Source organism: Pseudomonas sp. NFACC42-2, from assembly GCF_900116055.1.
In the GTDB taxonomy this organism is placed as follows: Bacteria; Pseudomonadota; Gammaproteobacteria; order Pseudomonadales; family Pseudomonadaceae; genus Aquipseudomonas; species Aquipseudomonas marginalis.
The window spans coordinates 1-57,671 of record NZ_FOZO01000022.1 but is presented as its reverse complement, the minus strand read 5'-3'; the positions used below and the strand labels follow the sequence as shown (position 1 = coordinate 57,671).

The window sequence follows — 57,671 nt, the reverse complement described above, 5'->3', positions numbered from 1 at the left end:
CACACACCCAGGGTGAAGCTGTCGTTGCGTTCGAAGAAGCCCTGGAACGCATCGCGGGCACGGCTGTTGAACAGGGCCGACTTGGCCCAGCCTTCGCCGGCACCCAGTACGTCGCCGTAGGAGAAACCACCGCAGGCCACCAGGCCCTTGAACTCGTTGAGGTCAACGCGACCGGCGAGGATGTCGCTCATGTGCACGTCGATCGCATTGAAGCCGGCGCGGTCGAACGCGGCCGCCATTTCCACCTGGCCGTTGACGCCCTGCTCACGCAGCACGGCAACCTGTGGGCGGATGCCTTTCTTGATGTACGGCGCGGCGATGTCCTGGTTGACGTCGAAGCTGAGCTTGGTGCTCAGGCCCGGGTTGTCTTCTTCCAGGATCACGTCGAATTCCTGCTCGGCGCAGTCGGCGTTGTCACGCAGGCGTTGGATCTGGTAGCTGGTCTCGGCCCACTGGCGTTGCAGCAAGCGGCGCTGGCCGGCAAACACGGTGTCGCCGTTGAAGGAGATATTGATCTCGCCGTTGTTGATCGGCTGGCCGATCACCGCGACGCAGTCGTCCAAGCCAGCGGCGCTGAACTGTGCGAGTACGTCAGGGGTAGCGTCCTGGCGAACCTGGATCACGGCGCCCAACTCTTCGTTGAAGAGGATGCCGTTGATTTCGGACGCATCCTCGGCAACGCTGTCGAGCACGATGTTCAGGCCGCAGTGACCGGCAAAGGCCATCTCGACCACGCTGGTCAGCAGGCCACCGTCGGAACGGTCGTGGTAGGCCAGCAGGTGGCCGTCGGCGTTGAGGCCCTGGATCACGGCGAAGAAGGCTTTCAGGTCTTCGGCGTCATCCACGTCCGGCGCCTGTTTGCCGAGCTTGCCGTGGGTTTGCGCGAGGATCGAGGCGCCCATGCGGTTCTGGCCACGGCCCAGGTCGATCAGGATCAGGTCGGTGGTGCCCTTGTCCATGCGCAGTTGCGGGGTCAGGGTCTGGCGGATGTCGGTGACCGGCGCAAAGCCGGTGACGATCAGCGACAGCGGCGAGGTGACGCTCTTGTCCACGCCTTCATCGTTCCAACGGGTGGCCATGGACATGGAGTCCTTGCCCACCGGAATGGTGATGCCCAGCTCCGGGCACAGCTCCATGCCGACCGCTTTCACGGTGTCGTATAGACGCGCGTCTTCACCGGGGTGACCGGCAGCGGACATCCAGTTGGCCGACAGCTTGATGTCGGACAGCTTGCCGATGCGCGACGCGGCGATGTTGGTGAGGGTTTCACCAATGGCCATGCGGCCCGACGCCGGGGCGTCCAGCAGGGCCAGCGGCGTACGCTCGCCCATGGCCATGGCTTCACCGGTGTAGACGTCGAAGCTGGTGGCGGTGACGGCAACGTCGGCCACCGGCACCTGCCATGGGCCGACCATCTGGTCACGGGCCACCAGGCCGGTGATGGTGCGGTCGCCGATGGTGATCAGGAAGCTTTTGCTCGCCACGGCCGGGTGGTGCAGCACGCGTTCAATGCTGTCAGTCAGGTCCAGCGTGCTTGGGTCGAAATCATCGCCCAGCTCGGTTTCACGAACCGCAGAGCGGTGCATGCGCGGGGCCTTGCCCAGCAGCACTTCGAGGGGCATGTCCACCGGGCTGTTGCCGAAGTGGCTGTCGGTGACCGTCAGTTGCGGCTCGGCAGTGGCTTCGCCGACCACGGCAAACGGGCAACGCTCGCGTTCGCAGATGGCCTGGAAGCGCGCGAAGTCTTCAGGGCCGACCGCCAGTACGTAACGCTCCTGGGATTCGTTGCTCCAGATTTCGTGCGGGGCCATGCCCGGCTCGTCGTTTGGAATGTTGCGCAGTTCGAAGCGGCCACCGCGGTCGCCATCGTTGACCAGCTCCGGGAAGGCGTTGGACAAACCGCCGGCGCCGACGTCGTGGATAAAGCTGATGGGGTTCTTGTCACCCAACTGCCAGCAACGGTCGATGACTTCCTGGCAGCGACGTTCCATCTCAGGGTTTTCGCGCTGTACGGAGGCGAAGTCGAGGTCTGCCGAGCTGGTGCCGGTAGCCATGGAGGAAGCCGCGCCGCCGCCCAGGCCGATCAGCATTGCCGGGCCGCCGAGCACGATCAGCTTGGAGCCGACCAGGATCTCGCCTTTCTTGACGTGTTCTTCACGGATGTTGCCCATGCCGCCAGCCAGCATGATTGGCTTGTGGTAGCCGCGCACTTCATCGCCACGGGGGGTGGTGATGGACTGTTCGAAGGTCCGGAAGTAACCGGTCAGCGCCGGACGCCCGAATTCGTTGTTGAACGCGGCGCCGCCCAGCGGGCCTTCGATCATGATGTCCAGCGCCGTCACGATGCGCTCAGGCTTGCCGTACGGCACTTCCCATGGCTGTTCGAAGCCCGGGATCTGCAGGTTGGACACGGTGAAACCGGTCAGGCCGGCCTTTGGCTTGGCGCCACGGCCGGTGGCACCTTCGTCGCGGATCTCGCCGCCGGAACCGGTGGCTGCGCCCGGGAACGGGGCAATCGCGGTCGGGTGGTTGTGGGTCTCGACCTTCATCAGGATGTGCACCGGCTCCTGCACCGCGCCGTATTGGCGGGTTTCAGGGTCCGGGAAGAAACGGCCGGCAACCGAGCCGACGATCACCGAGGCGTTGTCCTTATACGCCGACAGAACGCCTTCGCTGTGTATCACGTAGGTGTTCTTGATCATGCCGAACAGGCTTTTTTCCTGGCTTTCGCCGTCGATGTCCCAACTGGCGTTGAAGATCTTGTGACGGCAATGCTCGGAGTTGGCCTGGGCGAACATCATCAGTTCGATGTCGTGGGGGTTGCGCTTCAAGCCGGTGAAGGCGTTGACCAGGTAGTCGATCTCGTCTTCGGCCAGGGCCAGGCCCAGCTCGGTGTTGGCCTTCTCCAGCGCAGCGCGGCCACCGCCCAGCACGTCAATCGCGGTCAGCGGCTTGGGTTCGGCGTGGCTGAACAGGCCGGCAGCCTGTTCCAGCTGGCTGACGATGATCTGGGTCATGCGGTCGTGCAGGCTGCTGGCGATCAGCTCGGCCTCGGCGTCGCTGAACCCACCTTCGACGTAGAACGCGATACCACGCTCCAGGCGCTGGATCTTCTCCAGGCCGCAGTTGCGGGCGATATCGCTGGCCTTGCTCGACCAGGGCGAGATGGTGCCGAACCGTGGCAGAACCAGGAACAAGCGGCCGGTCGGCTCTTGAACGGGAACGCTTGGGCCGTACTTCAGAAGGCGTGCGAGCACTTGCTGTTCGTCGGCGGTCAAGACGCCGGTAACGTCGGCGAAGTGAGCAAATTCAGCATACAGGCCTGTAACCGCTGGAACCTTCTGGCTCAGTTGTTCAAGGAGTTTGCTGTGGCGAAAGGCAGAAAGGGCAGGAGCGCCGCGCAGGATCAACATCTTCGGGACAGCCTCGGGAAGGGGTGTGCTTTGAGGCCGTGCATTCTAGCGTAAACCATCGCCAACGGCACCCGAAACGGCACCGCTGGCGGCTGCCGAACGTCAGTTGGCACGGTTTGCACGCTATCGGGGCGTTATCCAAGGCATTCCGCGCAGTTATTTTAACCGTCACAATCGGGCGCCAAGCCACGTTTCTGCGGGTTGCAGCACAGTTTTGGCGGCGCTAGCAGACAAGTCCGCCGCTGTCGAGATATGGCGCCGTGGGCCGTTTGCGTATACTGCGCAGATGTTCTCCCCAACTGCTTTGCGCCCGCGATGCGCCAGATGGCTCATCGTCACCGGACTCTTCCTGATGCTCAGCGCCTGTGTTGATAAACCCAGCACGCTCGAGCGAATCAAGGAGGATGGCGTATTGCGGGTGATTACCCGAAACAGCCCGGCGACTTACTTCCAGGACCGCAACGGTGAAACCGGTTTCGAATACGAACTGGTCAAGCGTTTTGCCGATGACCTGGGCGTGAAGCTGGAGATCGAGACCGCCGACAACCTCGACGACCTGTTCGGCCAGTTGGGCAAACCCAACGGCCCGGTGCTCGCCGCCGCCGGCCTGGTCAGCAGCGAGCAGCGCCAGCAACAGGTGCGTTTCTCCCACCCTTACCTGGAAGTCACCCCGCAGATCATCTACCGCAACGGCCAGTCACGGCCGACGAACGCGGCGGACCTGGTGGGCAAGAAGATCATGGTGCTCAAGGGCAGTACCCACGCCGAACAACTGGCGGCGCTTAAAAAGCAGGACCCGGCCATCGAATACGAAGAATCCGATGCCGTCGAGGTGGTCGACCTGCTGCGCATGGTGGACGAGGGGCAAATCGACCTGACCCTGGTGGACTCCAACGAAGTGGCGATGAACCAGGTGTACTTCCCCAACGTACGGGTGGCGTTCGACCTCGGCAATGCCAGCAACCAGAGCTGGGCCGTGGCCGCCGGCGACGACAACAGCCTGCTCAACGAGATCAACAGCTACCTGGACAAGGTGGAAAAGAACGGCACCCTGCAACGCCTTAAAGACCGCTATTACGGGCACGTCGATGTCCTCGGCTATGTCGGCGCCTACACCTTCGCCCAGCATTTGCAGCAGCGGCTGCCCAAATACGAGAAACACTTTCGCGCCTACGCCAAGGAAGAAAAAGTCGACTGGCGCCTGCTTGCGGCTATCGGTTATCAGGAATCGCTGTGGCAACCGGCGGTCACCTCAAAGACCGGCGTGCGCGGCCTGATGATGCTGACCCAGAACACCGCCCAGGCCATGGGCGTGTCCAACCGCCTGGATGCCAGGCAAAGCATCATGGGCGGCGCCAAGTACCTGGCCAAGATCAAGGACGAGCTGGACGACAAGATCGCCGAGCCCGACCGCACCTGGTTCGCCCTCGCCGCTTATAACGTCGGCACCGGCCATCTGGACGACGCGCGCATCCTGGCGAAGAAGGAAGGCCTGAACCCGAACAAGTGGCTGGACGTGAAGAAGATGCTGCCGCGCCTGTCGCAGAAGCAGTGGTACAGCAAGACCCGCTACGGCTACGCCCGAGGCGGCGAGCCGGTGCACTTTGTGGCGAACATCCGGCGTTATTACGACATCCTGACCTGGGTGACCCAGCCGCAGTTGGAGGGCAACCAGGTGGTGGAAGGTAATCTGCATGTGCCGGGTGTGGATAAAACCAAGCCGCCGGAAGACACCCCGCAACTCTGACCGCAACATTTCAGACACCACCTTTTGATCTCTGCATGGATTAGAGGCCGGTGATCAGGTGGACCACTCCTCCCGCCAATACCATCACGCCCGCCACACCCGCCGCTTTCAACGCGGCCTCATCCAGCCGCCCCGCATCCTGCAATTGCACCCGCACCCGCGTCAGCGCCACACGCTGCTGCGACCTGAGGTTATTCGCACCGCCCAGTGCACTCAGCACCTCGGCCGACAACAGCCCCTGTGTCGGCACCGCCACCGTCTCGGCAATCAAATCCGGGGTCAGGGCTTTCCAGAACGCCCGCTGCAATTTCTCGAACATGCTCAGTGCTCCACGACAGGTGAGGTTTCAACGGTGGCCGCGTGGTACAGGCGCAAGGCCTCGCGCACCTGGACGGCCTCTTCCAGGCACAGTACCTGACGGGCGATGGTCTGGCAGCCGGCCAGGTCCAGCCCGCGCACGGTAGCCTTGATGGTGGGGATCAGCGGCACACTGACCGACAGCTCATCCACGCCCAGCCCGAGCAACACCGGCACCGCCAGGGCTTCGGAGGCCAGTGCACCGCATACGCCCACCCACTTGCCATGGGCATGGGCGGCCGTGACGGTGGTGGCGATCAGGCGCAGCACCGCCGGGTGAAAGCTGTCGGCCTGGCTGGCCAGGCGCGGATGATCGCGGTCCATGGCCAGGGTGTATTGGGTCAGGTCGTTGGTGCCGATGGAGAAGAAATCCACATGGGGCGCAAACACATCCGCCATCAACGCCGCTGACGGTACCTCGATCATGATGCCCAGCTTGGGCAACTCGCTGAGCCCAAGGGCCTGGGCTTCTTCCTCCATAATCTGGCGGGCCAGGTGCAGCTCCGACAGCAGGCTGACCATCGGCAACATGATATGCAGACGTGTCAGCCCGGCACTGGCGAGGATCGCGCGCAACTGTTCACGCAACAGCTCCGGGCGCTCCAGGCACAGGCGTATACCGCGCAGGCCCAGGAACGGGTTGGTTTCACTGTCCATCGGCACATACGCCAGCGGTTTATCGCCGCCGACATCCAGGGTCCGCACCACCAGATTGCGCTCGGTGCCCAGGGCACGGGCGATGGCGCTGTAGGTGGCGGCCTGCTCATCCACGCTTGGGGCGCGATTGCGATCCAGGTACAAAAACTCCGAGCGCAGCAGGCCGACGCCTTCGCCTCCCAGGGCCAGGGATTGCTCCACTTCCTGCAACGAAGCGACGTTGGCGCTCACCTCGACGTGATGGCCGTCGCGGGTAATCGCAGGCACTGACGCCTGCGCCACATCACGCTGACGTCGCAGCACGTGCTGCTTACGCGCAGCTTCCAGCTGTTCGATCTCGGCCAGGTTGGGGTCCAGGTGCAACTCGCCTTTGTCGGCGTCGAGCAGGACCTGTTTGCCGTTGGCCAGCGCCAGCACTTCAGGCCCGACCCCGCACATGGCAGGCAGGCCCAGGGCCCGCGCCAGGATCGCGACATGGCTGGTCGCCCCGCCGCCAACGGTGACAAACCCCAGCACCTTTTGGGTATCGAGGCTGGCGGTTTGCGAAGGCGTCAGTTGCTCGGCGACCAGGATCGCGCGGTCGGGCAGGTCCCAGGCGCGGTCTTGAATACCGAGGATCAGTTTCAGCACGCGCTGACCGACATCCGCCAGGTCCGCCGCCCGTTCGGCCAACAGGGCGTTGCCCAGGCCCTGGAACAGTTGGGCGGTGGCAACCGTGGCGCTGTTCCAGGCAAACGCGGCGCTCTTGCCTTCGGCCAGCAGGCCATCGGCTTGTTCCAGCAGCGTCGGGTCTTCGAGCAATTCCTGATGGGCGCGAAAAATCTCCGCCTGGGCACTGCCTGCCACCTGGGTGTGCAGGGCTTGCAGCGCTTCGTTTGCAGCCAACAGGCCACGCGCCAACGCAGCGCGTTCGAAGGTTTCTCCCGCCCCCTGTTCAGTCACCTTCAGCTCGGGCTCAGCGACCTGGACCACCTGGCCAAACGCCGACCCCGGCGATGCGCAAACGCCTCGCAGCAGCGTCGCCGACGATACCGGCACGGGTGCTTCAAGCTGTGCAGCCGGTGCCGCGATGGCCTCGCCGCAGCCTTCAAGCAACAGCGCGACCAGCGCCTGGATCGCCGCCTCGGCGTCGTCACCGGCCGCACTCACTTGCAAGGTATCGCCCTGTACGGTTTGCAGCGCCATGATCGCCACCAGCGACTTGGCGTTGGCACTCTGGGTCTGCTTGTGCAGGTAAATACTCGCGTTAAAACCTTTCGCCGCCTGTGCCAATACGGCGGCCGGGCGCGCGTGCAAACCGTTGGCGTTGGGCAAGATCAACGGCTTGGAGAAACGTGCATCGCCCTCCTCCTCATCGCCCTCCTCCTCATCGGCCTCCTCTACCCGGTTGCCGGGCGCTACCTGCAACACCGGTTGGCCCAATTCCACCAGGCCGCTTGCCAACGGCGTGAACGGCTCGCCGCTGACCACCAGCATCAAGGTCAGCAAACTGCGCGCGTTGAGCGCCACGTAGTCGGCATCGAATTCGATCAGCGCTTGCCCGGCTTCTACCCGCTGGCCTCCCTCGACCAGGCGGGTGAAGCCCTTGCCGGCCAGGCTCACTGTGTCCAAGCCGATATGCATCAGCACCTGCACGCCGTTGTCGTCGGTGACGCTGACCGCATGCCCACTGTCCTGGATATTGCTGATCACCCCGGCCAGGGGCGCGCACAGGGTCTGCGAGGTGGGATCGATGCACAGGCCGTCGCCGATCATGCGGCTGGCGAACACCGGGTCAGGCACCTTGTCCAGTGCCAGCAGCACGCCGGACAAGGGCGCCAGCAGTTCCAGGGGTTGAGTTGCGGTCATGTCGTCACCTGCTGTTTTGTTCTGTAAAGATCCTTGGGTGGATGCCTATCCCACGGATGACTTATTTCCACCAGTATTCAACCTGCACGCCCACGTTCGACCCATGCCGCGCGGTGCCATAGGCGCCGGTGTCGGACAACGCCGAGCCCGCCGCCAGTTCATTCGCTGCACGCTTGGCCGCTTCGTTCCAGGTCGCATAGGTGTAGTACAAACGCACTTCCGGCCGCGCCCAGAAATCCGGGCCGTTGGGCGACCAGGTCGGAGCGAAGGTAAATTTGCTCAGCTTGCGCGTGCCGCCGGTGGCATCGACCTGATCATGCCCAAGCTCGGTGACCAACTTGAATTGTTCGCTGATCGCATACGCGGGGCGTACGCCGATGGACATCCAGGTCTGGTCCTGGCTGCCGGGGCGAATATCCTTCTGGTACACCGCCTCGATCTGCCCACCAAAACGCGGGGTCACTTGCCAGTCGAAGAACTCCACGGCGCGATAACTTTTGCTGCTGTTATCCAGGAAGGTATTGCCGGTGTAGCCCAGGCCGGTGCCGGGACCTTCGCCGTACTGCAAAGCGAATTTGTTCTTGCCGCCCAGGAAGGGTTTTTGCACATGCTGCGCGGTAAGTGCCCAGCCGCTGTGGGTGTCACGCCCACCGGCCTTTTCGATATGGCTCAAGCCCAGCTCCAGCTCGCCGCCGGGGTTGGTCTTGAAGCCCGCGACGTTGAAGTCGTGACGGGTGGCGTATTCCTTCTGGTACAGGTTGTCCTTGCGCGAAATGGCGTAGCTGTACTTGAGGTCGCCGATCAGCACGTCCTCGATTCCGCCGCCGGTGGCGCTCTGGTTCCAGTAGTAGAAGTCGGAAATATGGATGTCATTGCGTTTGTAGTAACGCCGACCGGCCCACAGCGAACCGCCATTGAGGGCAGGCAGGTTCGACCACTGCACATACATCTGCGGCATGCGCGCCGAGCCGTTGTCTTCGCCCTGGAATTTAAGGGCGCGGTCGTATTGGTTGTACAGCGATGCCATGGCGTCGACGCTGAGCACCGAGCCATCGTCGAGGGTCAGCAGGTCCTGACGCAGTTCCAGTTCGGCGTACTGCTCGCATTCGTTGCCCAGTCGGTATTTGGTTTGCGCCCCCGGCAACTGGAAACACTGCTGCTTGCCACTGCCTGTCGACGTCCCCGCACCGCTGCGCAAGTAACCGGCAAATTCCAGGGCCTGCGCGCCGAATGGCAGGCTCAGGCAGGATGCAACGAGGCCCAGCTTTATTGTTGTTTTCATGAAGCACTCCGATATTTTTATTATGTTTTTTGAGGCAGCTGCTACGGGAGTTCCGGGTTTAGTCCTTCAGGTGCAGCACAAAGGATTCGTACGGGCGCAAAATCACCGTGGCCGTGCGTGGCGGGCAGTCGGGGTAGTTGCTGATCAGCAGGCGTTGCTCGGTCGCTGCGCCGATCACGTCGCCAGGCAGTTGGATCTCACAGGGCTGGCCATAGAAGTTGTTCAGCACCAGCAGGCGCTCGCCGTGGCCTTCGCGCAGGTACGCCCAGACCTGCAAATGGTCTTGCAGCAGTTGGCGGTAACCCCCCTCTTGAATCAGCGGTTCGTGGCGGCGCAGGGCGATCAGTGCGCGGTAGTGATGCAGCACGGAGTCGGGATCGTCGAGCTGGTGTTCAACGTTGATCTGCGCGGCATTCGCCGGGAGGCCGATCCAGGGCTCGCCGGTGCTGAAACCCGCATTCGGCTGCGCGTTCCACTGCATGGGCGTACGGCCGTTGTCGCGGGACTTCTGCATGATCGCCGCCATGCTCGCGGCTTCGGATTCACCGGCATCGCGCTTGAGGCGGAAGATGTTCAAGGTCTCTACATCGCGGTACTGATCGATGCTGTCGAAGCCCGGATTGGTCATGCCCAGTTCTTCGCCCTGGTACACGAACGGCGTGCCCTGGAGGAAGTGCAGCGCGGTGGCAAGCATCTTGGCCGAGACCACGCGATGCTCGCCGTCGTCACCAAACCGCGAGACCACCCGGGGTTGATCGTGGTTACACCAGAACAGCGCGTTCCAGCCGCCACCGGCCTGCATGCCCAGTTGCCAGTCGGAGAGGATCTGCTTGAGTTGCAGGAAGTCGAAGTCAGCCTTCACCCACTTCTGCAGGTTCGGGTAATCGACTTTCAGGTGATGAAAGTTGAAGGTCATCGACAGCTCTTTCGACTCTGGCCGCGAGTAGCGAATGCAATGCTCAAGGCTGGTGGACGACATCTCGCCGACGTTGATCAGGTCATGGCCTTCAAAGACTTCGCGGTGCATCTCCTGCAGGTATTCATGCACGTTCGGGCCGTCGGTGTAGAAGCGGCGCCCGTCGCTGCTGTCTTCGGGGAAGTCGGCGGGCTTGGAGATCAGGTTGATCACATCCAGGCGGAAACCGCCCACGCCCTTGTCACGCCAGAAGCGCATCAACTTGAACACCTCGGCACGCACCTGGGGATTGTCCCAATTGAGGTCGGCCTGGGTGTGGTCGAACAGGTGCAGGAAGTACTGGCCGGTTTGCGCCTCGTATTCCCAGGCCGACCCGCCGAACTTGGATTCCCAGTTGTTCGGCTGGTCGCGCCAGATGTAGAAATCGCGGTAGGGGTTGTCGAGGCTGCTGCGCGCCTGCTGGAACCACTCATGCTCGATGGACGTGTGGTTGACCACAATGTCGAGCATCAGCTTGATGCCACGCTTGGCCGCTTCGCTGATCAACAGGTCGCAGTCGGCCATGGTCCCGTAGCTGGGGTCGATGGCGTAGTAGTCGCTGATGTCGTAGCCGTTGTCCCGTTGCGGCGAGCGCAGGAACGGGGTGATCCACAGGCAATCCACGCCCAGCCATTTGAGGTAGTCGAGTTTGTCCACGATGCCCAGCAGGTCACCGGTGGCGTTACCCGCGTGGCTGTGGAAGCTCTTGGGGTAGATCTGGTAGATCACCGAGTGTTGCCAGTCTTGCATGGTGGGTTCCTTCAGTAGAATTGTGAGCGCGGTCAAATGTGGGAGGGGGCTTGCCCCCGATAGCGGCCGATCAGGCGACGCGATAACCCGGCCGAACAATCTTCATGCTCAACGCACAGGTCAGAACAAACGGCACCACCATCGCGACCACCATCCCAATCACAAACATCGGAATGGCACTCGGCACGATCGAAATAAACCCAGGCAAGCCACCCACCCCGATTGCCGAGGCCTGCACCTTGTTCAGCGACAGGAAAATGCTGCCCAGCGCCGAGCCCACCAGGGCCGCGTAAAACGGAAACTTGAAGCGCAGGTTCACCCCGAACATCGCCGGTTCCGTGATGCCGAAGTAGGCGGAAATCGCCGAGGTCGAAGCCATGCTTTTATCCCGCGCATTGCGGGTGGTGTAGAACACCGCGAGCGCGGCGCTGCCCTGGGCCAGGTTGGACATCACGATCATCGGCCAGATAAAGGTGCCGCCCTGGGTGGAGATCAGTTGCAGGTCCACGGCAAGGAACATGTGGTGCATGCCGGTGATCACCAGCGGCGCATACAGCAGGCCGAAAATCGCTCCGCCGACCATCGGCGCCAGATCAAACAGGGTGACCACACCTTCGGTGATCAGGATGCCGAGGTGACGGGTGACCGGGCCGATGATCGCCAACGCCAGCACGCCGGTGACGACGATGGTGGTGATTGGCACGACCAGCAATTGAATGGCGTTGGGCACGCGAGCGCGCAGCCATTTCTCGATGACGCTCATCACATACGCCGCCATCAGGATCGGCAGGATCTGCCCCTGGTAGCCGACTTTCTCGATCTTGAACCAACCGAAAATATCGAAGTAAGGCAGGCTCTGGCCGTCGAGCCCGGCGACCGCCTTGCCGTAGTTCCAGGCATTGAGCAGATCGGGATGCACCAGCATCAGGCCGAGCACGATGCCGAGGATTTCACTGCCGCCAAAGCGCTTGGCCGCCGACCAGCCCACCAACGCCGGCAGGAACACGAACGAGGTGTTGGCCATCAGGTTGATCAGGCTCCACAGGCCATCCAGGTTCGGGTAGGCCTCCAGCAGCGTCTGGCCCTCGATGAACATGCCCTTGGCGCCCATCAGGTTGTTCACGCCCATCAGCAGGCCGGCGATGATCAGCGCAGGCAGGATCGGCATGAACACATCGGAGAACACCCGCACCAGGCGCTGCATGGCGTTGGTCTTGTCGGCGCCCTTCTTCTTCACGTCGGCGATGGTGGCGGCGGCGAGGCCGGTCTGTTCGCGCAGGGCGGCGTAGACCTTTTCCACTTCGCCGGGGCCGATCACCACCTGGAACAAACCGCCGGTGAAGAACGAGCCCTTGACCAGATCGACCTGGTTCAACGCGCTGTTGTTGACCAGGCGCGGATCCTTGAGCGCCAGGCGCAGGCGGGTCACGCAGTGGGCAGCTTGCTCAAGGTTGTCGCCGCCCCCGAGGTGCTCGAGGATCTCGCGGGCAATGTTGGAGTAGTCGTGGCTCATGCTTGGTTTCCACTTTGATTTTTTTATTTGGGGGGCAGTCATTGGCAGCACGCCGAAGGCAAAAGTACTCGTACAGACGAGTTAAAGCAACAACTCGTCTGTACGAGTTTGATTTTGTTTATTCCCTGTAGGACACCACTGCGCTGCAAGCCTTAGAAATCCTTGGGTCTAATGGACAAACCGCCGCTCTGCCTCTAAGGTTCCTGCCTTGAACGCCAACGCGGCACAGAGCCCTACCCATGAGCAAATACAACCAGATCTATACCGATCTGCTTGCCAGCATCACCACCGAACGCCTGCAACGCGGCACGCGCCTGCCTTCCGAAACCGAATTGATGGACAGCTACCAGGCCAGCCGAGGCACCGTGCGTCGCGCCATCGAGCAGTTGCAGGAGCGAGGGTTTGCGCAAAAGATCCACGGCAAGGGCACCTTCGTGCTCTCGCCCAACCCGATTGAGTTCCAACTCGGCGGCATCGTCAGCTTCCACGAAACCCACGCCGACCTGGGCGATGACGTACTCACCGAAGTGGTCGAATTCACCCAGCTCCCCCTGGAAGGCCCATTGTTGCAACACATCGAGGCCGAACCCGGCAGCCTCATCACACGCATCAAACGGGTACGGCGCATCGGCGGCAAACGGGTGATCCTCGACATCAACCACTTCGTCGCCGACCTGATCCCCGGCCTGGACCAGGCGATTGCCGAACAGTCGATCTACGCCTTCATCGAGCAGACCTTGCAACTGCAGATCAGCTACGCCCAGCGCACCATCGAAGCCCTGCCCCGCAGCAAGGACGACCAGACGCACCTGGACCTCGAAGGGCAAAGCCATGTGATCGTGGTGAGCAACCAGACGTTTTTGCAGGACGGGCGGCAGTTCGAGTACACCGAGTCGCGGCATACGTTGGATAAGTTTTACTTTTCGGATATTGCGCGGCGGTAAACGCAAAAGACCCGATGGACGCAAGTCCAAAGGGTCTTTCAGGTGTTGCGGGGCGATCGGTGTCAACCGGTACAAAACCCTCTAAACCGACAAAAACTCGCGGCTTTCTTCAGGAATACTCCTGGCCCACTGAACTAAAAATGCCGCCAGTTTTTCTTCGATACGGCTCTCAATGGTTCGCAAACGAAGCAAGGGAATATCGCTTTTTTCCAAGATGCTGTTTTTCAGAGCATCGAGCTCAACCTGCTCAGGCTTAGTATGAGAGCTTCCGTCGACCTCGACGACACCCACTGGTTTTTTCCCCACTTCGTAATAGAGCACAAAGTCGCAACTGGCTCCCTGACTCAGGAATTCCAACTCCCGCGAGGTTAAACGCTGATTGTCTTTAGAGGCCACCTGGTTCAGTAGGATCTGGGAGTGAAATACGAGGCCTTGGAACACACTCTGACCCAGCGTCTCACGCAGTATCTGCGCCATGATCTGCTCGGACTTGTACTCCGAATCACTGCGTCTCAACCTGCCATTAAGGCGTTCGAGCGACTGGTCATACTCCTTATAGAGCAAGTCAAAGGCCGAAATCACGGGCGCGCGGTGGAGTTGCCCTTGCTCCGCGTAGTATTCGATATAGCGCACCAGTGCGGCGATATGCCCGTTGTTTGCAGCGAAGACTTCGTCCCCAGTGACCAGTGTGAACCGATTTTTCGCTCTGGATACCGCCACATTGACAATGCGAGGGTCATCCACGAACGCCAGAAGTTTCGGGGTTGCGCTCTTTTTGTCCAGCACAGTGGAAAAGACGATCTCGTCGCACTCACGGCCCTGAAACTTGTGAACCGTGTCCTTGACAAAATCCTCAGGTAAAAGGGTGTCCAAAAGCGTTGCCTGGTTCCTGAACGGGGCAATGAAGCCTCGACCGTCCCCACCCTCCCATGCACTGTCGCCCTCCCTTTCGAGCACAGCCAGAATCGAATCCAGCTCCCTGAGATTGGTGTTGTGGCGGGTATGGTTACCCTTGGCAGTGACCAGCAATGACAACGGTTTTTCTCCACCGTCCTGCGTCATCGGAACCAATTGGTTGTCGTAGAACTGCTGATTGCAGAATTGGATGATTTGCGGATGACAGCGATAGTGTTCTTTCAACAAGGTTATCGGGATCGAATCACTGAACACGCTGGCGCACGAATCGAGCAGGCTGTACTTCTCACAATCGTAGTGCCCCCGATCCTCAGGCGCGGCAATGCCCAGCTTTGCTGGAATGTGCGCCAGCTGCTTGCTATCGCCAACAATAATCAGATTCTTCGCGCAACCGAGTGCCAGTATTCCTGGAACGATGTCCTGCTGCGACGCTTCGTCGATGATGACGTAGTCGAGTACCGTCCCGGACTTGAGCGAATTGACGATCGAATGCGTTCCACTGGCGATAATCGGATAACGTTTCAGGAACTCATCGAATTTATCTTTGCGATAACTCTTGGCGTCGAAGTTTTCAGCACTCGGTTCACACTGATACAAATGTTGCTTGAGGTGCTTCATCGAAGCGTCCGTCAGCTCATCCAGCAGCGCGACGTAATTGCCCCGCTGCAACACTTCTTGATGACTGGCCAGCACCGCTTTTCTTTCCAGCAATGCCTTGTCGTAGTAGTGAAGCTGCAGGCCATAGAAGACTGACTTGCGCTTTGCCCAGTCATCGAATGGTTTCATGCGCAGGATCTTGAAATTGAACAACATCTCGATCCTATCCTTGATGCGCACACGATTGCCTGCAAGGTGTGTCAGGTAAGCCATCAGGTCAGCGGATTTTTGCGGGGTCAGGTTGTACTTGTCTAGAGCGACGGGGTCCTGCACGCCGTTACCCTGCTGCCATTGCTGGAGATAGCCGCGCTCTATCTCCAGCTCACTGATTTCAATCTGCAACTGCGCTACTGCGTTCCGGCGAGACAAAAAGTGCTTGAGCCGCTGCAAGATGCTCTGGATATGCGCCATGGAAGGTGCGGTTTCGGCAATCGCAGTGGGTCGAGGGGTAGGATTGTCGAAGAATGCCTTTCGGTTTTTCTCGTTACCCAACTTCGCGACCAGATAATCGAGCCCGAATTTACCCAGCTTTTCACAGACATTACTGACTGCCGGATTGTTGTTGGAGACCACCGCCACGGTGCTTTCGCGCAACAAAATATTGGCGATGATGTTCAGAATAGTCTGGGTCTTGCCGGTGCCGGGCGGTCCCTCGATCAGACTGACCTGCGAACTGAAAGCCTGTTCGACGGCTTGAAGCTGACTTTCGTTGAGACCAAACGGAAAGATGAAGTTGCCCGTCGACTCCAGCCTGCCATTACGTCCGGAGCAATAGGCATGCAAAGCCGTGTCCGGGCATGCAGGCAAGGCATTCAACTGACGAACTACATTTTCCGCGATCAGTTTGTCGGCGTGCTTCACAGCCTCATCGACCCGTCGATCAGCCACAGCACGGAAATAGTGGAATATCGGCTCGTCCTTGATCTTCGCTGGTGCGATGAACTCGCTGCCATCCATCTTGAACACCTCATGTGCCGCCCTTTCAGAAGACTGCACTACCGCATATTTCTCACCGTAGATCACTGCTCTCTCGACAGTGACCACCACCGCACTCCCCCTTGTCACAAGAAGCTTGTCCAGCACTTCTCGAGTAGGCACGACCTCGCAGTCAACGAGGGGGCGAGAAAATTGCTTGCCGGAGTGAAAGTAACAAATCAGTGAGGGTTGACCCTTCCGATCTTTGCCAATCTCCCACTCTTTGATCTGCCGGGTCCTGTCTTGACCGCATACGTAAATAGAAACCATATATCCCTTATGCAGGCTCTATTGCAGCCTATACACGTCCATGTGCTAAAAGTCAGAATCGAGCGATCCGTCGAAACCAATACCATTTTGACATCATGCCTCGCGCAGGTACCAATTCTCAACTGGAGCGCTGCACAGACAGCTGAATTCTGCGACCAGTAGACATTTCCTACAGATGCAAAAAAGGCGCCTCACGGCGCCCTTTTTGTTCAGCTTATTCCCACTCAATCGTCGCCGGCGGCTTGCTCGACACGTCATAAGTAACGCGCGAAATACCTTCGATCTCATTGATGATACGGCCGCTGACGGTTTCCAGCAGTTCGTACGGCAGGTGCGCCCAACGGGCGGTCATGAAGTCGATGGTTTCCACCGCACGCAGGGCCACGACCCAGGCGTAACGACGGCCATCGCCTACAACGCCTACGGACTTAACCGGCTGGAACACCACGAACGCCTGGCTGACCTTGTGGTACCAGTCGGCCTTGCGCAGTTCTTCGATGAAGATGTGGTCGGCACGACGCAGCAGGTCGGCGTATTCCTTCTTCACTTCACCGAGGATGCGCACGCCCAGGCCCGGGCCTGGGAATGGGTGGCGGTAGACCATGTCGTATGGCAGGCCGAGTTCCAGGCCCAGACGGCGGACTTCGTCCTTGAACAGTTCGCGCAGCGGTTCTACCAGCTTGAGGTTCATTTCCTCAGGCAGGCCACCCACGTTGTGGTGGGACTTGATCACGTGGGCCTTGCCGCTCTTGGCGCCGGCCGACTCGATCACGTCGGGGTAGATGGTGCCCTGGGCCAGGTACTTGATGTTGTCCAGCTTGTTGGACTGGGCATCGAACACGTCGATGAAGGTGCGGCCGATGATCTTGCGCTTCTTCTCCGGGTCGGACTCGCCGGCCAGGTTGTTCAGGAACTGCTCTTCGGCGTTGGCGCGGATCACCTTGACGCCCATGTTCTCGGCGAACATGGCCATTACCTGCTCGCCTTCGTGCAGGCGCAGCAGGCCGTTGTCGACGAACACGCAGGTCAGTTGGTCGCCGATGGCCTTGTGCAGCAGCGCAGCAACCACGGAGGAGTCAACGCCGCCGGACAGGCCGAGCAGCACGTTGTCGGTACCGACCTGGGCGCGTACGTTGGCGATCGCGTCTTCAGCGATTTTCGACGGGGTCCACAGGGCTTCACACTCGCAGATGTCGAGGATGAAGCGCGACAGGATGCGCCCGCCTTGCTTGGTGTGGGTCACTTCCGGGTGGAACTGCACGCCGTAGTAGCGACGCTCGTCGCTGAACATGCCGGCGATCGGACAGCTCGGGGTGCTGGCCAGGATGTGGAAGTCTTCCGGCATCCTGGTGACCTTGTCACCGTGGCTCATCCACACGTCGAGGCCGAACAGGCCGTCGGCGTCGATGTGGTCTTCGATGCCGTCCAGCAGGCGGCTCTTGCCGACCACGTCGACACGGGCATAACCGAATTCACGCAGCTCGGAACCTTCAACCTTGCCGCCCAGTTGCTCGGCCATGGTCTGCATGCCGTAGCAGATACCAAAGACAGGAACACCCAGGTCGAACACGGCTTGCGGGCAACGCGGGCTGTTGGCTTCGTGCACGGACTCGGGGCCACCGGCGAGGATGACGCCTTTCGGTGCGAATTCGCGGATCGCTTCGTCATCCATGTCGAACGGGTGCAGCTCGCAGTACACGCCGATTTCACGCACGCGGCGGGCGATCAGTTGGGTGTACTGGGAACCGAAGTCGAGGATCAGGATGCGGTGGGCGTGAATGTCGAGGGCCATGAAGTCAGTCTCGTCTAATGAATCAGAAACAACTCGGGGCTGAAAGAACAGCCCCGGTTACTTAACGTTTTGCTGGAAGCCTCAACCTACGCGGTAGTTTGGCGCTTCCTTGGTGATCTGCACGTCGTGGACATGGGATTCAGCCATGCCGGCGCCGGTGATCCGTACGAACTCTGGCTTGGTGCGCATTTCTTCGATGTCGGCGCTGCCGGTGTAGCCCATCGAGGAACGCAGGCCGCCCATCAGTTGATGGATGATGGCGCTCAGGGTGCCCTTGTACGGCACACGGCCTTCGATGCCTTCCGGTACGAGCTTCTCGGCGCCTGCCGAGGAGTCCTGGAAGTAACGGTCGGAAGAGCCTTGCGCCTGGGACATGGCGCCCAGCGAACCCATGCCGCGGTAAGCCTTGTAGGAACGGCCCTGGAACAGTTCGATCTCGCCCGGCGCTTCTTCGGTACCGGCGAACATCGAGCCCATCATCACGCAGGAAGCACCGGCAACGATGGCCTTGGACAGGTCACCGGAGAAACGGATGCCACCGTCGGCGATCAACGGTACGCCAGTGCCTTCAAGGGCCGCGGCGACGTTGGCGATGGCGCTGATTTGCGGCACGCCCACACCGGCGACGATACGCGTGGTGCAGATCGAGCCAGGGCCGATACCGACCTTGACCGCATCGGCACCGGCTTCGGCCAGGGCCTTGGCGGCAGCGCCGGTGGCAATGTTGCCGCCGATCACCTGCACGTCAGGGAAGTTCTGCTTGACCCAGCGAACGCGGTCGATCACGCCTTTGGAGTGACCGTGGGCGGTGTCGACCACCACCACATCAACACCGGCAGCCACCAGGGCCGAAACGCGATCACCGGTGTCTTTGCCGGTACCGACCGCAGCGCCGACGCGCAGACGACCTTGGTCATCCTTGCTGGCCAGCGGGTAAGCCTTGGCTTTTTCGATGTCGTTGACGGTCATCATGCCCTTGAGGGCGAATTTGTCGTCGACGATCAGCACGCGCTCGATACGGTGCTTGTGCAGCAGTTCGCGCACGTCGTTCTTGTCGGCGCCTTCCTTGACAGTCACGAGGCGCTCTTTAGGCGTCATCACTTCGCGGACGGTGACTTCGAGACGGTTCTCGAAACGCACGTCACGGGAAGTGACGATGCCGACCAGGTCGCCATCGTGCAGTACCGGAACGCCGGAGATGTTGTGCAGGCGGGTCAGGTCGAACAGGTCACGCACGGTAGCGTCGGCTTCGATGGTGATCGGATCCTTCACCACACCGGCTTCGTAACGCTTGACCTTGCGCACTTCGGCAGCTTGCTGCTCGATGGTCATGTTCTTGTGGATGATGCCGATGCCGCCTTCCTGGGCCATGGCGATTGCCAAACGGGCTTCGGTGACGGTGTCCATGGCGGCGGAAACCAGGGGAATATTCAGCTCGATGCCACGGGTTAGGCGGGTCTTGAGACTGACTTCGTTAGGAAGCACCTCGGAATAACCGGGCACTAGGAGAATGTCGTCGAATGTCAGAGCTTCTTGGCTGATACGCAGCATCGCGGGGGCTCCCGAGCGGGAAAATGGAAGCGCGCCATTATACTCAGACACCCCCCAGGTCTCAATGTAAAACTCTGACATATTTGGGAATAGTGATAGAAGGACTACAGCTCGACTTTGACCCAGCTGATCTTCTGGTCCAGCCAATCGGCGAATTCGTCGATAAAGCTCTGCTTGAACCCCGCCTCCGCCCAGTTGTTGAAGATGAATCCCAGGTTGGAAAACCCGCACGCCTGCAGGAACAGGAAACCGTTGATGTCATCTTCATGCCCACACAGCGGGCAGGTGAAGTTGTCGGTGTGGCCGGGCATCCAGTCTTCCAGGCTTTCGAACAGCGCCTCGCCGACTTCCTTGAGGCATTCCGGGCAGCCGGCTTCTTCGAGAAAGCCCTTGGCCGGCGTATAGATGCAGCGCTTGTAGATGATCTCCAGGCCATTGACCGGCTCGTTGAACGGCAGCGCCTCGGGGTGCAGCACCACGGCGCGGGCGCCGTCGGCCAGGGCATAGGCCATGCGGTTGCCGGTGCGACCACAGGTGGTCAGTTCTTCCTTGACGATGTTCTTGCGCACCAGCCACCGCACGATCGCCCGGGCGCGGGGTTCGTGGACGGGCAAGGTGGAGATTTTCGGGACAAGGATGCTTTGGGAATTCATGGGAGACCTGCGGCGTGGCTTCTGGCCTCATCGCGGACAAGCCCGCGATGAGGCTCGGGAGGACGGCAGCTTAATCCCTGAAGAAATCAGGTCAAGTGCTCAAGTACCGTCCAATCAACGCAATGCCACTGGCCAGCACCAACCACGTCACCAGCCGGACGAAGGCCTCACGGGACATGCGCATGGTCAGCCTGCGCCCACACCACAGCCCCAGGGCCATCGCCGGCAGCAGGCACAGCGCCAACATCAGCAGCGGCCAGTCAGCATACACCCCGGCGATCAGGAACAGGCTCAGGCGCACCACCGTGCTGCAGCTGATCAGCGCGCTTTGGGTGGCGCGCGCCGCGTCCTTGGGCAACCGGCTGTTGAGGTAGATTGCATATAAAAAGCCACCACTGCCGAACAACGCACCGAACAACCCGCCTACGGTGCCCATGGGGAGCGACCAGCCAGCGGCCAGCTGCGTTGGCCGGGTTTTCACCGCCAGGCTGTAGATCGCATAGGCGCTGATAAACAGCCCCATCAGCAGCAGCAACAGGTCCGAATGCAGGTTGAGCAGAAACACCACGCCCAGGGTGCAGCCGATGGCCATGCACGGCAGCAGGCGCAGCAACTCAGCCTTGTTCACGTCACGCCGCGTTTGCAGCAGGCCGCCGAAAGCCGCGACAAAATCCAGCAGCACCAACAGCGGGATGATCTTCGACAGTGGCATAAACACAATCAGGATCGGCCCCGCCACCAGCGCCGTGCCAAAACCGGCGATGCCGAACACGATATAGGCCACCCCCACGCCCAGGCCGATCACCAGCCAATCCATACCACCAAACGACCACTGACTCATCAGCTCAACCGGGTTCATGGGGAATTCCTTGTTGAAGATGACCATCACTTTAGCCATCGGTGAGGGATGCGACTAATATCTTCAAAGCCCTCCACCCATCTCGAAAAGGCATGACGTGTGATCTCCACCCGACAACTGCGTTACTTCGTCGAAATCGCCGACAGCGGCAGCTTCAGTGCCGCCGCCGAACGTTTGTTCGTGGCGCAATCGGCCCTGAGCCGGCAGATCAAGGAGCTGGAAAACCAACTGCAAACCCCGCTGTTCGAACGCACCGCGCGCCAGCCGCGGCTGACCGCCGCCGGTGAAGCCTTCTATCCACGGGCGCGCAACCTGCTGAGCGAATTGCTCAAGGCCAGCCAGATGGCGACCCAAGTGGGCAACGGCGAATTGGGCACGCTGCGCCTCAGCCATTCGAGCACCGTGCCGATGAGCGGGCCTTTACTGCAAGGTATCGGCACCTGGCTGGAGCGCTGCCCTGGGGTGTCGATGGATATCGGCAAACTGTCCTCCGAAGCGCAGTTGGAAGAAATCGCCGACGGTCGCCTGGAAGTCGGGGTGCTGCGTTTACCCGTGCTGCGCCAGCGCGAAGGTGTGCGGGTCATGCCGTTATACAGCGAACCCCTGCTGCTGGCCGTGCCTGTGAGTCATGCGCTGGCACGCAGCCAGGCGCCCATCGAACTGGAGCAACTGAAAGACCAGGCGTTTATCTCGATCCCCCATCCCCAGCGTGGCGGCCTGAGTTATCTGTCGGCCGAACTGTGCATGCGTGCGGGATTTTTCCCCAAGGCCGCGCGAGTAATGTCACGCAAGACCACCCAGTTGCAGTTGATCCAGGCCGGTTTCGGTATAGCCTTGCTGCCAAAGTCCATGCAGGACATCGCTCCCGCCAACGTGTACTTTTTGCCCCTGGCCGACCCGGACTGCCTGAGCACCGTCGCCCTGGCCTGCCAGCAGTCACCGAGCGCGTTGGTGGAGCAGTTCTGTCAAACCCTGCGCGAATGCCTATAAACTGCCGCCCATGATTAAAGATCCCTTTGCCCGCTTGGGCCTGGACCGCGAAGTCCTGACTGTCAGCCAGCTCAACGGCCGCGCGCGGGTGTTGCTGGAAGACGTGTTCACCAATATCTGGGTCGAAGGCGAGATCTCCAACCTCGCCCGCCCGGCCTCCGGCCATGTGTACTTCACCCTCAAGGACAGCGGCGCCCAGGTGCGTTGCGCGCTGTTCCGCAATAACGCCGCGCGGGTTCGCCAGGCGTTGAAGGATGGCCTCGCGGTGAAGGTGCGCGGCAAGGTCTCGCTGTTCGAGGGCCGTGGCGACTACCAGTTGATCCTCGATACCGTGGAGCCGGCCGGTGATGGCGCGTTGCGCCTGGCCTTCGATGCGCTCAAGGAAAAGCTCAGCGCCGAAGGCCTGTTCAGCGCCGAGCGCAAGGTGCCGCTGCCGGCTCACCCGCGCCGCATCGGCATTATCAGTTCGCCCACGGGTGCGGTGATCCGCGACATCATCAGCGTGTTCCGTCGTCGCGCGCCGAACGTCGAGCTGACATTGATCCCTACCGCCGTGCAAGGCCGCGAAGCGATCCCGCAGATTGTGCGGGCGTTGAAGCTGGCGGACGCCCGAGGCTTTGACGCGCTGATCCTGGCCCGTGGCGGCGGTTCGCTGGAAGACCTCTGGTGCTTCAACGAAGAAGCCGTGGCGCGGGCGGTGGATGCTTGCGTGACGCCAATCGTCAGTGCCGTCGGCCATGAAACCGATGTATCGATCAGCGACTTCGTAGCGGACGTGCGCGCCCCCACCCCCTCCGCCGCCGCTGAACTGCTGGCGCCGGACGCCAGCCACCTGGTGCGCCAGGTGGAGAACCTGCACCGCCGCCTGGTGATGCTGATGCGCAATCGCCTGACCCACGACCGCCTGCGCCTGGAAGGCATGGCCCGACGCCTGCGGCACCCCGGCGAACGTCTGCGCCAGCAGGCCCAGCGCCTGGATGACCTGGATATGCGCCTGCGCCGCGCCTTCGAGCGCAGCCTCAATACCCGCCGCGAACGCCTGATCCGCCTGGAAACCCGCCTCGCCGGCCAGCACCCGGGGCGCCAGTTGGCCCTGCTGCGCCAGCGCCTCGACAGCCTTGCCGAACGCCTGCCCCGCGCCATGCGCGAAGGCCTCAAGGCGCGTCGCCTGCAATTGCAGAGCCAGGTGCAGACGTTGCAGGTGGTCAGCCCGCTGGCAACCTTGGGCCGTGGCTACAGCATCCTGCTGGACGAGCGTGGCCAGGCCATCCGCAACGCCGCACAGACCCACACCGGCCAGCGCCTCACCGCGCGCCTCGGTGAAGGTCAATTGCAGGTGCGAGTGGAAGATAACCACCTCACCCCCGTCACCCTTTCGTTATTGGATTGATTGATGCCACGTTTCTTTAGTGTGTTGTTGCTGCTATGCCTCGCCGTTAACGCTCATGCCGACAGCTATATCAGCCGTACCTTGAACAAGCCGGTGCCCGGCGGCGTTGCGGTGGTTGAACTGGGCCCTTCGGCTGCCGCGCCGAAAGCCACGTACCAGGGCAAACCGGTACTGGTGGTGAAGGAGCAGGACAACTGGCTGGCGATTGTCGGCATCCCGCTGACGGTCAAGCCGGGCAACGAGCGCATCAGCAGCGGCGGGCGCAGCCTGCCGTTTATCGTCGGCTACAAGAAATACCCGGAACAGCGCATCACCTTGAAGAACAAAAGCCAGGTCAACCCCGACCCGGCGCAGCTCAAGCGCATCGAGGGCGAGCTGGCCGTGCAGCTCAAGGCCTACCGCAGTTTCAGCCCGAACCTGCCGAGCAACCTGGTGCTGGACAAACCGGTGAACGGGCCGCTGTCGAGCAAGTTTGGCGTGCGCCGTTTCTTCAACGGTGAAGAACGCAACCCCCATTCGGGCCTGGACTTTGCCGTGCCGGCCGGTACACCGATCAAGACGCCGGCGAACGGTAAGGTGATTCTGACCGGCAACTACTTCTTCAATGGCAATACCGTGTTTGTCGACCACGGCCAGGGCTTTATCAGCATGTTCTGCCATATGTCGAAGATCGATGTAAAAGTCGGCGATCAATTGGTGCGCGGTACGGTGGTGGGCAAGGTCGGCTCGACGGGCCGTGCGACCGGGCCGCATATGCATTGGAATATCAGCCTCAATGACGCACGGGTCGATCCTGCGATATTTATCGGCGCCTTCCAGCCCTGATACGCGGCAGCGCATTCAGCCCGGTCTGGACGTTCAAAACCAACGGGTAGACCGGTCACTGACGGCCGCCCTCTTTCAACGACCACTGCGCCGAATTCGACACAGTGCGTCGCCATTTCTGCCTATTTTCGAAGGAACCGTCATCGCTTGACTTGCCACCCACACACCGAATCCCAGGGAGGACAATCCGCTCACAAGGACACATAAAGTAAGTCTTGTGGAGTTTCCTTAATGCATATCTCTGACTTCAGGCCCGCGCCCCCCCAAACCGGTGTTCCACCTGCTCGTCCCGCATCATCTACACCAGCAGCCCAGAACGACAGCCCAGGCCCACAACCCGCCCCCGCCAGGTCTCGTTCGTCCGTACGGGGACTCGCCAGCCTCTCCGCCCCTTACTCGTCGGGCATAAATCCCGCCACTGCCATCCGCAGCCCTCTCTCGAATCACTTCAAGATCGGCGATCTGCAGTTACTGAATGAACAGTACTCCAGCCTCATGGACGAGATGGCCTCACAGCAACGCCAGCGTCCTGATTTCAAAAGCTTTGTGCAGACACGGCTGGCACAGGCGTTTCCTCAACTGAATCCCCTCGACCCGGACAAGGTTTCGCTCAATAGCTATACGTCAAACAACGACGTAGAACAGTTGAAATCCTCCGAGCCGATAATGACTGCCTTGAGCCGCGCGATTCGGGAAATTTATGCCAACCCGAGCAAACAGCTATTCGAGACACCGGGGGTCAGGACCGAATTTGTGACCCGGCCAGCGCCCGATCAGGCAGCCAATGTCCTCCAGCCCACCGCCTCGCTGCACACCATCGCCAGGAGCATTGCCACCGAGTACGCTCAGACGCTTCGGGAATACTGGACTACGCCCCAGCCTTCAGCGAACTCACCCTCGCCACAGGACCAGCTGCTATGGGTCCACAAACATCAACTGTCGACCCTGGCAGCCATCCGCAAGATGGACGGCACGCTGAGCCCGGCCAGTAAAGAGTTGATCGACAACGCGCTGCGCTACCCGTCTCTAGAGGAACGGGAAAGTAAACTGCCTGACGGATCAAGACCCGGTGTGTACCCCATCACCATTGATGACGGCACAGTACAGGGTGCAACCTTCGCCGGTGCGTTCATGATCACCAGCAAGGATGGCTCTTCAGCTTCCCCCCCGACCTGGCCTGCCACCGGTCGGGAGATTAAGCTCAACGACCAGAATGGCCCCGTGGTGCTCTATACCCCCAGCGAAGGTTTCGAGGAGTTCGCAACCCCGGCACTGTTACGCGAAGCACTGGCGCAACGGCTCGACAGCGGCGGGCCGGCCGCTGAGCTGCTGAGGCAAAGCCTGCCGCTTTCGCTGCAAAACCGTGCGTCGCCGCCTACGGGGGATGACTTGATGCTAGGCGTGGCGCCCCTGGCCGGGGATGTGCAGGCAGAGGGGATACATTTGCTGCTCCAGCGCCAGGGTGCGGAAGTCGATGCGTTGATGGCCAGGACATTCACCCCGCAGAGGCCATCAAGCCCCGCACCAACGCTGGGGCCCACGCTCATGACGGCCCTGGATGATGCCGCTGACTGGTCGGCACAAGTCGACGGCAACAACGCCATGCTTGCGCGTAACGAGAAATTGGCCGAGAAAGGCCAGCCGGGCTGGTTGAAAAACCTCAGCCCCGCTCAAGAATTGCTCTACAGCCACTTGGAAGGGAAAGCGACAAAGAGCGCTGAACAACTCGCGCTCCTACTGGAAAACATTCCTTCCTTATCCAGCTTTGCCACGTCGCAAATGAATGAGGCGCTGAAAAAGGCTTACCCCCAGGCCAATGTGGACGCCGATCAACTGATGGTTAAAGTAGTCACCAAGACGCGTTTCCACCTCGGTCGCTCCGGCATTCCACACCCCCCCTCCACGACCACCACCTACCTGCCACTGTCCGACCTGGCCCTGAAAAACCCAAGCCACTGGGAAATGGGCGAAAGCCACAAGCACACCGAAACCACCATGACCCTGGCGCTGCAAGACACCAAGGGCTCACCGGTTCTAGATGATCAGAGGCGGCCGATCACCCTCGATACACAACAACTCAAGCGCCTGGTCAACACTGCGGATGTGGGTGGCGAATACACCAAGCTGCTGGAGACGCGCATGGCACCGGATGCCGAATCGGGGCCGGCGGCTGATTTACACAAGACGTGGAAGGCCAGCAATGCCGACTTGATGGAGAAAGAAGCGTTCCTGGCACAACTCAACCCCGGTGGGTTCCAAGCCGATGCCAGCACCGACAAGACCTTGAAGCGGGGCGTACAGTGGATCAACGCGGTCCTGGATCATCCGGATCCGGCCCAGCGTGCGGAGGTGGATGGACAACCGATTGTTGCCAACACCCTGCTCCAGTTGGGCCAACCGGTTCGCGGCGTGATGGTCATCGGCAATCAAACGGACGCTTCTGTAGTGCTCTATAGCCCCGGAGCCCCCGACGGGCTGGCGTTCAGGGAACTGCCCAACCTGGACGCATTGACGACGTTGTTGGAGAAGAAAGAATGGCAGGCCTATACCCAGAGCAGAAAATCGCCAACGGAAAAGAACGATTTTCAGCAATCCATGGACGCTGCGCGCCGAGTCGCCACCAGTGGAGGCACCGACCTTCTTGCAGCCGTCGAGCTTCTTGACAACGCAAGAAAACGCCTCGCCGGCTCCATAGCCCTAAAGCCGATAGAAACAGACATCCACGATGAATTGTTCACTCAACAGACGCGCCTGCTAATCGATAAAGCCGATTTCCAGTCAACCAGCAGCGCAGAAGTGAACACCGAATCGACGCGTAACAAGATCATGTTCGGCGTGGAGGTGGGCAGTCTGTTTCTGGACCTCATACCGGTCATCGGCCGGGGCATTTCTACCGGGGTGAAGGTGGGCAGCCGGCTCGGTCGAGCGGCACTGAAAGCCATCCAGAGCAATGCCCGGCACTTGCCCGGTGGGCTGCTCACACGCGGCGGCCGGGTCAACCTTTTCGCCGACTTCACCGCGCTTGCATCAGGCCTGCCCAATGTGCCAAGCACGCCTTTGCGTCCGGTATTTCGTGCAGCGGGAACGCCCGTCCCCGCCGCTCCCGTCGCAAGGTCGCTGCTCACCCAGGGAACGCCCCCGCCCGGTCCGACTGTCCCGCCTGCCGTCCCTTCCACCAGCGCGGGCATCAGGGCGTCCCAGGCGGTCCCCAGCCCCGTCGTACATTCCGTTACGCCACCGCGAGACCTGAGCGCCTATTCCGTCCCTGAAAACACACTGAGAGGCGTCAGACCAGACGCCAATGGCATTTATCAAGTGGGAGAAAACTGTTACATCCGCTATACCGACAGCACCGGAATCAACCGTCCCTACCAGATTTATTCTGTGTTCAACGCCAGGCATGGGCGGGTCAGTATTATCGACCCCAAAGTGCCGTCGGATGCCCCCAGCATCTACAAGAATGTGGCGTTCATGGGATCAACCGGGACAGGGGAATGGCGCCTGAGTGAGTTGCCCGGCGCCAAGAGGCACAGAGGACGAACTTCACCACCGGGCGACGAATATATGGATCGCGTGCTCAGTGGCCAAGCGGCCAGAGACTTCGACGGGAACGCGGCCACCACCGGGCAACTGAGGCGTTGGTTCAGGCGTGACGTGCAGGACTTCTTTGCCCGCATGAGTGCGGGTCAACTGCCGGCACGACCTGCCATTCCAGCCATCCCTGAGAATGCGACGTCGGCCCAGCTGATTAAATCGACCTTGGCACCCGCCGATGTCAATGGCCTGGTCATAGGCGAACTTCACCACGAGCCAGGGGGCTACAAGTTCATCATTGAAAACATGGCGAACTTAAAAGCAAACGGAGTCACAACGATCTATCTCGAAAATGCCCCGTACTTCGAGGGCTCTCCAGTGTTCGGCGCCGGCGCCTATCAGCCTCAGGATGCGGGATATGCCTATCCCCGCCCTTACGATTACTCAACCTATGCACCAAACAGTCCGACCCCGTATGACCTCATTCAGGAAGCCGACAAACACGGCATTAAGGTCATAGGGCTCGAACATCCTTACCTCACAGCCCATAGCGATAACTTCGCAGCCAGGGCTGGTAACCAAGGCTACGTCCAAGAGCGCTTGTCAGACTTCAACTACTACGCGACAAAAATCATTGGGAAGACACCACCGGGGGAGAAATGGGTGGCGTTGGTTGGCAACGTGCACATGAATACGGCCGCCGGTGTTCCAGGGGTTGCCGAGTTGAACAAAGGGGTCGGAATCTCGATTATCGAGGCTCCCCAGGGCGCAAAAAGCTTGGCGATCCCCCCAGGCGCGAAAGCCACTACCTCCCCAAGTTTCGCCGATTTACAACCGGATATTGAATTCAAGCAAAACGTTGATGATCTACGACTACCGTAGCAGGCAACCCAGGATGCCGTACCGGCGCTGACGTCGCCGTACGGCAACCACCCATTGCGCACCCACGAAGATGAGCAAAATAAAAACCACAAAAAACCAAAAAACAAACAATAAAAACCTACAAAAATGCAAAACCGTAGATTTTCTATCAATTTTTCTTGAGCGCTTGCCATCTCCTATCCCCCGCGGTTAGGGTTAAATCCATGAAAACCTCTCACACCCTCATCCAGCTTCGCCAGCACCGCAGCCTGTGCCTCGTCAGCGCACGACTGCCAGGCTGAATCGATCTGCCTCGTCTTTACGTTTTATCCCTAAAAACAGTTCTACGGCAGGCCGCCTTTTCTCGGCCCCTACAACAAAGGATTTCCCGATGAGCATGCTCAAAGACCCGTCTTCGAAGTACCGCGCGTTTCCGACCATCGATATTCCGGATCGCACCTGGCCTTCCAAAACCATCACCACCGCGCCGATCTGGTGCAGCTCTGACCTGCGTGATGGCAACCAGTCGCTGATCGAGCCGATGGACGCGGTGAAAAAACTGCGCTTCTGGAAAACCCTGGTTGCCGTCGGCGTGAAGGAAATCGAGGCTTCGTTCCCGGCCGCCTCGCAAACCGACTTCGACTTCGTGCGCACCCTGATCGAAGACAACCACATCCCCGAGGACACCACCATCCAGGTGCTGACCCAGGGCCGTGAAGACTTGATCGCACGCACCTTCGAATCCCTGCGCGGCGCCAAAAAGGCCATCGTGCACCTGTACAACGCCACGTCGCCGTCGTTCCGCCGCATCGTGTTCAACCAGGACAAGGACGGCATCAAGGCCATCGCGGTCAACGCGGCCAAGCTGTTCGTCAAGTACGCCGCCCAGCAGCCGGAAACCCAGTGGACCTTCGAGTACTCGCCGGAGACCTTCAGCGCTACCGAGCTGGAGTTTGCCAAGGAAGTCTGTGATGCGGTGATCGAGGTCTGGAACCCGACGCCTGAGCACAAGATGATCCTCAACCTGCCGGCCACCGTCGAGTGCGCCACGCCGAACATCTATGCCGACCAGATCGAGTGGTTCGGTCGCCATATCAACCGTCGCGACAGCGTGATCATCAGCCTGCACACCCACAACGACCGTGGCACCGGCGTAGCCGCCACCGAGCTGGGCCTGATGGCCGGCGCGGACCGTGTCGAGGGTTGCCTGTTCGGTAACGGCGAGCGTACCGGTAACGTCGACCTCGTCACCGTGGCGTTGAACATGTACACCCAGGGCCTCGACCCGCAGCTGGACTTCTCCGACATCGACGGCGTGCGTAAAGTCGTCGAGGAGTGCAACCAGATCCAGGTTCACCCCCGTCATCCGTACGTCGGCGATCTGGTGCATACCGCCTTCTCCGGCTCTCACCAGGATGCGATCCGCAAGGGCTTCTCCCAACAGAAAGAGGATGCCCTGTGGGAAGTGCCGTACTTGCCGATCGACCCAGCCGACATCGGTCGCAGCTACGAGGCGGTGATCCGCGTGAACAGCCAGTCGGGCAAGGGCGGTATCGCCTACCTGCTGGAGCAGGAATACGACATCAGCTTGCCACGCCGCATGCAGATCGAGTTCAGCCAGGTGGTCCAGGCCGAAACCGACCGTGTGGGCCTGGAGATGACCGCACCGCAGATCTACGCGTTGCTGCAGCGTGAATACCTGCAGGCCAACACCCCGTACGCGCTGGTCAGCCATCGCCTGCAGGAAGAGAACGGCAACAGCTTTGTCGAAGTGGAAGTCTCGGGCAAGGGCCAGGGCGAAACCAACCTGCACTGGAAAGGCAAAGGCAACGGCGCGCTGGAAGCCTTGGTGGCCGGCCTGCCGATTGGGGTGGAGATCATGGACTACAACGAACATGCCATCGGCGCAGGCACCAACGCCAAGGCCGCGGCCTATATCGAGCTGCGTGTGAACGGTGAACGCCCGGTGCATGGCGTGGGAATCGATGAAAACATCACCACGGCGAGCTTCAAGGCACTGTTCAGTGCGCTGAACCGCTCGTTGAGCCAGCAGGAAGCGAAAGCGGCGTAACCTTCGCCGTCATACAGAAGGCCCCTGGGTGAGAACCCTGGGGCCTTTTTTATTGAGTTTCAGATTTGGGTTGCCCCCGATAACGGTCTGTCAGACAAACTGAAAGCTATCGGCATCCAGGTTCGCCGGAAACCTGGTGCGGTACGCCGCCAGTTCAGCCGCGCCCAGGCACACCTGGAACACCCCGTCCGCCTCCCCCGCACTCAGCAGGCTCTCACCCTGGAAATCCAGCACCTGACTATCACCGGTGTAGGCAAAGCCCTTGCCGTCGGTGCCTACTCGATTCACCGCCGCTACGTAGCACAGGTTCTCGATAGCCCGCGCCGGCAACAAGCGGTTCCAATGCTGGCGCCGCGCCCCCGGCCAATTGGCGGTGTACAGCAGCAAGTCAGTGTCCTGGGCATCCCGACTCCACACCGGAAAGCGCAGGTCGTAGCAAATCAGCGGCCGAACACGCCAGCCTTTCAATTCGAACTGCACCTGGCGCTCGCCGGGGGTGTAGTGATTGTGTTCACCGGCCATACGAAACAGATGACGCTTGTCGTAGTGCAACACCTCGCCATCCGGCCGCGCCCACAACAGGCGGTTGCGGTGGCTGCCATCAGCGGCCTGGATGATCACGCTGCCGGTGATCACGGCGTTGTACTTCGCAGCCTGGGCCTGGAGCCACTGATGGGTCGGGCCGTTTTCCGGCTCGGCGAGGGTTTGCGACGCCATGGAGAAACCGGTGGTGAACATTTCCGGCAGCACGATCAGGTCGGCGCCGCGGGCCTGCTCCAGCAGCCCCTCGAAATGCTCGAGGTTGGCCTGGCGGTCGTGCCAGGCCAGGGTGGTCTGGACCAGGGCGATATTCAAGTCAGGCAATGCCGTCAGATCACGCATAGTTTTTCAGCCGCTTGTCGCAGCGTCTCCTCGCGTTTGGCAAAACACAGGCGCACCAGGCGCAGGTCTTGCGGTGGGCTCTGGTAGAACACCGAGACCGGGATGGTCGCCACGCCATGCTCGCGGGTCATCCACAGGGACATGGCGACGTCATCCAGGTCCGGGCGTATTTGTGAGTAATCGACCAACTGGAAGTAGGTGCCGGCCACCCGGGTAAAGCTGAAACGCGACGGTGCCAGCAGGTCGCAGAACAGGTCGCGCTTGGCCTGGTAGAACCCCGGCAGTTCATCGACGTGCTCCGGGTGTTCGGCCATGAAATCGGCCAACGCGAACTGCAACGGGGTCACGCCACAGAAATTGACGTATTGATGCACCTTGCGCAGTTCGGCCGTCAGGGCCGGTGGCGCGACCACGTAGCCGGTTTTCCAGCCGGTGACGTGGTAGGTCTTGCCGAAGGAGCTGACCACGAACGCCCGCGGGTACAGCTCTTCATGGGCCAGCACGCTGACGTGGGGCACGCCGTCGAACACCAGGTGTTCGTAGACCTCGTCGCTGACCAGGTAGATATCGCGGTCGCGGATCAGTTCAGCCAACTGGTCCAGCTCGGCGCGGCTGATCAGCGCGCCGGTTGGGTTGTGCGGGGTATTGAGGATGATCATGCGCGTGCGGGGCGACAGCGCGGCCTTGATCTTCTCGAAGTCCAATGCAAAGCCTTGCAGGCTCAGTTGCACATGCACGCAGCGGCCACCGGCCAGTTCGACCGAGGGCTCATAGCTGTCGTAGCAGGGGTCGAACACAATGACCTCATCGCCAGTGCGAATCACCGCCTGGATCGCGCAGAAGATCGCGGCAGTGGCGCCGGGGGTGATGGTCACTTCACTGTCGGCATTCACCGTGGCGCAATAGCTGCGGGCGATCTTGGTCGCCACTTGCTGGCGCAAGGCCGGCAGGCCGGTCATCGGTGAATATTGGTTGTGCCCGCTGGCAACATGTTTGCCCACGGCATCGAGCAAAGCCTGAGGCCCATTGAAGTCGGGAAACCCCTGGGACAGGTTGAGCGCGCCGGTTTCGGCAGCGAGTTGCGACATGGTGGTGAAAATGGTCGTGCCGACATTTGGCAGCTTGCTGGTGATCATGGGAGCCCCCTTCGGGTGAGCTGCAAGTTTTAAGCTGCAAGCTGCAAGCAGGTCAAGCGACAAACCGCCAGGCACAAAAAAGGGCTCCAACGGAGCCCTCTCTTGCAGCCTGTAACTTACAACGTGAAGCGGCTGCTATTTCTTGTCGCGACGCTTCTTGTCAGCCTTCTTGTGGTGAGTCATCAAACGACGCTTCTTATTCACCTGACGGTCAGTCAATGTGTTCTTGTTGCCTTCGTACGGGTTCTCGCCACCCTTGAACTCGATACGGATCGGCGTACCGACCAGTTTCAAGACACGGCGGTAGGTGTTTTCCAGGTAACGCACGTAGGACTTGGGCACCTTCTCGATCTGGTTACCGTGGATCACGATAATCGGCGGGTTGGCACCACCCAAGTGGGCGTAACGCAGTTTGATCCGGCGGTTGTTGACCATCGGCGGTGCGTGCTCGCCGACGGCGTCTTCGAGGATCTGGGTCAGACGGTTGGTCGGCCAACGGGTCACGGCGGACTTGAACGAGTTCTGTACGGAAGCGTAGAGATTACCCACACCCGTGCCGTGCAGGGCCGAGATAAAGTGGATATCGGCGAACTCGACGAAGAACAGGCGGCGCTGCAGCTCGACCTTGACGAAATCGCGCTCGCTCGGCGTCATGCCGTCCCACTTGTTGATCGCGATAACCAGGGCACGACCGGCTTCGAGGGCAAAACCCAGCAGGTTGAGGTCGTGGTCCACCACGCCTTCGCGGGCGTCCATCACGAAGATCACCACGTTGGCGTCTTTGATCGCCTGCAGGGTTTTCACCACGGAGAACTTTTCAACTTCCTCGTGGATCTTGCCGCGCTTGCGCACACCGGCGGTGTCGATCAGCGTGTACTTCTCGTCGTTACGCTCGAACGGGATGTAGATGCTGTCGCGGGTGGTGCCGGGCTGGTCGTAGACGATTACCCGGTCTTCACCGAGCATGCGGTTGACCAGGGTCGACTTGCCCACGTTCGGGCGGCCGATGATCGCAATCTTGATACCGTCTTTTTCGCTTGGGCCGGGAATGCGCTTGGCTTCCTCGCCTTCGGCAACGATCTCTTCTTCGCCTTCTTCTTCCTCGGCGTCATCCTTCGGGAAGTCGCGCAGGGCGATTTCCAGCATCTGGGTGATGCCGCGACCGTGGGCACCGGCGACCGGGATCGCGTCGCCAAGACCCATCGGGCTGAATTCGGCACGGGCCGCCTCGGGATCGATGTTGTCGATCTTGTTGGCAACCAGATAGGAACGCTTGTTGCGCTTGCGCAGGTGCTCGCCAATCATCTGGTCGGCAGCGGTGTAGCCCGCGCGGGCGTCCACCAGGAACAACACGACATCGGCTTCTTCAATGGCCAGCAGGGACTGCTCGGCCATCTTTTCGTCCATGCCATGCTCATCACCGGAGATACCACCGGTGTCGACAATAATGTAGGAGCGCCCTTGCCACTTTGCCTCACCGTATTGGCGATCACGGGTCAGACCGGACAAGTCGCCGACGATGGCGTCACGAGTCCTGGTCAGGCGGTTGAACAAGGTGGACTTGCCGACGTTAGGTCGGCCCACCAGGGCGATTACGGGAACCATGCGGCTCTCCACTTCGTTATTTCAGAAAATACAAAAGCCGCTGCAAGGCAGCGGCTGGTGCTCGGGGCAGCATATTCAAATGCCGCATGCCCCGCCGAAGCGGGGCCGCCTGGGTTTTACCCCAAGCATAGTCAAACCTTTACTTGATGGTCAGGGCTTCCAGCTTGCCGCTGTTGCCGTAAACATAAAGCATGTTGCCCACCACCAGCGGACGGGCACGCAGGCCGTCGCTGTCGATACGCTCACGACCTACAAAACGACCATCCACCTGGCTCAGCAGGTGCAGGTAGCCTTCGAAGTCGCCGACCGCTACATAGCTGGAGAACACTTCCGGGGCCGACAGTTGACGACGGGCCAGGGAGTCATTGCTCCACAGCGCAGTGGTGGAACGCTCGTCGACACTTTCAACGGTGCCGGACGCCAGGCTTACGTAGACGCTGCCAAACCCTTGGGCGACACCCGCATAACTGGAAGCATCACGCTGCCAGTTCACACGGCCGCTCTGCAGGTCTAGCGCGGCAACGCGGCCCTGGTAAGTGGCGACGTAAAGGGTTTCACCCGACAGCAGCAGGCCACCGTCGATGTCCACTACGCGATCCAGCTCGGAACGACCTTGGGGGATGGCCACACGGGTTTCCCAGGCCGGCACGCCGTTCCTGGTGTCCAGGGCGACTACTTTACCGGTCGACAGACCTGCAACGGCCAGATTGTTGGTCACAACCGGACCACTGGTACCGCGCAAGGTCAGCACCGCCGGGGTGCTGTCGTACAACCAACGCTGTTCGCCGGTGCTGGCGTCCAGGCCGATCACACGGTCATCCTGGGTTTGCACCACGACGATATCGCCGTTGGTGGCAGGCGGTGCGAGGACTTCACTGGTCACGCGAGCGCGCCATTTCTCTTCACCGGTGCTGGAGTCCAGCGCCACGACTTCGCCCTTGAGCGTGCCGAGCATGACCATGCCGTAACCCACGCCTACGGCGCCGGATACAGGCAATTCGAGGTCTTTCTTCCACTTCACGTCGCCGTTCATGCGATCCATGGAGATCACCACGCCGGTTACGTCAGCGGCCACAATGTTGTCACCGTCGATTGCCGGCACCAGCATATTGTAGGTCTCGCCCTGGCCGTCACCGATGGAGCGGCTCCATTGCTTTTGCAGGACGACTTCTTCCTTGAAGCTGGTCAGCTCGGCCGGAGGCAGTTCTTTTTTACTGTTGCTGCTGCAACCCGCGGCCAGAACGGCCAGAGCCAGCAATGCTGCATGTTTCCAACGGATCACGTCATGCATCCCCTTTGGCCAAGTCGTCCAGCTTGATTTGTAAGCCACCGACCGCCGCTTCATCAGACAGCGCCGCCTTGGCTTTCTTGTACGCAGCATTGGCTTCGTCGGTACGACCCAATTGGACCAACAGGTCGCCCTTGAGCTCTTCGCGAGTGGCTACAAATGCCTTGTCCGCATCGCCGTCGAGCAGTTTGAGTGCTTCGTCAGCCTTGTTCTGTGCCGCCAATACCTGGGCCAGGCGCTGACGCGCGATTTCACCCAGGGTCGGGTTGGTCGGCTTGTCGGCGATGGCCTTGAGTTCTGCGGCGGCGTCATCCAGCTTGCCGGTATCGACCGCGACTTTCGCGACGAACAGGCTGCCGTATTGGGCGTAGGTGCTGCCGCCGAATTCGTTCTTCAGCTTGCCGGCCAGGTCTGCAACCTGCGCGGGGTCGGGCTTGCCGTCCGGCGTCAGGGTGGTTTCCAGCAATTGCTGATAAACGATCGAGGCGCCCTGGGACTGGTTGGCCTGATACTTTGTCCAGGCTTGCCAGCCGAACACCACCACTAAAGCCAGCAGACCGCCAGTAACCAGTGGCTTGCCGTTACGCTGCCACCAGTCCTTGAACTCGGCCAACTGCTCATCATCAGTACTCGACACCCCAATACTCCTTAATCGCTAAATTCGGCTGTTCGACAGCTTCAACCCTGCACGACGCAGGTGGCCAAGTGCGCAGCGAGCGCATCAAAGGCAATGTTCTGTTGCTCGCCCTGGCCACGCAGGGGTTTGAAACCTATCACTTGCTGGGCCAACTCGTCATCGCCAAGGATCAGTGCGTACAGGGCACCGCTCTTGTCGGCCTTCTTGAACTGGCTCTTGAAACTGCCTGCGCCGGCATTGACCTGAAGGCGCAGGTTTGGCAACTGGTCACGTACTTTTTCGCTCAGGGCCAGGGCGGCCAGTTCGGCGGCCTCGCCAAAGGCGCACAGGTACACGTCCACCTGACGGGAGATTTCTTCCGGAACCTTCTCCAGGGTTTCCAGCAGCAGGATCAGCCGCTCGATCCCCATGGCGAAGCCCACGCCGGTGGTCGGCTTGCCGCCCATCTGCTCGACCAGGCCGTCGTAACGGCCGCCCGCACACACGGTGCCCTGGGCGCCGAGCTTGTCGGTGACCCACTCGAACACGGTCTTGCTGTAGTAATCGAGGCCACGCACCAGCTTGGTGTTGATCACGAACGGAATGCCGGCCGCGTCCAGACGAGCCTTGAGGCCTTCGAAGTGAATGCGGGATTCGTCGTCCAGGTAATCGGCCATTTTCGGCGCATTGACCAGCACGGCCTGGGTGTCGGCGTTCTTGGTATCGAGGACGCGCAACGGGTTGGTCTTCAGACGACGCTGGCTGTCTTCATCCAACTTGTCCAGATGGGCGGATAGGTACTCGACCAGGGCCACTTTATAGCGGCCGCGGGATTCACTGGTGCCCAGGCTGTTGAGCTCAAGCTTGACCGCGTCGCGGATGCCCAGCAGGCCCCATAGGCGCCACGTCAGCACGATCAGCTCCGCGTCGATGTCCGGGCCGTCGATGTTGAACACTTCCAGGCCGATCTGATGAAACTGGCGATAACGGCCTTTCTGTGGACGTTCGTGACGGAACATCGGGCCGATGTACCACAGTTTCTGCGGCTGGCCAGCACCGGTGAGGCCATGCTCAAGCACGGCGCGCACGCACGCGGCGGTACCTTCCGGACGCAAGGTCAGGGAGTCGCCGTTACGGTCTTCAAAGGTGTACATCTCTTTTTCGACGATGTCGGTCACTTCACCGATGGAGCGCTTGAACAGCTCGGTGAACTCGACGATCGGCATGCGGATCTGCTTGTAACCGTAGTTATCCAGCAGGCGCGCGACAGTACCTTCGAAGTAGCGCCACAACGGCGTTTGCTCCGGCAGGATGTCGTTCATGCCACGAATGGCTTGCAGAGACTTGCTCACATCAAATCCTTAAATTCGTTCAATCAGCCGCGAGCGATCAGCGCTGCGTCAGCCGCGACCTTTTCGGCCGCTTTCTCGCGGATCAGCTTTTCCAGCTCATCCACCAGATTGTCATTCGTTAACTTCTGCGACGGCTTACCGTCGATGTAAATCAGGTTCGGTGTACCGCCGGTCAAGCCCACATGGGCTTCCTTGGCTTCACCCGGGCCGTTGACCACACAACCGATCACTGCAACATCCAAAGGCACCAGCAGGTCTTCGAGGCGCAACTCCAGGTCGTTCATGGTTTTTACCACGTCGAAGTTCTGCCGCGAGCAACTCGGGCAGGCAATGAAGTTGATACCGCGGGAACGCAAACGCAGGGATTTGAGAATGTCGTAGCCGACTTTCACTTCCTCTACCGGGTCTGCCGCCAACGAGATGCGGATAGTATCGCCAATCCCTTCGGCGAGCAGCATACCGAGACCCACCGCAGATTTCACTGTGCCTGAGCGCAAACCGCCGGCTTCGGTGATGCCCAAGTGCAGCGGCTGCACGATTTCCTTGGCCAGCAGGCGGTAGGCTTCCACCGCCATGAACACGTCGGAGGCCTTTACGCTGACCTTGAAGTCCTGGAAGTTCAGGCGTTCGAGGTGTTCAACATGACGCAGTGCAGACTCGACCAGCGCTGCCGGGGTCGGCTCGCCGTACTTCTTTTGCAGGTCTTTTTCCAGGGAACCGGCGTTGACGCCGATGCGGATCGGGATCCCGCGATCACGGGCAGCGTCCACCACGGCACGCACACGGTCTTCACGACCGATGTTGCCCGGGTTGATGCGCAGGCAATCGACACCCAGCTCGGCCACGCGCAGGGCGATCTTGTAGTCGAAGTGAATGTCGGCAACCAACGGCACCTTGACCAGCTGCTTGATGCGACCGAAAGCCTCGGCAGCGTCCATGTCCGGGACGGATACCCGAACGATGTCTACCCCGGCCGCTTCCAGGCGATTGATCTGGGCAACGGTAGCGGCAACGTCATTGGTGTCGCTGTTGGTCATGCTTTGTACCGCGATGGGGGCGTCGCCACCCACCGGCACCGAGCCGACCCAGATCTTGCGCGATACGCGACGTTTGATTGGAGATTCGCCGTGCATGACTATTGTCCCAACTTCAGGCGAGCGGTCTCGCCAGTGGTGAACGGCGCTACGTCTACAGGCTGGCCGTTGTAGGCCACTTGCGCGCCACGGGCGAAGCCCAGACGCAGCGTCAAAGGAGGCTTGCCGCCCAGGTCAAGCGTATCGCCCTTACGCTTGAGACCACTGGCCAGCACTTTGCCGTTGCCATCGGTGACTTGCGTCCAGCAGTCAGCGACGAAGGTAATTTGTACACGCCCGTCACCGGCGATCAACGCAGGGGTGGTGGGTGGTGAAATCGCCGGGGCTGCCGGAGCGGTTGGCGCCGTAGTCGCTGGCGCCGGGGCCGGAGCAGCCGGTGTATGAGCCTGGGCAACCGGAGCCGCGGGCGTATGGGCTGGCGCGGCCGGTGTCACTGGGGCCGGTACGGCGGCGGTCGAGGTGCTTTCCGGCTCGGACGGTTCAGCGGCAGCCGGGGTTTCGGGGGCCGCCTGGCCTTGGGCTACGGCCTGGTCTTCCGGCTCATCCAGCGGATGAATCTGGGTGGTGCCGTCGGCGCTTTCGACTTCGACGTGCTCCATGGCGTTGCTGGTCAGGTCCTTACTGCGCTGGGACGTCTGGTCTTGCCACCAGACGAAACCGCCGCCGATCACGGCGATCAGCAACAACAGGCTGACAATACGCAGGATTGTGTGGGAAACCCGCACCGGCTCTTCGATGCGACCCAGGCCATGCACATTGCTGCCCTGGGAGTCGGTGCCGGTGAACTGGTCGAATTCCTGGACCAACACGGCCTGGTCGATGCCCAGCAACTTGGCGTAGGCGCGGATATAACCACGGGCGAAGGTATGCCCAGGCAGCTTGTCGAATGCGCCGGCCTCAAGGTTGCCCAGGGAGGTGGTGGTCAAATTGAGCTTGAGGGCCACTTCCGCCAGCGACCAACCATTGCTTTCGCGGGCCTGACGCAAGGTGTCGCCTGGGTTTACGCGATTAGCTGCTACAACTTCCGGGTGCGCCGCTTTCATCATTGCTCCGACAGGTATTGCTGATATTCCGGCGTACCGGGATAGAGTCGTTCGAGTTGCTGGCCAAAACGTGCGGCCGTGTCGTGTTCTTCATGAACCGTCGCCAGGCGCACGCCGAGCAATAGACTACGTGCATTTTGCCCGCTGAGCAGGCTAAAACGCTCGTAATAGTCACGTGCCGGCACATAATGCCTGTCTTCGTAGGACAACTCAGCCATTTCGAGCAGCGCTCGTGGCTGATGGCCATTCAAGTGCAGGGCTTTTTCCAGCTGCTGGCGTGCGCTGTCGCGCTGGCCGAGGCGCATCGAGGTCACCCCAAGGTTCTCAAACACCCGCGCGCGCTCAGGATAGAGGGTATCGGTACTGGCTTGCTGGAAATAAAGGGCGGCCTGGTCATAACGCTTTTGCTTGAACAGGAAACTGCCGTAATTGTTCAGCAGTTTCGGATCGGCAGGCCCTGCGGCCAGGGCTTTGTTGAAGTACCGGTCAGCCAGTTCAGGCTCGGCCTGGGCCTGGAACACCAGGGCCAGCGCAGCGTTGGCGTCGGCATCGTCGCTGTCCAGTTCAAGGGCTTTTTTCAACGGCACCTTGGCCTGCTCGCTCATGCCTTGGCGCAGGTAACCCAACCCCAGTTGCACATAGGCAACCCGCGCCTCGTCACGGCCCTTGCCGGTTTGCAAAGGGCTGTCATGGCCCGATGAAACACAACCGGCGGCGAGGCCGGTAACCAGCAAAAGCAGCGCAAGGCGCAAGGGCATAGAGATCCTCTCTCAGATTCGATTCACAGCAATTTGCGGCAGATCGTCGGCGGCGTTCAATTCACGCACGGCGATATAGCGCTCGCTGCGGCGGGTGCGGTCCATCACCTGCCCGACCAACTGACCACAGGCGGCGTCGATGTCTTCACCACGGGTGGTGCGCACGGTGACGTTGTAGCCGGCCTGGTGCAGTTGATCCTGGAAACGGCGAATGGCGTTGTTGCTTGGCCGCTCGTAACCAGAATGTGGGAACGGGTTAAACGGAATCAGGTTGATCTTGCACGGGGTGTTCTTGAGCAGTTCAATCATCTCGACCGCGTGTTCGACCTTGTCGTTAACATCCTTGAGCATGGTGTACTCAATGGTCAGCACACGTTTCTCGCCCAAGGTCGCCATATAACGCTGGCAGGATTCGAGCAGCATCTTAAGCGGATACTTCTTGTTGATCGGCACCAATTGGTTACGCAATGCGTCATTGGGTGCGTGCAGCGACAACGCCAGGGAGACGTCGATGTGCTTGGCCAGCTCATCGATCATCGGGACCACGCCGGAGGTCGACAGGGTCACACGGCGCTTGGAGATGCCGTAGCCCAGGTCGTCCATCATCAGGTGCATGGCTGCGATGACGTTGTCGAAGTTCAGCAGCGGCTCACCCATGCCCATCATCACCACGTTGGTGATGGCACGGTCGACGGTCGCCGGGACGCTGCCAAAGGATTTGTTGGCAATCCACACCTGGCCGATCACTTCGGCGGCAGTAAGGTTGCTATTGAAGCCTTGCTTGCCGGTGGAGCAGAAACTGCAGTCCAGGGCACAGCCTGCCTGGGACGAAACGCACAAGGTGCCGCGCTTGCCCTGGGGAATGTACACGGTCTCGACGCAGCTGCCGGACGCCACGCGCACCACCCACTTACGGGTGCCGTCGCTGGAGATGTCCTCGCTGACCACTTCGGGGCCACGTACTTCAGCAATAGCCTTGAGCTTGTCGCGCAGGGCCTTGCTGACGTTCGTCATGGCGTCGAAATCGTCGACGCCAAAGTGGTGAATCCATTTCATTACCTGACCGGCACGGAAACGCTTCTCCCCGATTGAGTCGAAGAATTTTTCCATTTCCTGTTGAGTCAGACCCAGCAGGTTGGTTTTTACAGTCGATGTCGTCATGGATTCACCCTCACTCTTTAAGCCGATGCTTAGCGAGTGGTTACTTCGGTAGCTGCGAAGAAGTACGAGATTTCGCGAGCAGCAGCGGCTTCGGAGTCCGAACCGTGAACAGCGTTGGCGTCGATGGAGTCAGCGAAGTCAGCACGAATGGTGCCGGCAGCGGCTTCTTTAGGGTTGGTAGCGCCCATCAGCTCACGGTTCAGAGCGATGGCGTTTTCGCCTTCCAGAACCTGAACAACAACAGGACCGGAGATCATGAAGGCAACCAGGTCGCCGAAGAAGCCACGAGCGCTGTGCTCAGCGTAGAAGCCTTCAGCTTCAGCCTTGGACAGTTGCTTGAGTTTCGAAGCTACAACCTTCAGGCCGGCTTTTTCGAAACGAGTGGTGATCTCGCCGATGACGTTTTTTGCAACTGCGTCAGGCTTGATGATGGAGAAAGTACGTTGAACAGCCATGGTGTAACTCCAGAAACGGTAATTTACGAAAAATTAAACCCGCGAATTATACGCGGGTTCTTGGGTATTGCCTAACTGCGTAAGGGAGGCGTCAGTCCTGTTCTTCTTTCCAGGCCGTCTGGATAGCTTCCAGGACCTTTTCGCCACCGCGATCGCGCTCATCATCAAAGCCTGGCAAGGCCATGACCATGTCACGCAAAGCAACAAAATTCAGGGAATAGGGATCCATATCCGGGTTGCCGTCGGCCAACAGGATAGCGATCTCTTGCACATCAACCCATTTAAGACTCATGACACTTCCTTGAATCAGTGCGGCGCTTCGGCCGCATGGTTGAGCGAATATTTCGGAATTTCGACGGTGATGTCTTCAGTCCCGACCCTGGCCTGACAGCTTAGGCGAGAAGTGGCTTCCAGGCCCCAGGCGCGGTCAAGAAAATCCTCTTCCAACTCATCGGCCTCTTCCAGGGTATTGAAGCCTTCGCGAATGATGCAGTGGCAAGTGGTGCAGGCACACACACCACCACAGGCACTTTCGATCTCGATGTGGTTGTCATGGGCAACTTCGAGGATGGACTTGCCGGTCTCAGCCTCAACAACCATACCGTCCGGGCAATGCTCGGCGTGTGGCAGAAAAATGACCTGCGGCATTAATTATTCCTCGATTTCATTCAGGTTGCGCCCGGCCAGTGCGGCTTTCACCGTCTGATCCATGCGGCGGGCGGCAAAGGCGTCAGTGACCTGCGACAAGCGCTTGGTCTGTTGCTCGATGGCGTAACCATCGTTGCCTTTCATCAGTTCGGCCAGTTCCTGCATCTGCAGGTCGATGACCATGCGCTCTTCGGCATCCAGCAGGCGCTCGCCGTCGGCATCCAGGGCGCCCTGCACCGCTTCGAGCAGGCGCTGGGCATCCACTTGTTGCTCGCGCAGTACGCGCGCGACCTTGTCGTCGCCGGCGTATTGGAACGAATCCTTGAGCATCTTGGCGATTTCACCGTCAGTCAGGCCGTAGGACGGCTTGACCTGGATGCTGGCCTCAACGCCGGACGCCAGTTCGCGCGCGGCGACGCTGAGCAAGCCGTCGGCGTCGACCTGGAAGGTCACGCGAATCTTCGCCGCACCCGCGACCATGGCCGGGATGCCGCGCAATTCAAAGCGGGCCAGGGAGCGGCAGTCGCTGATCAGCTCGCGCTCACCTTGCAGCACATGAATCATCATGGCCGTCTGGCCATCTTTGTAGGTGGTGAAGTCCTGGGCGCGCGCGACGGGGATGGTGGTGTTGCGCGGAATCACCTTCTCCATCAGGCCACCCATGGTTTCCAGCCCCAGGGACAGCGGGATGACGTCGAGCAACAGCAATTCGCCGCCATCACGCTTGTTACCGGCCAGGGTATCGGCCTGGATGGCGGCGCCGATGGCGACCACCTGGTCCGGGTCGATTTCCGTCAGCGGCTGGCGACCAAAGGCTTCGGCAACGGCTTCGCGAACCCGCGGCACACGGGTTGAACCGCCGACCATGACCACGGCACCGACGTCTTCCAATTCGATACCGGAGTCACGCACGGCACGACGGCAGGCTTTCAGGCTGCGGGCGATCATCGGTTCGATCAGCGAATCAAAGGCTTCGCGAGTCAGCTTGGCGCACCAACTACCGTAGGAAACGTCAACAGAAACAGCGTCAGTCAGCGCCTCCTTGGCGGCACAGGCCGTTTGCAGCAAGTTACGCTGCTCGCCCGGATCCAGGTCAGCGGACAAGCCGGCGCTGCTGATGATCCAACCCGCGATGGCGTGGTCGAAGTCATCGCCACCCAGGGCTGTATCACCACCGGTAGCCAGTACTTCGAACACGCCGCCAGTCAGGCGCAGGATCGAAATATCAAAAGTGCCACCACCCAGGTCGTAAATAGCGACCAGGCCTTCGGCATGCTGGTCCAGGCCATAGGCCACGGCCGCAGCAGTCGGCTCGTTGAGCAGGCGCAACACGTTCAGGCCGGCGAGTTTCGCCGCGTCCTTGGTGGCCTGGCGCTGTGCATCATCGAAATACGCCGGGACGGTGATCACCGCACCGACCAGTTCGCCACCCAGCGTGGTTTCCGCGCGCTGGCGCAGCACCTTGAGGATATCCGCCGACACTTCCACCGGGCTTTTCGGGCCCTGGACGGTGTCGATGAACGGCATATGGGATTCACCACCGATAAAGCGGTACGGCAGTTGGTCGCCCAATTGCTTGACGTCGGACAGGCCACGACCCATCAAGCGCTTGACCGACAGCACGGTGTTCAAAGGATCGGTAGACGCCGCCAACCTGGCTGACTCACCGACTTCGGTGCGATCAGCGTGATAACGCACGGCGGACGGCAGGATCACCTGGCCGTCAGCGTCGGGCAGCGGCTCGGACAGGCCGCTGCGCAAGGCAGCAACCAGGGAATTGGTGGTACCCAGGTCAATCCCCACCGCCAGGCGACGCTGGTGCGGTTGAGGGCTTTGGCCGGGTTCGGCGATTTGCAGTAGAGCCATGGTAATCAGGTCTTATCTGTCTATCAGGCGCGCATCACGGGCAGCACACTGGGTTAATCGTCGAGGCGCTCTTCCAGCTGGCGCACTTCGTAGGTGAGCTTGTCGAGGAACTGCATGCGCCGCATCAGGCGCTCGGCCTGTTCACGTTGCGCTGCATCATCCCAACAGGCTGCGAAGCTTTCGTTGAGCTCATCCTGGGCAACTTTCAGACGACGCTTGAAGACCGCGACACCCGCCACATCGGCTTCGTCCTGCAGGTCTTCGAGTTCTTCACGCCATTGCATCTGCTGCATCAGGAAGTCCGGGTCGTGCACGGTCACTTCCAGCGGCAACTCGCCACCGTTCATCGCGAGCAGGTAACGCGCGCGTTTAGGAGGGCTTTTGAGCGTCTGATAGGCTTCGTTGAGGCTGGCCGATTGCTCTAACGCCAAGCGTTGCTCACGCTCCGAAGCATCAGCAAAGCGGTCCGGATGCACCCCACGCGCCAATTCTCGGTAACGCGTGGCAAGCTGCTCGAGGTCCAGCCGAAAACTCGGCTGCAGCTCGAATAAAGCGAAATGACAAGGAGTACCCACGAATAGCCTCAGATGTTGAAGCTTTCGCCGCAGCCACATTCACCGCGTACGTTGGGGTTGTTGAACTTGAAGCCTTCGTTCAACCCTTCCTTGACGAAATCGAGCTCGGTGCCGTCCAGGTAGGTCAGGCTTTTAGGGTCGATGATCACTTTCTCGCCGTGACTTTCGAACACCTGATCTTCCGCAACCACCTCGTCGACAAACTCCAGCACGTAGGCAAGGCCAGAGCAGCCTGTGGTGCGAACACCCAGACGAATCCCCTCACCTTTACCGCGCCCATTCAGGGAGCGGCGAATGTGCTGTGCAGCCGCTTCTGTCATGCTGATAGCCATCGTTGACTCCTTACTCGTCGCCAAATGCTTAGATCAAGCCTTTCTTCTGCTTATAGTCGCGAACGGCCGCCTTGATGGCGTCTTCAGCGAGCACGGAGCAGTGGATTTTCACTGGCGGCAGGGCCAGTTCTTCGGCCAGCTGGGTATTGCTGATAGTCACAGCCTCATCCAGGGTCTTGCCTTTCATCCATTCGGTCGCCAGGGAGCTGGAGGCGATGGCCGAACCGCAACCGTAAGTCTTGAACTTGGCGTCTTCGATAACGCCGGCGTCGTTGACCTTGATCTGCAGGCGCATCACATCGCCGCACGCCGGAGCGCCGACCATGCCGGTGCCGACATCAGGATCTTCCGCGTTCATCTTGCCGACGTTGCGCGGGTTTTCGTAGTGGTCGATGACCTTTTCGCTGTAAGCCATGGTACTGAATCCTCACTCATCAGGGCCGCTCTGGAACCCTGTAGAAACGCCTGCGTTTTCCGCCACGTTCCTACAGAGCTGGGGTGGCGGCTTCTATAGTTAGTGTGCCGCCCACTCGATCTTGGAAATATCGACACCGTCTTTGTACATGTCCCACAGTGGCGACAGGACACGCAGCTTGTTGACGGCTTCGCAGACCTTCTGCGCGGCGTAGTCGACTTGCTCTTCGGTGGTGAAGCGGCCGAACGTAAAGCGGATCGAGCTGTGTGCCAGTTCGTCGTTGCGGCCCAGGGCGCGCAATACGTACGAAGGCTCAAGCGAAGCCGAGGTGCAGGCCGAACCGGACGAAACCGCCAGGTCCTTGAGCGCCATGATCAGCGACTCGCCCTCGACATAGTTGAAGCTCAAATTCAGGTTGTGCGGTACACGGGCAGTCATGCTGCCGTTGATGTACAGCTCTTCAAGATTCTCGACCTGCTTGTAGAAGCGATCGCTCAGGGCCTTGATACGTACGTTTTCGGCAGCCATGTCTTCCTTGGCGACGCGGAAGGCTTCGCCCATGCCGACGATCTGGTGGGTCGCCAAGGTGCCCGAACGCATGCCCCGCTCGTGACCGCCGCCGTGCATGGTGGCTTCGATGCGCACACGTGGCTTGCGGCTCACGTACAGGGCGCCGATGCCTTTGGGGCCGTAGGTCTTGTGGGCCGAGAACGACATCAGGTCGACTTTCAGCTTGGACAGATCGATATCGACCTTGCCGGTGGACTGAGCGGCGTCGACGTGCAGCAGGATGCCTTTGGAGCGAGTCAGCTCGCCGATGGCCGCGATGTCGTTGATGGTGCCGATTTCGTTGTTCACGTGGATCACGGAAACCAGGATGGTGTCTTCACGCAGCGCGGCTTCGATCATCGCCGGGGTGACGATACCGTCGGTGGTTGGCTCGAGGTAAGTGACCTCGAAACCTTCACGCTCCAGTTGGCGCATGGTGTCGAGGACAGCCTTGTGCTCAATCTTGGTGGTGATGAGGTGCTTGCCTTTGGTCGCGTAGAAATGCGCCGCGCCCTTGATAGCCAGGTTGTCGGACTCGGTGGCACCGGAGGTCCAGACGATTTCACGCGGATCTGCGCCAACCAGGTCAGCAACCTGGCGACGAGCGTTCTCGACCGCTTCCTCGGCTTTCCAGCCGAAAACGTGGGAACGGGAGGCCGGGTTGCCGAAGTTTCCGTCGACCAGCAGGCACTCGCTCATCTTTTGCGCGACACGCGGATCAACCGGGGTGGTCGCTGAGTAATCAAGGTAAATCGGCAATTTCATGGACTTTCTCCTAAATCAGGCTGGCTGGCGTGCCGTTAGCTCTTCGGCTGTCACTCGACGGCGGACGCTTCGATCTTGTCCAGACGCGGCGCCTTGGTGTTGCAACGGCGCTGGTCCTGACGCTGGGCTACTTCTTGCACCTCACGGCGAGTCACAAGATCAGCCAAGCTGATACCACTCAAAAACTCATGGATCTGCAGGCTCAAGTCACACCACAAGTGGTGCGTCAGGCAGGTGTCGCCGGCGTGGCAGTCACCCAGGCCCTGGCACTTGGTGGCGTCGACGGATTCGTTGACTGCGTCGATCACCTGGGCCACCTGGATGCCCTGCATGTCGCGGGACAGCTGATAGCCGCCGCCCGGCCCACGCACACTGGAGACCAGATTGCTACGGCGCAACTTGGCGAACAGCTGTTCAAGGTAGGACAGGGAAATGCCTTGGCGCTCGGAGATATCGGCCAGGGACACCGGCCCAGTTTGCGCGTGCAGGGCCAAGTCAAGCATGGCGGTCACCGCGTATCGGCCTTTTGTAGTCAGTCTCATGGACAAGTACCAAGGTGTTTCAGAATGGGAGCAAGTATGCGATTCCCGAGTATTTAAGTCAACTATAAGACCTAGTACTTTAGTCAGGATTACCCGTAAAAAGGGCGCGCGAATCATAGCAGGATGGGGCGGGGACGAACAGCGGCAGCGAGGTGATGGCTCGATATCGAGACCAATGGAGATCAAATGTGGGAGGGGGCCTGCCCCCGATAGCGGTGGATCAGTCAATATATTGGGTGACTGACAGATGGCCATCGGGGGCAAGCCCTCTCCCACATGGGCCTAGCAGCAAATTTGAGATCTCAGCCAGCTTTGGTGGCGGGCTCACTCTTGATCTCGGCAAAGTCCTCTTCGCGCAGCTCAGGCAGGTCTTTTGCACAGTAGCTGCTGCCCAACTCCTTCAGCGCGCCGCACATACCGTCCAGCTTGCCGTCCACCGCTTGCAGGTGGTCAAGCAACTGGCCGATGGCGCGCGCGACAGGGTCGGGCATGTCTTCGCTGACACCGTAGGCATCGAAACCGATTTTCTCGGCCATGGCCTTGCGCTTGGCCTCCTGCTCATCGCCCACTTCCGGCTTGACGATGATCCGCCCCGGAATCCCCACCACTGTGGCACCGGCCGGCACCGCCTTGGTCACCACGGCGTTGGAGCCGACCTTGGCACCAGCCCCTACGGTGAACGGACCAAGCACCTTGGCACCCGCGCCCACCACCACGCCATCCTCCAGCGTCGGGTGGCGCTTACCCTTGTTCCAGCTGGTGCCGCCCAATGTCACGCCCTGGTAGAGGGTCACGTCATCACCAATCTCGGCAGTCTCACCAATGACGATGCCCATACCGTGATCGATAAAGAAGCGACGCCCCACCTTGGCACCCGGATGAATCTCGATCCCGGTCAACCAGCGGCCGAAGTTCGACACCAGCCGCGCCAGCCATTTCCAGCCCATATTCCACAAGGCACCGGACAGCCGATGAATCCAGATCGCGTGCATGCCCGGGTAGCAGGTCAGCACTTCAAAGGCGTTGCGCGCCGCCGGATCACGGTGGAAAACACTCTGGATATCTTCTCGCAAACGCTCGAACATTTTTAATCCTTCCGCTTAAGAAGCTCGCCACGGGCCGCTTTCTGGGTTTCCGTGAGGATGCCACGCAATATATTCATTTCCGCTCGACTGACCGAGCTGCGCCCGTACAGGCGGCGCAGGCGCGCCATCAAGTGCCGAGGCTTTTCCGGATCGAGGAATTCGATGGCCACCAGGGTTTGCTCCAGGTGCTCATAGAACCGCTCCAACTCGTCCATGGTGGCCAGTTCGCCACTCTTGGTCGACGCCACTTCATCCTTCTCTACCTTGCTCGGCTGGCCTTCAGCGACCAGCCAGGCCATGCGCACTTCGTAACTCAACACCTGCACCGCTGCCCCGAGGTTCAGCGAACTGAACCCAGGGTCTGATGGAATGTGCACGTGATAATGACATCGTTGCAGCTCTTCATTGGTGAGGCCGGAGTCTTCACGGCCGAATACCAGGGCGATTTCAGCACCGCCGGCCGCCTCTTCCACTACCTTGGTACCGCACTCACGCGGATCCAGCAGCGGCCAGGGGATGCGGCGGTCACGGGCGCTGGTGCCAAGCACCAGGTTGCAGCCGACCAAGGCGTCTTCCAGAGTGGCGACCACCTGGGCTTTTTCCAGGATGTCATTGGCGCCGGATGCGCGGGCATCGGCCTCGTGGTGCGGGAACACGCGCGGCTCGACCAGCATCAGGCGCGTCAGCCCCATGTTTTTCATGGCTCGCGCCACCCCGCCGATATTGCCGGGATGACTGGTATTGACCAAGACGACACGAATGTTTTGCAGCAAGGTAGGCGCTCTCGGACACGGGAAAGGGGAGCAAATCTTACAGAACAGCCTAAGGTTATGCCATGAAAGCTAACGTCGTCCTTCACCTGAAGAAAGTTTCTGCTAGAATGCTCGGCTTTCTTTAACAACCTTAGGTGACACATCCATGCAGCCCATGCTGAATATCGCGCTGCGCGCCGCCCGCAGCGCCAGTGAATTGATCTTCCGCTCCATCGAGCGCCTGGATACCATCAAGGTCGACGAAAAAGACGCCAAGGATTATGTGTCCGAGGTGGATCGCGCCGCTGAACAGAAGATCATCGACGCGCTGCGCAAGGCCTACCCTACCCATGGCATCCTCGGCGAGGAAACCGGCCTGCACAAAGGCAGCGGCGAAGGCGAAGACTACCTCTGGATCATCGACCCACTGGATGGCACCACCAACTTCCTGCGCGGCATCCCCCACTTTGCCGTCAGCATTGCCTGCAAATACCGTGGCCGCCTGGAACACGCTGTAGTACTCGATCCTGTTCGCCAGGAAGAATTCACCGCCAGCCGCGGCCGTGGCGCCCAGCTGAACGGTCGTCGCCTGCGCGTCAGCGGTCGCACCAGCCTGGATGGCGCCCTGCTGGGTACCGGCTTCCCGTTCCGTGACGACCAGATGGACAACCTGGAAAACTACCTGGGCATGTTCCGCGCCCTGGTTGGCCAGACTGCCGGCATCCGTCGCGCTGGCGCGGCCAGCCTGGACCTGGCCTATGTGGCTGCCGGTCGTTTTGATGCGTTCTGGGAGTCGGGCCTGTCCGAGTGGGACATGGCTGCAGGCGCCCTGTTGATCCAAGAGGCCGGCGGCCTGGTGAGCGACTTCACCGGCGGCCATGACTTCCTGGAAAAAGGCCACGTCGTTGCCGGCAACACCAAATGCTTCAAGGCAGTACTGACGGCGATCCAGCCCCACCTGCCGGCTTCGCTGAAGCGCTAAGCGAGCGAGCAAAAAAAAGCACCCTGCGGGGTGCTTTTTTTATGCCTGGGATTTGTTTGGTGTGAGCTTAAATACCAACACCACCACAAATCAAATACAGGAGAAGACTTACTGCTGGTTCTGGCCCAGGACGAGACGTCCTTCCTTGTCGACTGGAATCTGGCCGCCCGGATCACGATCCATGCGCACCGAACCTTCCTTGCCATCCAAGGTGTAACGCACGTCATAGCCGACGACCTTGTCGCTGATGTCGTTGACGGTGTTACAGCGAGTCTGGGTGGTGGTATAGGTATCGCGGTTCTGCATGCCTTCCTGAACCTTGTTACCGGCGTAACCACCACCGACCGCACCGGCCACAGTGGCCAGCTTCTTGCCGTTACCGCCACCGACCTGGTTACCCAACAGGCCACCGGCCAGCGCACCAACCACCGTACCGACGATCTGATGTTGATCCTGCACCGGCTTCTGCCGGGTCACTGCGACGTCCTTGCAGACTTCGCGAGGTGTTTTAATCTGGGTTTTCACCGGCTGCACCGCCAGCACTTGCGCATACTCAGGGCCGCTTTTTACCAGGCTGTAGGTGGCAACAGCACCCCCGGCAGTTACACCGACAGCACCCAATACCGCACCAACCAGTAACGACTTGTTCACGTTGAACCTCCTGACCATCACAAACGGACCGAAAGATCCGCGCTATACCCAGCCTTGGAGCAAAAAAAAAGGCACGAGTTCAATACTCGTGCCCTTTTTGTAACAGCAGATCAACAAGCGCCCATCAAGGACGATCGTCGACCTCCTTGCCAGTGGCGGCAGGAGGGATCAGGTCTTCGCTGTTGAGGTTCAGCCAGATCAGCACCACGTTGGCGATGTAGATCGACGAGTAGGTGCCCGCCAGGACGCCGATGAACAGCGCCAGGGAGAAGCCCCACAGGTTGTCGCCGCCGAAGATCATCAGTGCCGCGATCGCCAGCAAGGTGGAGATCGACGTCGCCATGGTCCGCAGCAGGGTCTGGGTGGTGGAGATGTTGATGTTCTCGATCAGAGACGCCTTGCGCAGTACGCGGAAGTTCTCGCGAACCCGGTCGAATACCACGATGGTGTCGTTGAGGGAGTAACCAATGATCGCCAGCACGGCCGCCAGCACGGTCAGGTCGAAGGTGATCTGGAAGTACGCCAGGATACCCACGGTCACGATCACGTCGTGGATCAGCGACACAATGGCGCCGACACCGAACTTCCACTGAAAGCGGAAAGCCAGGTAGATCATGATGCCGACCAGCGCCATCAGCATGCCGAGACCGCCCTGGTCGCGCAGCTCTTCACCCACTTGCGGGCCCACAAACTCGACGCGCTTGACCGACGCCGGGTTGTCGCCACCCACCTTCTGCAAGGCCTCGGCTACCTGGTGACCCAGTTGCGGGTCTTCGCCAGGCATGCGCACCAGCAGGTCGGTGGTCGCACCGAAGCTCTGCACGATGGCTTCGTGATAGCCGGCCTTGACCAGCTCACTGCGCACCAGGGTGACGTCGGCAGGCTTCTCGTAGGTCAGCTCGATGAGCGTACCGCCGGTGAAGTCCAGACCGTAGTTCAGGCCCTTATGGAACCAGCTGAACAACGCCAGAACGGTAAGGAGCACGGTGACGCCGAACGCAATGTTGCGAACGCCCATGAAGTTGATTGTACGTAACATGGCAGCCCCTTAAATCCACAACTTCTTGAAGTCACGCCCGCCAAAGATCAGGTTGACCATTGCGCGGGTCACCATGATGGCCGTGAACATCGAGGTAAAGATACCGAGGGACATGGTTACCGCAAAACCTTTGACCGGGCCGGTGCCCATGGCAAAGAGAATCCCGCCGACCAGTAATGTGGTCAGGTTGGAGTCGAGGATCGCGGTAAATGCCCGGCCGAAGCCTTCGTTGATTGCACGCTGTACGGTCATGCCGGCGGCGATCTCTTCACGAATCCGCGAGAAGATCAGCACGTTGGCGTCTACCGCCATACCCATGGTGAGTACGATACCGGCGATACCTGGCAAGGTCAGCGTAGCGCCCAGCAGCGACATCAGGGCCAGCAGCATCACCATGTTGCCCGCCAGGGCCACGGTGGCAATGATGCCGAAGAAGCGGTAGATGGCGATGATGAACAGCGACACGAACAGCATGCCCCACAAGGCCGCGTCGATACCCTTGGTGATGTTGTCGGCACCCAGGCTCGGGCCAATGGTACGTTCTTCAGCGAAGTACATCGGCGCAGCCAGGCCACCGGCACGCAGCAACAGGGCCAGCTCCGAGGATTCGCCCTGGCCGTTCAGGCCGGTGATGCGGAACTGAGCACCCAGCGGCGACTGGATGGTCGCCAGGCTGATGATCTTCTTCTCTTCCTTGAAGGTCTGCACCGGTACGTCTTTCTCGACGCCGTTGACCATTTGCTTGGTGTAGGTGGTCACCGGGCGCTGCTCGATGAAGATCACCGCCATGCTGCGACCCACGTTGCTGCGCGTGGCGCGGCTCATCAGTTCGCCGCCGTGGCCATCCAGGCGGATGTTCACTTCAGGGGTACCGTGCTCGCCAAAACCGGCTTTGGCGTCGGTCACCTGGTCACCGGTGATGATCAAGCCACGCTCGATCAGCGCCGGAGGACGGTTGCCTTCACGGAACTCGAACTCTTCGGAAGTTGCACGGGAAGCCCCCGGCTCAGCCGCAAGACGGAACTCCAGGTTGGCGGTTTTACCCAGGATACGCTTGGCTTCAGCGGTGTCCTGCACGCCCGGCAGCTCAACCACGATGCGGTTGGCGCCCTGACGCTGAACAATCGGCTCGGCCACACCCAGCTCGTTGACGCGGTTACGTACCGTGGTCAAGTTCTGCTTGATGGAGTATTCGCGGATTTCCGCGATTTTGGCCGGGCTCATCGCCAGACGCAGCACCGCCTGACCATTCAGGTCGGCCGGTACGATGTCGAAATCGTTGAAGTTCTTGCGGATCAGCGCACGGGCCTGTTCACGGGAGGCCTCGTCAGAGAAGCCCAGCTGGATGGCACCGTTGAGCTGCGGCAGGCTGCGGTAACGCAGCTTCTCTTTACGCAGCAGGCTTTTCACGTCGCCTTCATAGACCTTCAGGCGTGCGTCGAGGGCTTTGTCCATGTCGACTTCCAGCAGGAAGTGCACACCGCCGGACAAGTCCAGACCCAGCTTCATCGGGTGCGCGCCAATGCTGCGCAACCACTGTGGCGTGGTCTGTGCCAGGTTCAGGGCAACGACGTAGTCGTCACCCATGGCCTTGCGTACGACATCTTTTGCCGGCAATTGGTCTTCTTGCTTGGTCAGGCGCAACAACCCGCCCTTCGCACCAGCTGCCAATGTTGCCGCTTTAACCTGGATACCCGCGTCGGCCAGTGCCTTGCTCGCGCGTTCCAGGTCAGCCTGGTTGACCTGCAGCGAAGTGCTGGCGCCAGTGATCTGGATCGCCGGGTCATCAGGGTAAAGATTGGGAGCGGAATAAATAAAACCGATCGCCAGCACCGCCAGGATCAGTACGTATTTCCACAGAGGGTATTTGTTCAGCATCACGCCGCCCGCTTATAACGCGGGGCGCCTTGCGCGCCCCGTCGATTGGTAAAGGTTGGAACTTAGATCGCTTTGAGCGTGCCTTTTGGCAGCGTGGCGGCGATGGCGCCCTTCTGGAACTTCATCTCCACGGTGTCGGAGACTTCCAGAACCACGAAAGCATCGGAAACCTTGGTGATCTTGCCCGCGATACCGCCGGTGGTCACGACTTCGTCGCCTTTCTGCAGGCTGCCCAGCAGGTTCTTCTGCTCTTTGGCACGCTTGGCCTGTGGACGCCAGATCATCAGGTAGAAGATGACCAGGAAGCCGACCAGGAAAATCCACTCGAAACCACCGCCCATAGGGCCGGCAGCAGCAGGCGCAGCGGCGTCAGCCATGGCGTTAGAGATAAAAAAGCTCATTTAGCACTCCAGTTGCAAATAGTGAATCTTAGGGTCGGAAAACTCAGTCCAAGGGCGGCACAGGGAGCCCGCGCTTGGCATAGAAGGCATCGACGAAGGCGGCCAATGTACCCTGTTGAATAGCCTCGCGCAAACCAGCCATCAGGACTTGGTAGTGACGCAAATTGTGGATGGTATTCAACATGCTACCCAGCATTTCCCCGCATTTGTCCAGATGGTGCAGATAAGCACGGGAGAAGTTCTGGCAGGTGTAGCAATCACAGGTGGGATCCAGCGGCGAATCATCATGGCGATGGAACGCGTTACGGATCTTGAGCACGCCTGTATCGATGAACAGATGCCCATTGCGGGCATTACGGGTTGGCATCACGCAATCGAACATGTCCACACCGCGGCGCACACCCTCTACGAGATCTTCTGGTTTGCCAACGCCCATAAGGTAACGAGGTTTGTCAGCGGGCATCAGGCCTGGCAGGTAGTCCAGTACCTTGATCATCTCGTGCTTGGGTTCGCCCACCGACAGACCGCCGATGGCCAGGCCGTCAAAACCGATCTTGTCGAGGCCTTCCAGCGAGCGCTTGCGCAAGCTTTCATGCATGCCGCCCTGGACGATACCGAACAGTGCCGCGGTGTTGTCGCCATGGGCATTCTTCGAACGCTGGGCCCAACGCAGGGACAGCTCCATGGAAATCCGCGCAACGTCCTCATCGGCCGGGTACGGCGTGCATTCGTCGAAAATCATCACGATGTCCGAGCCCAGGTCGCGTTGCACCTGCATGGACTCTTCCGGCCCCATGAAGACCTTGGAACCGTCCACCGGAGAGGCGAAGGTCACGCCCTCCTCCTTGATCTTGCGCATGGCACCCAGGCTGAACACCTGGAAACCACCCGAGTCCGTGAGGATCGGGCCTTGCCACTTCATGAAATCATGCAGGTCGCCATGCTTCTTGATCACTTCAGTGCCTGGGCGCAGCCACAGGTGGAAGGTGTTGCCGAGGATGATCTCGGCGCCGGTGGCGACGATGTCACGCGGCAGCATGCCTTTGACGGTGCCGTAGGTGCCCACGGGCATGAATGCCGGGGTCTCTACCGTACCGCGCGGAAACGTCAGGCGACCGCGACGGGCCTTGCCGTCGGTGGCGAGCAATTCAAACGACATACGACTCATAGTTGTTCCTCTGGGCCGCGCGGCGCCGGATTACGGGTGATAAACATCGCATCACCGTAGCTGAAAAAACGGTATCCATTGTCGATGGCTGCTTTGTACGCCGCCATTGTTTCGGGATAACCCGCGAAGGCCGACACCAGCATCAACAGCGTGGATTCCGGCAAATGGAAGTTGGTCACCAGGCAATCGACCACATGGAACGGCCGGCCTGGGTAAATAAAGATATCGGTGTCGCCACTGAACGGTTTGAGCACGCCATCACGCGCCGCGCTCTCAAGGGAGCGCACGCTGGTGGTGCCCACCGCAACCACCCGCCCGCCGCGCGCCTTGCAAGCGTTAACCGCGTCCACGACGTCCTGGCTGACTTCCAGCCATTCGCTGTGCATATGGTGGTCTTCGATGTTATCCACACGCACCGGCTGAAACGTGCCGGCCCCCACGTGCAGGGTCACATAGGCTGTCTCGACGCCCTTGGCGGCAATCGCATCCAGCAGCAACTGGTCAAAATGCAGCCCGGCAGTCGGCGCGGCAACCGCACCGAGGCGCTGGGAATAGACCGTTTGATAGCGCTCACGGTCCGAGTCTTCGTCGGGGCGGTCGATATAAGGAGGCAATGGCATATGACCGACGCGGTCCAGCAACGGTAAAACCTCTTCGACGAACCGGAGTTCGAACAGCGCATCATGACGCGCCACCATCTCGGCTTCACCGCCACCCTCGATAAGGATGCTCGAACCCGGTTTCGGCGACTTGCTGGAGCGTACATGGGCCAGCACACGATGGCTGTCCAACACTCGCTCCACCAGAATTTCCAGCTTGCCGCCGGATGCTTTCTGGCCAAACAGGCGCGCCGGGATGACCCGGGTATTGTTGAACACCATCAGATCGCCCGGACGCAAATGCTCAAGCAAATCAGTGAATTGACGGTGTGCGAGGATGCCGCTGGCCCCGTCCAGGGTCAGCAGTCGACTGGCGCGACGCTCGGCCAAAGGGTGGCGAGCAATCAGCGAATCAGGGAGTTCAAAAGTAAAGTCAGCAACGCGCATGATGGGGTTCGTCTAGCAGGGCCGGGAAGTCTAGCGGAAATAGTGAAAATAGACCATGAAACGTGATTGACCAACGGTAATCTCATCTCTATACTTCGCCGCCATTGAGCCCTGATGGCGGAATTGGTAGACGCGGCGGATTCAAAATCCGTTTTCGAAAGGAGTGGGAGTTCGAGTCTCCCTCGGGGCACCATCTTAAAAAAAGACCTTGAATTTCAAGGTCTTTTTTTTCGTCTGCAGAAAAGCGCCCTGAGGCCGCGACAGCTCCCAGAGAGCGAGATAGCGCGACTCCCCTTCAATCTCCCATCATAAAGTCCAGCAGGCCCACTCACAGGCCTTGCGAGAACGCTAAAACGCCCATTGGTTACCCCTGGACCCACCCAAAGTACTGCTAGCGCTTCGAGCAGAGATCCTGTTTCCTTTAATGGGCATGGACTCTAGTGCTGAAGCCCCTCCCGAGGCGCCTCTTCGCACTTTTCGAGCGCGCAAAACAAAACCCCATCTGCTCTCGCAAATGGGGTTTCGGAATTTAATCTTGACGATGACCTACTCTCACATGGGGAAACCCCACACTACCATCGGCGATGCATCGTTTCACTACTGAGTTCGGGATGGGATCAGGTGGTTCCAATGCTCTATGGTCGTCAAGAAATTCGGGTACTGAGTCGTGACCAGCTGGCCTCGCTTCAGCAAATTGGGTATGTGACAGCTGTCGGTGTTTTGTGAAATCTCGAACTTTCGGTTCATTGCGTCTTCACACACCGCAATCTGGCCTTTC

General features: G+C 60.2%; 46 protein-coding genes, 1 tRNA gene and 1 rRNA gene (1 of these 48 running past the window's edge). 9 read left to right on the top strand and 39 right to left on the bottom strand.

The annotated features are described in order from the left end of the window. On the bottom strand, window positions 1–3,413 hold the 5' portion of the coding sequence (gene purL, locus BM416_RS26060) for a phosphoribosylformylglycinamidine synthase (protein ID WP_092489921.1). It extends 484 nt beyond the left edge of the window; only the first 3,413 of its 3,897 coding nucleotides appear in the window; the start codon lies at window positions 3,411–3,413; the stop codon falls past the left edge of the window. A 286-nt stretch (window positions 3,414–3,699) separates the two neighbouring features. Here purL and mltF point away from each other — a divergent pair, with 286 nt between their 5' ends. Continuing rightward, window positions 3,700–5,160 (top strand): membrane-bound lytic murein transglycosylase MltF, encoded by a 1,461-nt coding sequence (gene mltF / locus BM416_RS26055; protein ID WP_092489920.1) that lies wholly within the window; start codon window positions 3,700–3,702, stop codon window positions 5,158–5,160. A gap of 40 nt (window positions 5,161–5,200) precedes the next feature. On the opposite strand, the gene BM416_RS26050 is transcribed toward mltF, so the two are convergent. The 5 genes from BM416_RS26050 to treP all read right to left on the bottom strand — a co-directional run bounded on the left by BM416_RS26050 (window position 5,201) and on the right by treP (window position 12,522). Continuing rightward, a complete protein-coding gene (locus BM416_RS26050) occupies window positions 5,201–5,479 on the bottom strand; it encodes a PTS sugar transporter subunit IIB (protein ID WP_027605437.1) in 279 nt (92 codons plus the stop codon). Window positions 5,480–5,481: 2 nt separating this feature from the next. Continuing rightward, window positions 5,482–8,022, bottom strand: a complete 2,541-nt coding sequence (gene ptsP / locus BM416_RS26045; RefSeq protein ID WP_092489919.1) for a phosphoenolpyruvate--protein phosphotransferase — start codon at window positions 8,020–8,022, stop codon at window positions 5,482–5,484. A 61-nt stretch (window positions 8,023–8,083) separates the two neighbouring features. Next, window positions 8,084–9,304 (bottom strand): maltoporin, encoded by a 1,221-nt coding sequence (locus tag BM416_RS26040; protein ID WP_092489918.1) that lies wholly within the window; start codon window positions 9,302–9,304, stop codon window positions 8,084–8,086. 58 nt (window positions 9,305–9,362) lie between these two features. Further along, a complete protein-coding gene (gene treC, locus BM416_RS26035; protein WP_092489917.1) occupies window positions 9,363–11,009 on the bottom strand; it encodes an alpha,alpha-phosphotrehalase in 1,647 nt (548 codons plus the stop codon). A 70-nt stretch (window positions 11,010–11,079) separates the two neighbouring features. Further along, complete coding sequence (treP, locus tag BM416_RS26030; RefSeq protein WP_092489916.1) at window positions 11,080–12,522, bottom strand: PTS system trehalose-specific EIIBC component; 1,443 nt, start codon at window positions 12,520–12,522, stop codon at window positions 11,080–11,082. Window positions 12,523–12,761: 239 nt separating this feature from the next. On the opposite strand from treP, the gene treR reads away from it, so the two are divergent. Continuing rightward, the gene (gene treR / locus BM416_RS26025; protein WP_092489915.1) at window positions 12,762–13,466 is read left to right on the top strand and encodes a trehalose operon repressor; all 705 of its coding nucleotides are present in this window, start codon (window positions 12,762–12,764) and stop codon (window positions 13,464–13,466) included. 81 nt (window positions 13,467–13,547) lie between these two features. Here the strand turns inward: treR and BM416_RS26020 are convergent, their stop codons facing one another. From BM416_RS26020 to BM416_RS26000, 5 genes are all read right to left on the bottom strand, one after another. Then, complete coding sequence (locus BM416_RS26020) at window positions 13,548–16,283, bottom strand: AAA domain-containing protein (RefSeq protein ID WP_092489914.1); 2,736 nt, start codon at window positions 16,281–16,283, stop codon at window positions 13,548–13,550. Window positions 16,284–16,497: 214 nt separating this feature from the next. Beyond that, a complete protein-coding gene (gene guaA, locus BM416_RS26015; RefSeq protein WP_027605430.1) occupies window positions 16,498–18,075 on the bottom strand; it encodes a glutamine-hydrolyzing GMP synthase in 1,578 nt (525 codons plus the stop codon). 81 nt (window positions 18,076–18,156) lie between these two features. Then, window positions 18,157–19,626 carry an IMP dehydrogenase gene (guaB, locus tag BM416_RS26010; RefSeq protein ID WP_016977684.1) on the bottom strand — a complete coding sequence of 490 codons (1,470 nt, stop codon included), beginning with the start codon at window positions 19,624–19,626 and terminating at the stop codon, window positions 18,157–18,159. Between the two features lie 104 nt (window positions 19,627–19,730). Next, window positions 19,731–20,279 (bottom strand): sugar ABC transporter ATPase, encoded by a 549-nt coding sequence (locus BM416_RS26005; protein ID WP_092489913.1) that lies wholly within the window; start codon window positions 20,277–20,279, stop codon window positions 19,731–19,733. A gap of 91 nt (window positions 20,280–20,370) precedes the next feature. Beyond that, entirely contained in the window at window positions 20,371–21,138 is a 768-nt protein-coding gene (locus tag BM416_RS26000; protein WP_092489938.1) for a sulfite exporter TauE/SafE family protein, read from the bottom strand. Between the two features lie 99 nt (window positions 21,139–21,237). Here BM416_RS26000 and BM416_RS25995 point away from each other — a divergent pair, with 99 nt between their 5' ends. The 5 genes from BM416_RS25995 to leuA all read left to right on the top strand — a co-directional run bounded on the left by BM416_RS25995 (window position 21,238) and on the right by leuA (window position 30,809). Beyond that, window positions 21,238–22,128 carry a LysR family transcriptional regulator gene (locus tag BM416_RS25995; RefSeq protein ID WP_092489912.1) on the top strand — a complete coding sequence of 297 codons (891 nt, stop codon included), beginning with the start codon at window positions 21,238–21,240 and terminating at the stop codon, window positions 22,126–22,128. Between the two features lie 10 nt (window positions 22,129–22,138). Further along, complete coding sequence (xseA, locus tag BM416_RS25990) at window positions 22,139–23,518, top strand: exodeoxyribonuclease VII large subunit (RefSeq protein ID WP_053135528.1); 1,380 nt, start codon at window positions 22,139–22,141, stop codon at window positions 23,516–23,518. A gap of 3 nt (window positions 23,519–23,521) precedes the next feature. Next, a complete protein-coding gene (locus BM416_RS25985) occupies window positions 23,522–24,343 on the top strand; it encodes a M23 family metallopeptidase (protein ID WP_027605425.1) in 822 nt (273 codons plus the stop codon). A 231-nt stretch (window positions 24,344–24,574) separates the two neighbouring features. Next, window positions 24,575–28,759, top strand: a complete 4,185-nt coding sequence (locus BM416_RS25980; RefSeq protein WP_175539100.1) for a membrane-targeted effector domain-containing toxin — start codon at window positions 24,575–24,577, stop codon at window positions 28,757–28,759. Between the two features lie 370 nt (window positions 28,760–29,129). Then, the gene (gene leuA / locus BM416_RS25970; RefSeq protein WP_027605424.1) at window positions 29,130–30,809 is read left to right on the top strand and encodes a 2-isopropylmalate synthase; all 1,680 of its coding nucleotides are present in this window, start codon (window positions 29,130–29,132) and stop codon (window positions 30,807–30,809) included. A gap of 90 nt (window positions 30,810–30,899) precedes the next feature. On the opposite strand, the gene BM416_RS25965 is transcribed toward leuA, so the two are convergent. The 21 genes from BM416_RS25965 to trmJ form a co-directional block, all read right to left on the bottom strand. Next, window positions 30,900–31,691, bottom strand: coding sequence for an amidohydrolase (locus BM416_RS25965; protein ID WP_027605651.1), 792 nt, complete (start codon window positions 31,689–31,691; stop codon window positions 30,900–30,902). Then, complete coding sequence (locus BM416_RS25960; protein ID WP_092489910.1) at window positions 31,679–32,827, bottom strand: pyridoxal phosphate-dependent aminotransferase; 1,149 nt, start codon at window positions 32,825–32,827, stop codon at window positions 31,679–31,681. Before BM416_RS25960 ends, BM416_RS25965 begins: the two co-directional genes overlap by 13 nt. A gap of 135 nt (window positions 32,828–32,962) precedes the next feature. Next, a complete protein-coding gene (gene der, locus BM416_RS25955) occupies window positions 32,963–34,432 on the bottom strand; it encodes a ribosome biogenesis GTPase Der (protein WP_092489909.1) in 1,470 nt (489 codons plus the stop codon). Window positions 34,433–34,571: 139 nt separating this feature from the next. Continuing rightward, complete coding sequence (bamB, locus tag BM416_RS25950) at window positions 34,572–35,723, bottom strand: outer membrane protein assembly factor BamB (RefSeq protein WP_027605421.1); 1,152 nt, start codon at window positions 35,721–35,723, stop codon at window positions 34,572–34,574. Further along, window positions 35,716–36,357: a YfgM family protein gene (locus BM416_RS25945; RefSeq protein WP_027605420.1), complete on the bottom strand. Its 642-nt coding sequence runs from the start codon at window positions 36,355–36,357 to the stop codon at window positions 35,716–35,718. Before BM416_RS25945 ends, bamB begins: the two co-directional genes overlap by 8 nt. 41 nt (window positions 36,358–36,398) lie before the next feature. After that, window positions 36,399–37,688, bottom strand: coding sequence for a histidine--tRNA ligase (hisS, locus tag BM416_RS25940; protein ID WP_092489908.1), 1,290 nt, complete (start codon window positions 37,686–37,688; stop codon window positions 36,399–36,401). 23 nt (window positions 37,689–37,711) lie between these two features. Beyond that, window positions 37,712–38,821, bottom strand: coding sequence for a flavodoxin-dependent (E)-4-hydroxy-3-methylbut-2-enyl-diphosphate synthase (gene ispG, locus BM416_RS25935; RefSeq protein ID WP_003175952.1), 1,110 nt, complete (start codon window positions 38,819–38,821; stop codon window positions 37,712–37,714). A gap of 2 nt (window positions 38,822–38,823) precedes the next feature. After that, complete coding sequence (locus BM416_RS25930; RefSeq protein ID WP_092489907.1) at window positions 38,824–39,825, bottom strand: RodZ domain-containing protein; 1,002 nt, start codon at window positions 39,823–39,825, stop codon at window positions 38,824–38,826. Continuing rightward, complete coding sequence (gene pilW, locus BM416_RS25925) at window positions 39,825–40,583, bottom strand: type IV pilus biogenesis/stability protein PilW (protein WP_092489906.1); 759 nt, start codon at window positions 40,581–40,583, stop codon at window positions 39,825–39,827. The genes BM416_RS25930 and pilW overlap by 1 nt, the downstream gene beginning before the upstream one ends. A 12-nt stretch (window positions 40,584–40,595) precedes the next feature. Beyond that, window positions 40,596–41,744 (bottom strand): dual-specificity RNA methyltransferase RlmN, encoded by a 1,149-nt coding sequence (gene rlmN, locus BM416_RS25920; RefSeq protein ID WP_027605416.1) that lies wholly within the window; start codon window positions 41,742–41,744, stop codon window positions 40,596–40,598. 29 nt (window positions 41,745–41,773) lie between these two features. Next, window positions 41,774–42,199, bottom strand: coding sequence for a nucleoside-diphosphate kinase (gene ndk / locus BM416_RS25915; protein ID WP_017846179.1), 426 nt, complete (start codon window positions 42,197–42,199; stop codon window positions 41,774–41,776). 91 nt (window positions 42,200–42,290) lie between these two features. Then, window positions 42,291–42,491 carry a Fe-S cluster assembly protein IscX gene (iscX, locus tag BM416_RS25910; protein ID WP_017846180.1) on the bottom strand — a complete coding sequence of 67 codons (201 nt, stop codon included), beginning with the start codon at window positions 42,489–42,491 and terminating at the stop codon, window positions 42,291–42,293. Between the two features lie 14 nt (window positions 42,492–42,505). Then, entirely contained in the window at window positions 42,506–42,847 is a 342-nt protein-coding gene (fdx, locus tag BM416_RS25905; protein WP_092489905.1) for an ISC system 2Fe-2S type ferredoxin, read from the bottom strand. A 3-nt stretch (window positions 42,848–42,850) separates the two neighbouring features. Further along, window positions 42,851–44,713 carry a Fe-S protein assembly chaperone HscA gene (gene hscA / locus BM416_RS25900; RefSeq protein WP_092489904.1) on the bottom strand — a complete coding sequence of 621 codons (1,863 nt, stop codon included), beginning with the start codon at window positions 44,711–44,713 and terminating at the stop codon, window positions 42,851–42,853. 53 nt (window positions 44,714–44,766) lie between these two features. Next, window positions 44,767–45,288, bottom strand: coding sequence for a co-chaperone HscB (gene hscB / locus BM416_RS25895; RefSeq protein ID WP_027605413.1), 522 nt, complete (start codon window positions 45,286–45,288; stop codon window positions 44,767–44,769). Between the two features lie 8 nt (window positions 45,289–45,296). After that, window positions 45,297–45,620 carry an iron-sulfur cluster assembly protein IscA gene (gene iscA / locus BM416_RS25890; RefSeq protein ID WP_003175963.1) on the bottom strand — a complete coding sequence of 108 codons (324 nt, stop codon included), beginning with the start codon at window positions 45,618–45,620 and terminating at the stop codon, window positions 45,297–45,299. Window positions 45,621–45,648: 28 nt separating this feature from the next. Next, window positions 45,649–46,035 (bottom strand): Fe-S cluster assembly scaffold IscU, encoded by a 387-nt coding sequence (gene iscU, locus BM416_RS25885; RefSeq protein WP_003175965.1) that lies wholly within the window; start codon window positions 46,033–46,035, stop codon window positions 45,649–45,651. Window positions 46,036–46,134: 99 nt separating this feature from the next. Continuing rightward, window positions 46,135–47,349, bottom strand: coding sequence for an IscS subfamily cysteine desulfurase (locus BM416_RS25880; RefSeq protein WP_017530022.1), 1,215 nt, complete (start codon window positions 47,347–47,349; stop codon window positions 46,135–46,137). Window positions 47,350–47,399: 50 nt separating this feature from the next. Then, window positions 47,400–47,891 (bottom strand): Fe-S cluster assembly transcriptional regulator IscR, encoded by a 492-nt coding sequence (gene iscR, locus BM416_RS25875; RefSeq protein WP_003194020.1) that lies wholly within the window; start codon window positions 47,889–47,891, stop codon window positions 47,400–47,402. Between the two features lie 302 nt (window positions 47,892–48,193). Continuing rightward, window positions 48,194–48,976, bottom strand: coding sequence for a serine O-acetyltransferase (cysE, locus tag BM416_RS25870; protein ID WP_065924871.1), 783 nt, complete (start codon window positions 48,974–48,976; stop codon window positions 48,194–48,196). A 2-nt stretch (window positions 48,977–48,978) separates the two neighbouring features. Beyond that, complete coding sequence (gene trmJ, locus BM416_RS25865; RefSeq protein WP_092489903.1) at window positions 48,979–49,749, bottom strand: tRNA (cytosine(32)/uridine(32)-2'-O)-methyltransferase TrmJ; 771 nt, start codon at window positions 49,747–49,749, stop codon at window positions 48,979–48,981. A gap of 145 nt (window positions 49,750–49,894) precedes the next feature. Between trmJ and suhB the strand changes: the two genes are divergently transcribed. After that, complete coding sequence (gene suhB / locus BM416_RS25860) at window positions 49,895–50,710, top strand: type III secretion system regulator SuhB (RefSeq protein WP_003175971.1); 816 nt, start codon at window positions 49,895–49,897, stop codon at window positions 50,708–50,710. 108 nt (window positions 50,711–50,818) lie between these two features. Here suhB and BM416_RS25855 read toward each other — a convergent pair whose 3' ends face one another. The 6 genes from BM416_RS25855 to queA form a co-directional block, all read right to left on the bottom strand. Next, window positions 50,819–51,361, bottom strand: coding sequence for a glycine zipper 2TM domain-containing protein (locus tag BM416_RS25855; RefSeq protein ID WP_015885750.1), 543 nt, complete (start codon window positions 51,359–51,361; stop codon window positions 50,819–50,821). A 124-nt stretch (window positions 51,362–51,485) separates the two neighbouring features. Further along, on the bottom strand, window positions 51,486–52,400 hold the full coding sequence (secF, locus tag BM416_RS25850) for a protein translocase subunit SecF (RefSeq protein WP_027605409.1): 915 nt from the start codon (window positions 52,398–52,400) through the stop codon (window positions 51,486–51,488). Window positions 52,401–52,409: 9 nt separating this feature from the next. Further along, a complete protein-coding gene (gene secD, locus BM416_RS25845) occupies window positions 52,410–54,278 on the bottom strand; it encodes a protein translocase subunit SecD (protein WP_027605408.1) in 1,869 nt (622 codons plus the stop codon). Between the two features lie 62 nt (window positions 54,279–54,340). Beyond that, entirely contained in the window at window positions 54,341–54,679 is a 339-nt protein-coding gene (yajC, locus tag BM416_RS25840) for a preprotein translocase subunit YajC (RefSeq protein WP_003175975.1), read from the bottom strand. Between the two features lie 43 nt (window positions 54,680–54,722). Further along, window positions 54,723–55,838 carry a tRNA guanosine(34) transglycosylase Tgt gene (gene tgt / locus BM416_RS25835; protein WP_003175976.1) on the bottom strand — a complete coding sequence of 372 codons (1,116 nt, stop codon included), beginning with the start codon at window positions 55,836–55,838 and terminating at the stop codon, window positions 54,723–54,725. A gap of 5 nt (window positions 55,839–55,843) precedes the next feature. After that, the gene (gene queA, locus BM416_RS25830; protein WP_092489902.1) at window positions 55,844–56,893 is read right to left on the bottom strand and encodes a tRNA preQ1(34) S-adenosylmethionine ribosyltransferase-isomerase QueA; all 1,050 of its coding nucleotides are present in this window, start codon (window positions 56,891–56,893) and stop codon (window positions 55,844–55,846) included. Window positions 56,894–57,001: 108 nt separating this feature from the next. Here queA and BM416_RS25825 point away from each other — a divergent pair. After that, window positions 57,002–57,086: transfer RNA gene (locus tag BM416_RS25825), tRNA-Leu, on the top strand. Between the two features lie 340 nt (window positions 57,087–57,426). Here the strand turns inward: BM416_RS25825 and rrf are convergent. Next, window positions 57,427–57,542 (bottom strand): 5S ribosomal RNA (rrf, locus tag BM416_RS25820). Between the last annotated feature and the right edge of the window lie 129 nt (window positions 57,543–57,671).

Coding starts and splice junctions, on each gene's coding strand:
- mltF (WP_092489920.1), top strand. CDS start 3,700: ATGTTCTCCCCAACTGCTTTGCGCCCGCGATGCGCCAGATGGCTCATC.
- BM416_RS26050 (WP_027605437.1), bottom strand. CDS start 5,479: ATGTTCGAGAAATTGCAGCGGGCGTTCTGGAAAGCCCTGACCCCGGAT.
- ptsP (WP_092489919.1), bottom strand. CDS start 8,022: ATGACCGCAACTCAACCCCTGGAACTGCTGGCGCCCTTGTCCGGCGTG.
- BM416_RS26040 (WP_092489918.1), bottom strand. CDS start 9,304: ATGAAAACAACAATAAAGCTGGGCCTCGTTGCATCCTGCCTGAGCCTG.
- treC (WP_092489917.1), bottom strand. CDS start 11,009: ATGCAAGACTGGCAACACTCGGTGATCTACCAGATCTACCCCAAGAGC.
- treP (WP_092489916.1), bottom strand. CDS start 12,522: ATGAGCCACGACTACTCCAACATTGCCCGCGAGATCCTCGAGCACCTC.
- treR (WP_092489915.1), top strand. CDS start 12,762: ATGAGCAAATACAACCAGATCTATACCGATCTGCTTGCCAGCATCACC.
- BM416_RS26020 (WP_092489914.1), bottom strand. CDS start 16,283: ATGGTTTCTATTTACGTATGCGGTCAAGACAGGACCCGGCAGATCAAA.
- guaA (WP_027605430.1), bottom strand. CDS start 18,075: ATGGCCCTCGACATTCACGCCCACCGCATCCTGATCCTCGACTTCGGT.
- guaB (WP_016977684.1), bottom strand. CDS start 19,626: ATGCTGCGTATCAGCCAAGAAGCTCTGACATTCGACGACATTCTCCTA.
- BM416_RS26005 (WP_092489913.1), bottom strand. CDS start 20,279: ATGAATTCCCAAAGCATCCTTGTCCCGAAAATCTCCACCTTGCCCGTC.
- BM416_RS26000 (WP_092489938.1), bottom strand. CDS start 21,138: ATGAACCCGGTTGAGCTGATGAGTCAGTGGTCGTTTGGTGGTATGGAT.
- xseA (WP_053135528.1), top strand. CDS start 22,139: ATGATTAAAGATCCCTTTGCCCGCTTGGGCCTGGACCGCGAAGTCCTG.
- BM416_RS25985 (WP_027605425.1), top strand. CDS start 23,522: ATGCCACGTTTCTTTAGTGTGTTGTTGCTGCTATGCCTCGCCGTTAAC.
- BM416_RS25980 (WP_175539100.1), top strand. CDS start 24,575: ATGCATATCTCTGACTTCAGGCCCGCGCCCCCCCAAACCGGTGTTCCA.
- leuA (WP_027605424.1), top strand. CDS start 29,130: ATGAGCATGCTCAAAGACCCGTCTTCGAAGTACCGCGCGTTTCCGACC.
- BM416_RS25965 (WP_027605651.1), bottom strand. CDS start 31,691: ATGCGTGATCTGACGGCATTGCCTGACTTGAATATCGCCCTGGTCCAG.
- BM416_RS25960 (WP_092489910.1), bottom strand. CDS start 32,827: ATGATCACCAGCAAGCTGCCAAATGTCGGCACGACCATTTTCACCACC.
- der (WP_092489909.1), bottom strand. CDS start 34,432: ATGGTTCCCGTAATCGCCCTGGTGGGCCGACCTAACGTCGGCAAGTCC.
- bamB (WP_027605421.1), bottom strand. CDS start 35,723: ATGCATGACGTGATCCGTTGGAAACATGCAGCATTGCTGGCTCTGGCC.
- ispG (WP_003175952.1), bottom strand. CDS start 38,821: ATGCACGGCGAATCTCCAATCAAACGTCGCGTATCGCGCAAGATCTGG.
- BM416_RS25930 (WP_092489907.1), bottom strand. CDS start 39,825: ATGAAAGCGGCGCACCCGGAAGTTGTAGCAGCTAATCGCGTAAACCCA.
- pilW (WP_092489906.1), bottom strand. CDS start 40,583: ATGCCCTTGCGCCTTGCGCTGCTTTTGCTGGTTACCGGCCTCGCCGCC.
- rlmN (WP_027605416.1), bottom strand. CDS start 41,744: ATGACGACATCGACTGTAAAAACCAACCTGCTGGGTCTGACTCAACAG.
- ndk (WP_017846179.1), bottom strand. CDS start 42,199: ATGGCTGTTCAACGTACTTTCTCCATCATCAAGCCTGACGCAGTTGCA.
- iscX (WP_017846180.1), bottom strand. CDS start 42,491: ATGAGTCTTAAATGGGTTGATGTGCAAGAGATCGCTATCCTGTTGGCC.
- fdx (WP_092489905.1), bottom strand. CDS start 42,847: ATGCCGCAGGTCATTTTTCTGCCACACGCCGAGCATTGCCCGGACGGT.
- hscA (WP_092489904.1), bottom strand. CDS start 44,713: ATGGCTCTACTGCAAATCGCCGAACCCGGCCAAAGCCCTCAACCGCAC.
- iscA (WP_003175963.1), bottom strand. CDS start 45,620: ATGGCTATCAGCATGACAGAAGCGGCTGCACAGCACATTCGCCGCTCC.
- iscU (WP_003175965.1), bottom strand. CDS start 46,035: ATGGCTTACAGCGAAAAGGTCATCGACCACTACGAAAACCCGCGCAAC.
- BM416_RS25880 (WP_017530022.1), bottom strand. CDS start 47,349: ATGAAATTGCCGATTTACCTTGATTACTCAGCGACCACCCCGGTTGAT.
- iscR (WP_003194020.1), bottom strand. CDS start 47,891: ATGAGACTGACTACAAAAGGCCGATACGCGGTGACCGCCATGCTTGAC.
- cysE (WP_065924871.1), bottom strand. CDS start 48,976: ATGTTCGAGCGTTTGCGAGAAGATATCCAGAGTGTTTTCCACCGTGAT.
- suhB (WP_003175971.1), top strand. CDS start 49,895: ATGCAGCCCATGCTGAATATCGCGCTGCGCGCCGCCCGCAGCGCCAGT.
- secF (WP_027605409.1), bottom strand. CDS start 52,400: ATGTTACGTACAATCAACTTCATGGGCGTTCGCAACATTGCGTTCGGC.
- secD (WP_027605408.1), bottom strand. CDS start 54,278: ATGCTGAACAAATACCCTCTGTGGAAATACGTACTGATCCTGGCGGTG.
- yajC (WP_003175975.1), bottom strand. CDS start 54,679: ATGAGCTTTTTTATCTCTAACGCCATGGCTGACGCCGCTGCGCCTGCT.
- tgt (WP_003175976.1), bottom strand. CDS start 55,838: ATGTCGTTTGAATTGCTCGCCACCGACGGCAAGGCCCGTCGCGGTCGC.
- queA (WP_092489902.1), bottom strand. CDS start 56,893: ATGCGCGTTGCTGACTTTACTTTTGAACTCCCTGATTCGCTGATTGCT.